Source organism: Hungatella sp. (assembly GCF_046966825.1).
The window spans coordinates 54,930-104,209 of sequence record NZ_JBKVCZ010000004.1 but is presented as its reverse complement, the minus strand read 5'-3'; the positions used below and the strand labels follow the sequence as shown (position 1 = coordinate 104,209).

Genomic DNA, 49,280 nt, shown 5'->3' with positions numbered 1-49,280 from the left:
GCATACTCCGGGTCCTCCAGGTCTCCGGTCAGCCGGTCCAGCTCATTCTCCTCGCCACCCGACACCTCCGAAAGATGCAGGGCGCCATGAAGCTCTGAAAACAGACGCCTGGCATCCTCCAGACGATCCGCCTTCCGTATCATCGTTCCCAGTTCCTTATGCATTTCCCCCAGTCCTGCTCCAAAATATTTCATAGCTTCTCCCCATGTTCTTTGCATTTATGTTCTAGCTGCCGGAACTCCTGCATTGCCAGAAGGATATTGCGTACAAAAGGCGGAACTATCTCCCGCACCGTATCATAGTCATGATTCAGGCACCATTTTAAGGACGACATGGTCAGGGCCGCGTAGGTTCCGGACAAATAATCCATCTGGCTGGCGTTGCCGATAAAGCCTGAACTGTAGGCAGCAATAAACCGGTGCTTTAAATAATCCGCCATCTCGTTCTCCAGCTGAACCTCATCCGTATGTATTTTCCACAGATTCAGAAATGCCTCCCGTTTATCATACAGCACCTCGTAAATCACATCGATAGTCTCATATACTTCCCTGTTCTGCGATGCCAGAAAACGATTTTCCAGCATATCCTGAAACTCCTGAAACATCCGGTCCGACAGCAGTCTGGCCAGATCGTATTTGTCCGAATAGTGTTTGTAAAAGGTGGACCGGTTGATCAGCGCCTCATCCAGTATATTCTGCACCGTGATCTCGGAAAAGGACTTCTTTTCCAGCAGCCGCAGAAATGACTCTTCTATATTCTTCTTCGTTTTAATCACACGCAAATCCTGCTGATTCATGCCATTTCCTCCTCGCTATGAGCACTTAGCGGGCGTCTTTTGACCGCTTACGTGCAAGAATAGCAGCCTGATACGAGCAGAATAGCACATTCTATATGGATAAGCAACTAATTGTCGCATTTTATTGCTTATCCAATCAGTTCCGTTCCATCTGGTGATTGAAACTTTTTTCCGGACTCCTTACAATCGGAGGGAAAGGAGATGATGATTTATGAAAGCAATTGTATGGCTGCTGCCGCTCCTGTTTATCCTCCACGATATGGAAGAGATCATTCTCGCCATCCCATGGAAAAACAGTGAGGCTCCCAAAAAACGATTTATTCGGGTACGCTTCGTCCCATTCGGCACATTTTTCAATACGGAAAGCTTCTCGATCGCTGTCTGCGAGGAGCTGCTGCTTCTGACCCTTGTATCGGCGTTCGGTTACTTTACGAGACACTATGAATTGTGGCTTGGCTTCCTGGCCGCCAATATCCTGCACCTCATTCTCATACACCTCATTGGAACGGCTCTTGTATACAGAAGTTACGTTCCGGGTGCCATTACCGCGCTGCTCACAATGATTCCCTGCTGTCTGATCTTTCTGGATGCCCTGCATCTGCTTCAATATCCAGTCTGGAAACTGATTCTGTCCGTGGCCGCCGGAACCGTAGTGGCTGCAGTCAATATGAAACTGCTTCATCGATGCGGGGAGGTGTTTACAGACTATGTTTCTTCATTTTTCCGATGATGAGCAGATGAACTTTCAGATCAACCGCGCGCTGATGTCCGTCCTCTCCGATCCTGCGCCGCCGTCGCAGACAGACGAAGAGGCCCGGATGCTAGCCGATCAAAATGCCCGGACACTGGCAGAGATAACGGCAGCGGCTTCCAAAATCACCGATATGGAAAGCTGGTCGGCCACCTGGTGGGCCGCAGCTGAAAAAGCCCGCACGGAGCAGCGTTTCAAATATGCAGCCGCTTATTACCGCATGGCAGAATTTTACCTCCCTGATACATCAGTCCGAAAAGAAGAGTGTTACAGGCTTTTCCGGGAGTGCTTTGACCTGGCATATAGGGAAGATTCCATGGAGAGGTTCGAAGTTCCCTATCAGAACACATATTTGCCTGCAATCCGCTTAAAAGCCAGACCGGGAAGTGCCCCTCATCTCTGTTCGTCAGACATTGTAAGTCCTCCTAACCTCCATTCGGCAGAAAATGAGCGGGGTGTTATCCTGATTCACGGCGGCTACGATTCCTTTATGGAAGAATTTTATCCGCTCCTAAAAGAATATCCGGATAAGGGCTATACCATCTTATTATTTGAAGGGCCGGGTCAGGGGCAGGCGAGAAAAAATGGCCTCGTCTTTACTTACGAGTGGGAAAAACCAGTAAAGGCCATTCTCGATTACTTTCATCTCAACAGTGTCGCAATTCTGGGAATATCCTGGGGCGGCTATCTGGCGCCGCGGGCGGCGGCATTTGACAAAAGAATTCATCGTGTAATATGCTGTGACATCTTTTACTGGGGGCTCGATCTTATTTTAAGCCGTCTCTCACCTTTAAAAGGAACTGTTCTCCGGCTGCTTTTATTAACCGGGAGGAGAGAACTTATCAATTCCCTGATACGGCGGAAAATGGAGTCTGACCTGGACCTAAACTGGAAAATAACGCATGGAATGTATATTACCGGTACCACAGCGCCTTATGATTTTTTGAAAAACATAGAATGCCACAGGCTTACAGACTGTATCAGTCTGGTTACCCAGGATGTCCTTCTTCTTGCCGGAGCATGCGACCAGTATGTGCCGGTTAAGAGAATGCGACAGATCGAGCGAAAATTGACTCACGCCTCCTCTGTCACCAGCCGGATATTTACGGCTTCGGAAGGCGGAGAACAGCACTGTCAGGTCGGTGGCTTTAATCTGGCACGTACAGAAATAGAAACGTTTCTTTCTTCCACAGTTACTTGAAATGCTGAGTATCCCGGAAATCTCCCACACACAAAAAAACCATAAGACGGGGAAACAGAATTTCCTGCTTCTCCGTCTTACTCTCTCATAAAAATTTCCTGTTATCTTTCGATCATCAGAGCAGTTCCACTTCCCGCCTGATCTTCTTAGCGGCCACCATCAGCCTTTTTCTGTATATCTCCAGATTTTCCGGCGACATCAAATCGATAGGACCGGAGATACCGATTCCGTAGCGGACACTGTTTAAGTAGCCGAATACGGGAACGGCAATACAACGGACACCGATAAACATCTCCTCGTCATCCACTGCATATCCCTGGCTCCGGATCTTCTCAAATTCCTCCAGAAGCTTAGCCTTCTCTGTAATCGTATGGACCGTGTAGCTGGTAAACTCATAATCCTCCAGAATCTCCTCCATCCGCTCCGGTGTGCGGTAGGCGAAAATGCATTTTCCCACAGATGAGGAATGGATCGGCTCGATCAGCCCTACCATGGCCGACATGGAGTAAGGCAGGTCGCTGACCACCTGGTCAATCACATAGACCATCCCCTTATTATAGGCGCATAAATGAACGCTCTGCCCCAGTTCCCGGCTGACTTCCAAAAGGACCGGCCGCGCGATATCGATGATCTGCAGTCTGCTGCGGAACCGTTCAGCCAGATGCAGCACCCGGAATCCAAGCTTGTATTTCCTCGTTTTTTTATCCAGCTGAACCATGTCGTGCTGGCGCAACGTTTCCATGATCCTGGAAGCCGTGCTCTTATCCACCTCCAGCTCCTTAGCCAGTTCCGTAACCGACACCAGATCATGCTTTGCCAGAATATTTAACGCATCCAGCCCGCGGTCCAATGACTGCAATACCATCCCTTCGCCCTCCTTTATCCAGCACTGCATTCATAATGCAAAGCTGTACTCGCGTGTGATTAAAAATTAGTACCAGTATACCACACCACTCCAGCATTTTTCCAGTCTGTAACCGTTTTTCAGCCGTATTCTTAACTTCGTCCGGACCGCTTTCTGTCGATTAATACCGCGACGACGATGATCGATCCTTTCACAACCTGTTTATAGAACGCCTCAACGCCCAGCAAATCCATACCGTTGTTGATCACACCGATAATCAGAGCGCCCAAAACCATATCGAATACCTTGCCGATGCCGCCTGTGAAGCTGACACCGCCGATGATACAGCCTGCGATGGCGTCCAGTTCATAGCCTACCCCCAGGTTGGGGGAAGCCGATTTCAGCCTGGAGGCCATGAGCGTACTGGCCAGTCCCAGCAGCGCGCCCTCTATTAAATACGCCTGGATCTTGATCTTATCCACGTTGATGCCGGCCACTCGGGCGGCGTCCTCATTGCCGCCTACCGCATAAACATAGCGGCCGATGGGGCGTTTCTTCATGACGAAATTCATCACGATGACCACGATAACAAACACGATGACTGACCACGGCAGAACGCCTCCGATGGAGGTAGAACCCAGATAGTTGAAGGAATCCGAAAAACTGCCGATAGGCATTCCATGAGCCAGGATAAGTGCAAGGCCCCTGGCGATGGATTGGGTGCCCATGGTAACGATAAATGCCGGGATTTTGCCCTTTGCCACGATGATTCCGTTAAATGCGCCGAACAGAACGCCGGTGGCGATTCCTACCGCATATCCGACAAAAGCCGGAAGTCCGTATCCCGCCACACTGCTCGATACCATGATTCCCGCCGTCACGCCGGACAGCGCGAACATGGAGCCGATCGACAAGTCGATGCAGTTCATGATGATCAGCACACCTACGCCGATGGTGGCGATGCCGATACAGGAAATCTGCTTCAGTATATTAATCATATTGCTGGCGCTTAAGAAATTCGGAGCAAATATGGATAAATACAAAAATATTATGACAAACCCAATGACGATACCATGATTATTGACAAACTCTTTTACACTCTGTTTTTCAGCTGTTTTCTCTGCCATGTTCTTCTCCCCCAATCTCCTTCTTGACCGCGTACTTCATCACTATACTCGGATCGGCCTCGTCCCTGTTTAAGATTCCGGTCACATGCCCCTCATTCAGCACCAGAATCCGGTCACTGATCCCCAGCACCTCCGGCAGCTCCGAGGAAACCATAATGATGGACTTCCCTTCGCAGGCCAGCGTGGACATCAGCCGGTGAATGTCGGACTTCGTCTTAATGTCGATTCCTCTCGTCGGCTCATCCAGGATAATAATATCCGGATCCGCGTTCAGCACGCGTGCCACGACCACCTTCTGCTGATTTCCCCCGGAAAGATTCGCGCAGAGCTGGTCGTCGCTGCTTCTCTTGATCTCCAGTTTATCCCCGAATTCCTTGCAGTACTTTGTCTCTAAAGACTTGTTAAGCGCCCCGTTTTTCAGACACTTGCGCAGTGCCGACATGAGGAGATTATCTCTGATCCCCAGCTTCAGCACCAGACCGTTTTTCTTTCTATCTTCAGGAACCATGATAATCCCCCGCCGGATGGCGTCCTCCGGGATTCGGTTCACAATTTTTTCTCCGTTTAAATAGATTTCTCCGCTGTCCGGCCTCCGGACACCCATGATCGTCTCTACGACCTCCGTTCTTCCGGCGCCCATGAGCCCTGCCAGTCCCAGGATTTCTCCCTTTCTCAGAGTAAAGCTCACATTTTCAAATTCCTTCGCCCTGGTTAAATTCTTCACTTCCAGAACGACGTCCCCGATCTTCGCCTGCTGCTTCGGATACATTTCGGAAATCTCACGGTCCACCATATATTTGATCATCTCGGCTTCCGTAATATCCTTCACCAGACCGGTATGGATAAAGCGTCCGTCTCTCAGAATCGTCACACGGTTGCAGACCCCGTATACCTCTTCCAGCTTATGGGAGATAAATACGATCGCCTTTCCCTGGTCGCATAACCGTCTCACCGTCTTCAGCAGATATTCAATCTCCGTCTGGCTCAGCGCCGAAGTCGGCTCGTCCATGATGATGACATCCGCATCGTAGGAAATTGCCTTTACAATCTCCACCAGCTGAAACTTTGCCACCGTTAAATCCGCCATCCTCGCTTTCGGGTCTAAGTCTACTCCCAGCCCCTCCAGCAGGCGCTTGGAATCCTCGTACATTTTCTGATAGTCCACACAGCCTGTCCTGGTCATCGGCTCCCGGCCCAGATAGATATTTTCCATTACCATCATGTACTTTACCTGGTTGAATTCCTGAAATATCATACTGATTCCGGCCTTCTTCGTGTCCATGACCGATTTAAAATGCACCTGTTTCCCCTTGTAGTAAATTTCCCCTTTTGTCGGCACATAGAGCCCAACCAGAATCTTCATCAGTGTGGATTTTCCGGCACCGTTTTCCCCCATCAGCGCATGCACCTCACCCCGTCTTAAGGTGATGGACACATCATCAAGTGCGTGCACGCCCTGGAAACGCATGTCTATATTTTTCATTTCCACTATGATTTCATGATTCTTCTCTTCCGTCTGATTAGCCATGCTGCCCCCTCCTTGTTTAAATGGGGAGCCTGCGCGCACCCCCGCGCAGCGCTCCCCGCATATACCTCGCCGTTTCTGCTGATTAGAAATATTTCTTCGCCAGCTCGTCACGTTCAGCCGCTTTCTTCTCGTACTCTTCGATATTATCCTTCGTACAAACCTCGTAAGGAATAATATAATCGGATATTTCCTCGCCCTGGGCCGCTAAAATGGCAAGGCGCAGCGCATTTTCTCCCTGTGCCAGACCATCCTGCCAGATGGAACAGTCCACTTTTCCGTCCTTGATTGCTTTTAAGATCACCGGATCACAGTCCATTCCCGCCAGCTTGATTTCCCCCATCTTGCCCGCGTTTTCAACAGCTGTAATGACACCGGTAAGCTGACAGTCTGCCATACACAGGATGGCGTCTACGTCCTTTCCTGCCTGCAGCCAGTTCTCCACAAGTCTCATGGATTCCTCCGGAGACCAGTTTCCCGTATCGTGTACGACCAGCTCCACACCCGGATTCTTGGCCAGCACCGCCTCATACCCCTGTGCCCTTAACACCTGTGCGGAATGCCCCAGAACCGCATCCACGTAAGCCAGCTTCGCATCGGGACCGCATACGGAGATGATTCTCTCCATCTGGAGTTCACCGGCCTGCTCGTCGTCACAGCCCACATGGGCCGTGTTTCTCGTGCTGTCCGTGACGGTGTTTAACGTGATGATCGGAACGCCTGCATCCGCCGCCAGATCCACGGCTGCCGCACACTGAGTCTTGTCTACCGGCTGAATAATGATGGCGTCTACTTTTTTACTCACAAAGGTTTCCACCTGGCTGAACTGCTTCGCCGGATCGTCATCTGCAAATACCACTTCCATGTCGATATCCTGTGCCTTCGTCGCCTGATACTCATACATGGCCGATGTAAAATACTGAACAAACCCGCTCTGATTTCCCTGCATGGAAATGCCGATCTTTATCTTCTCTCCTGCCTCCTTATTCTCCGCAGCGGCCGGTTCCGCAGCCGCCTCTTTGGCCGCCTCCGTCGTCTTCGGAGCTTCCGCCGTTCCCGCCGGAGCCTGTTTCTGTCTGCATCCCGCCATCGATACCACACATGCTGCTGCCAAGATAACCGTAACCATACGTCCTAACTTCATATCTTCTCCTCCTTGTTATGAGCACTCAGTGTCTGTCTCTCAGACGCTTACATGCGGCTTTTGAATATTTCCACGCTCTGCCTGACCCCTTCAGCCAGAGGCGTCACCGGCACTTCCCCTATCAGCCGGTCCAGTTCATTTCCGCTGACATTCTTTGGAAATGGCAGCGGTTCGTCTTTAAATGTAATAAGCCCCTTCGCCTGAGGACACGCCTCCTCGATGGCCTTCACCACTTCCGTCATATTTACGGAATTTCCGGCGAAATTGAAGCAGTGAGCCCCCTCGTACTCTGCCTCTGCCGCCATGATAAATGCCTTCGCCACATCGTCCACATACTGGAAATCGAAATCCCCTCCGTACGAAATCTCGTATGCTTCTCCCTTGACAGCGGCCTTCATGGCGGTCGTCGGGGTGGACGTCATCCCCTGGTCTCTCAGTGGTCCATAGGCCACGTAAGGTCTTAAACCAATACTGGAAATGCAATCCTTTTCGTAGTATATCCTGGCGCTCCACTCATTGGCCTGCTTGTACACACCGTAGTGGGCGTGAGGATGGAACGGCGAACGGTTGTCGTAGACACCGCCCTCATACTCTTCCGTCAGGCCGTAAACCGCCGTGCTGCTGGCGTACACCAGCTTCTTTAATCCGCAGGCCTTTACCGCCTCGAACATATTGACCGTGCCTTCCACATTTACCCTGGCGCCCAGAACCGGGTCCGCCTGGCAGAACGGCATCTGCATTGCAGCCATGTGAATGACCGTGTCGATCTCATCGTCCTTCAGAGTATGAAGAAGCAGCTGGTAATCGGTAATATCTCCCTTTACCACATGGATCTTCCCGATTTCCTCCTTTTCCATAATCAGCTCCAGCACAGACAGCTTCTCCGGGCTGCGCACCAGCGCATAAACCTCCCGGCCTGATTCAATCAGATTTTTCACCACCCAGCCGCCGATACAGCCGGTGGCGCCTGTAATAAAATAACGTTTTCCCATGTAAGCTCCTCCTATTTTGCCGCCCAGCCGCAGTCTACCAGTAAGTCAGATCCCGTAATGAAGGACGCCCCGTCGCTGGCCAGAAAATAGATGGCTTCGGCGATCTCGGATGGCTCCGCCCAGCGTTTAAAGGCCTGCTCCGCTTCCCTTACCTTCTTTACATCTTCAAACGGAAGTCCGGTGCGGGTCGCCTCCAGCTGTATATCCGAACGCAGCATGGGAGTATCCACAGATCCCGGGCTCACGGAGTTGACTCTGATGTTGTAATCCGCCACCTCCCAGGCAACCGCCCTCGTAAACGCGATGACCGCCCCCTTGGTCGCCCCGTAAATGGCATGTTCCGTCTGACCCACGTGGCCGGATATGGACCCCAGATTGACGATGGATCCCTCCTTCTGCTGTTTCATCATCGGAAGCACCAGCTTCGTCAGGACAAAGGTTCCGCCGATATTGACCTTGGCCACACGCTCGAATTCCTCGAATTTCGTGTCCTCCAAAGGCTTTACGACCACAATTCCCGCATTATTGTTGAGCACGTCGATTCTGCCATAGACTTCGATCACAGTATTGATGAAATTCTCCATGGCCGTCTCATCCTGGACATCGCCCACGCAGGAGAGGAATTCTCCCCCCATTTCAGTCACCATTTCTTCCGTCCTGCTGAGCGCCGGACTGATGTCGATCATAGCAACCGCATACCCTTCCCTGGCAAATTTTAAAGCCGATGCCTGACCGATTCCATTGGCCGCGCCCGTTACAACCGCAACTTTCTTCCCCATAGTCTTATCCTTCCCTTTTCCTTTATAATCCCAGCATCTCCCGGGCCTGGGCCGCCGTTGCCACTTCCCGCCCCAGACTCCTGGAAACGTCTGCAATCTCCTGTACCAGCTCATGGGTCGTGCATACCTTTCCCTGCTGGTTAAACGGATAATCCTCGGTTCCCACGCGCACATGGTCTCCATTTAAGATCGCCGCCGCAAGTATATCCATCTGCTCCTCACACATAATTGTTACGGTGCAGGCGCAGTTTTCAGGCATCAGCCTGCGTCTGTACAAATACTCTTCCACGGTGGCCGGTGACCATGTGCCGCCCGGCCATCCGAAGAACAGTGTCGTAATGTATGGAGCGTCTAAAAGACCTTTCTCTATCAGCTGGTTCAAATTCCAGATGGAGCCTGTATGCCAGATTTCAAATTCGGGTTTTACACCGTACTTCCTGCAGGCCGCCGCGTATTCTTCCAGCTCTGATAACGGGTGAAGCACATCACAGTTCACCTCTTTAAATGCTTCCGCATGATGGTTGGCAATGATTGAAACCATGTCATACTTCAGCTCAAACAGCTCGATTCTCTCCTGAAGCGGAATGCTTGACATGCCGCCCTGGAGGATGATATCAGAGCGTTTCTTTACCTCGTCATAAACTTCCTTCCACTGCCCCTCGGCATGGGTATGCAGTACAGCGGCTCCGGCTTCCCGGCAGAGTGCCGCTTCCTCCCCGATTTCCACAGCGTTTCCCGGATATGCCACCTCCGGATGCAGCCAGCAGATGTTTGGTGTCGCTACGATCACCAATGGTTTTTCCTTTCTCATGTTCGTATCCCCTCTCATTTTTCTATAATTTGTTTTGGAATGGTTGTAACCTTCTTACAGCCATCCCCTGTCACCACATACGTATCTTCCACGCCAATCAGGGCGCCCCCGAATTCCTCCCAGGCCTCGATCTCGAACACCATGTTCTCTTCAAACGGGCCGTCTATATTACCCAGGGTTCCCAGGATATGTACGTCCTCGCACTCCATGCCCATGCTGTGTCCGATGGAAAATGCCAGGCTGTTCGGATACTTGTTCTGATACCATGCTTTGGCTTCCTCTCCCAGCTCCTTCATATTAGTTCCCGGCTTCACCCGCTCCTCAATATAATGCTGGAATTCCAGCAGCGCGTCGATATGGGCCTTTGCCGCTTCCGGTGTCTTTCCGATGATCACATGGCAGTTGATATCCGCCACATACCCTTTGTAGCTGGCGCCGAAGTCGAGACGGATAATCTCTCCCGCCTGAACCTCCCGGCCGGTTCCCGGCGCCTCCGGATCGGAATCCCCGATGGTCATGGTCAGATGATCCCAGTCGGAGGCGCCCGCCTCCAGCATGGCCTTCTTGCCGATTGCAAGGAGCTCGTTGTCCGTCACGCCCACGGCACAGGCGTCGATGCACGCCCTCAGCGCCGTCTCCGTGATCTCGGTAGCCTTCAGGATGTATTCCATCTCCTTCTCTGATTTGACCAGTCTCATGTCGCGGAATGCCTGATCGGCCTCCACCACTTCTATGGCAAGCTTCGGATCGTTCAGCACATCCATCACGTATTTGGGAGCGGTGGATTCCACACCCACCCGTTTCCCTTCCATTCCCCACTGTTTCAGCTTCCATTTGAGGGCCTTCTGTACATCGCGGGGACTCTCGATTCCCACACTGTCCGCGGCCCAGCACATGGTCTCCGCGCTCTTAAAGACGTTCCAGTGAAATACGGTGTTCTCTCCCGCTTTTCGGATCAGCCCCATATAGGGATACTGGTTGGCCAGGGAAGCCAGGATCGGATTCGCCGCACTGTGAAGCACCGGCAGCCCCGTCGTGTAGTATACATGGATAGGTGAGGTGGCCAGCAGCAAATCCAGTCCGTATTTCTTCATCACTCCCGCAGCCTTTTTCTTATCGTAACCAATGGGATCCGCCATCTTAATCTCCTTTAAATTCTTATTGATCGGAATAGAAGGCGCCAGCTTTTCCAGTATTTCATGGGTTCTGCCTTCCTCGCCCATCTTCCGTACCTCCTCACAGCGCACCGGCCGTTTTTCAATATGTGAAAGGTAACCGGTCAGAATCGCCTCAATGGCATGCATGGCCTGGTACGGCGTGAACTCCGGAACCGTATGATCCAGAATGCACCGGGCGAAATGCTCGTCCTCCCTCTTCACCGAGATGGGATAGTACTTCGGAAACGGCGCGTGCTCGCACTCCGGTTCATACCATTTCTGGCGCATCCGTTCGTCCTTTGACGTCATGGAGTAGACTCGTACCGGCTTTTCCCACGCATGGTTCTCAAAGATCGTTCCCTCTGTTCCGTAGACCTCCAGGCTGTTAAATGGTGGTGTCATCTGTGTAAAGCTGACCATAACGTCTGCAATGGCTCCGTTTTCATATCTGGCGATGGCCGCCGCGTTGTCCTCGGCCTTCTCCGGCAGATTAATCATCTGCTTTGCCAGCACCGCGGTCACTTCCTCGCAGCGGCTTCCCATAATATATTCGATAGTGGCAAATTTGTGGGCCGCCATGTCCATGAGGGACCCGCCTCCTGCCTTGATGGGGTCTCCCTTCCAGAAGCCGCTCTGGCTTAAGCCGGGAATTTCATTGACTCCCTCATAAGCCCGGATCATCGTCACCCTGCCGATGGCGCCCTGTTCAATCAAGTCGTGCACACAGTTGTGTGCCGGAAGGAAGCGGTGATTCTCCGCAATCATAAAGAGCACATGGTTCTCCTCGCAGGCGTCTATCATGCGTTTACATCCCTCCAGCGTGGTACCCATGGGCTTTTCACACAGCACGTGTTTTCCTTTTTCAGCACACTGCACGACAATGTTGTCGTGATAAACGTGGGGTACCATGACCAGCACCGCATCAATGTCGCTGTCCAGCATGTCGTCCAGCTTCTCATAGGCTGTCATCGGGTTGTTTTTATATTTCTGAGCCATTCTCTTTGCATTTTCATAGTTGATATCATAGATGGCCGTATATTCCAGAATCTCTGAACCTCGTATGCCGTTTGCATGGAAGTAAAATGCGCCTCCGCCTCCGACTACTCCAAATTTTATCTTTCTCAAGCCCCATACCTCCTTGCTGAATCTGTTATTTCATCCAATACATTTTCCAGAATGCTGATAAACCGGATTGCGCCGTCCTTGTATCCGATGTAGTCCACGTCCCCGTTCATGTGGGCTACCGCCGAATATACCCGGCCGTTTATGATATCCAGTGCAACCGCCTTGTGAATCCGGAATGTCACGTCCGGAAGAGATATGGTGCCCTTCACAGTCCTGCAGCTTCCGTTCTCAAAGACAATCGCGTAGGAATACTCATCAAATACAAACTGGAAGCTCTCACTGTATCCTTTCAGTGTAAAGGTAAGAATGTCATCCGAGTTGCACACCTGTTCAAACAGAACAAATATATTGTCGAAATCCGCTTCGTTCAGTCTGTCCTCCAGAATCTTCGTTCCTGTTTCAAACATCAAATCTTCATCCATCGCATTTCCCTCCTTTTTGTTGTTCGCGTTTTTGCTTTTTATCCCCTTGCAAGTTTACTATAACAATCTTTTTTGCCCATTTCAATTCTCAACCTTGAACTTGTTTCACTATATGCAACAACTGATTACTTTCTCATGAACCGAAAGGGGTTTTGTCTTTCAGCCATCCTCTGCAAAGCGTCTAAATGACGGATCGCAGTCAATAAAATCAGTGGTTTTTTATCTATTTCCGACAATCAATATTTTTTTACTGGTAAAACGCACAATTTTATCTTTGAAATTCCCTGAAGTTTGTGAACACTTTTGTAGGGGTTATGGTGTATATTAATAATTGTAAACCCCCCCAATACATTATATAGTTTTTGCTACACCCCATAAGAAACGAAATACCTTCTCCGAAAAAAGGACCAGCTCCCCCGGCTGATCCTTTTTCATTGTCTTAATATATTATTTTGCCCTGTGAGAAAGGGGCGGCAGACTCGCGTCCGCCGCCCCTTTCCCTATTTCACCAGATAGCCCTTCTCCGCGAGCGCTTCCGCCGCCCGCAGGAAATCTTCTTTCTTCGTCAGAACGTAATCGGTGTTATACGTGGAAACAACGAAAATACCGATCGAATGCTTCGCCAGGACTGCCGATATATCCGCCAGGATTCCAATCAGGGAAAAATCCAGCACTCCCTCGATCCGAAACGCCTTCCAGCCATCCGCTCTGTCCGTCGTCTCCTCCGGAACATGCTCCGTTCTGCACACCAGTGATAATTCCTCATCCGTTTTCCCGATAAAATAAAACGAATCCGTCAGATTGACTCCTGACAGGTCCCGGATTTTACAAACCGAGAAATCGTCGTTTAAAAGCTTTATTTCCATGTAACTTCCTCCTGCCACCTTATTCCATCATATTATCGCGTTTGAGCTGAAAGGCGGCTACTATACCGTCTAATCTTCTCGCTTCGGCGGAGAGTGTCTGGCTGGCCGCCGCTTCCTCCTCGGCGGTTGCCGAATTGGACTGCACGATCTCGGCAATCTGTTCCATGCCGCCGCGTAAGAGCCTGATGTGCTCCGCCTGCTGGGCCGACGCGGCCGATATCTCCCGCACCAGTCCCATCGCCTGATTGGAAGCAGACACGCCCTGCTCCAGAGCTTCGGCTGTTGCAGCGGCGATCTCTCTGCCCTTTCTGACCGCCGTGTTGGCATTCTCAATCAGCTTCGCCGTATCCCTGGAAGCCGCCGAGCTCTTTCCCGCCAGACTCCTCACTTCCTCCGCGACCACGGAAAAGCCTCTGCCCGCCTCCCCGGCCCGCGCGGCTTCGACGGCGGCGTTCAGCGCCAGCAGATTCGTCTGCAGAGCAATATCCTCGATCACCTTTGTAATTCGCTCAATCTCTTCGGAAGCGTGTGTGATATCATTCATGGCGGCCGTCAGCTGTTCCATCTGAGCCTTTCCCGCCTCCAGCACCCGGACCGCGTCCTGGGAGACGAGACTGGCCTCGCCCGCATTGCGCGCCGTACTGTCAACCTCATCCGAGGCGGCTTCCAGCGTCGCCGCCAGTTCCTCCACCGAAGCGGCCTGCTCCTGGGCCCCCTCACTCAGCGTCATGGCGCCGTCTGCCACCATACCGGCACCATCTGCCACCTGGGCGGACGACCGGACGATCTCTTCCAGCGTATGATTTAACCGCAGCGTAATATGAACCAGAGATTCCCGGATGGAGCTGAAATCCCCGACGTAATCCAGTGTGGGACTCACCGTTAAGTCATTGGCCGATATCCGTTCCAGCACGTATGCCAGCTCTCCGATATACTCTCTCAGACGTTTTACGGTAAGTTCAAAGGTTCCTGCCAGCTCTCCGATCTCATCTCCCGACGTAATTCCAGATACCACAGGAGCATTAGAAGCAATTCCAAAATCTCCCTGTTCCACCGTGCGGGCAAACTTCCTGAGGCCGGCGAAGGGAAGCGATATGGCTCTCTTTGTGAAAAACAGAATCAGTCCAACGCCCGCCGCCGCGCAGATCAGCCCCGCAAGCCCCATGGCCCACAGCGCCCGATACATCGTGGACTTCGCCTCATAACTCGAGACTCCCGAAAAAATGAGCCCTTCAATCGTCCCATCCACTCCATGCAGCGGTACATAGGAGCATACATGGGGGACACCCAGGATCGGGGTCTCTCCTACAAATGATTTTCCCTCTGAAAGGACTATCTCTGCAACTTCCGGATCCAGCGTCGTTCCGGTGACGCGCTCTCCATCCTTTATGATCGTGGTGGCTGTCCGCTTATCTCCCTGAAAGATCGTATACTCGTAACCGGTCTGAGCCTTCAGTTCATCGAGAAGCTGCGTCCTGTCCCGATCCCCGTTTTCCGCCTTCGAAAGCTCATAATTCAGCAGATTCGTTCCCTGCACACACTCCGCCTTCAGCATGTCCATGAACTGCCTGTGGAAAATGATTCCACAGAGAGTAATAACAAAAGCTGTGCTCACACACAGCAGGGCACCAGCCAGAATACTGAATCTGGCGCCTAGTTTCAGTGACTTTTTATGGCGCTCCATACGTGGCCCTCCTGGAATTAATTTCCCGGTCCTTTCTGTTAATAAGAAATATTCTGCTTAAACATATCACGAGGGCTTATGTCTGTCAAGAACTTTGAAAGGGCTTTCAATTCCAGGAGGAACGGCCTGTTTTACAGTTTTTTCACCGGAAGCAGTTCTATATATCCTCTGGTACCGACCGGCTCCAGCTGAATCCGGGGATTTTCGCTGTCCCACCGGTATCCCGCGGCCGACGGCTCGTATCTCTTAATCGCTGTCTGAACCGCCTCGATCGCTGCGCAGTAGTCTTCTTCCTCAAAGGGTTCCCCCTGGAACATGAGGTATTTGGCCGCAGGGAGTTCGATCACATCGAAGCCCTCCGGAACCGGACCGTCGTAATCCATGGTGACCTCCACGCCCTGTACATAGACTGAGGTTCCGGGCTTACGCAAGGACTCCGGAAGCCAGAGGCATACCGGTTCCCCGCAGAGGGATTTCATGCTGGTTAAGAGTCCCCAGACATCACAGCCCACCTCTTCACAGTAGGGGAAGTAGTCCTCCGCCTTCACCCCTCTCTTGATAATCACCTTGCGCTCCGGTTTGTCGATTGCCTGAATAAACACGTTTTTCACATTTTCCATTACATTCCATTCCTTTCTGATCTCTCTGTATTTGACGCCATACGGGGTAAACAGATACAAAGGAACCGGATTCCCGGCGTATTCGCGCGGATTGCAGCCAAACTCCCGGAAGAACGCCCTCTGGTATCCATCCACGCTGCCGAACCCATACTCAAACGCCACGTCTGCAATTCTGCACTGCTCGTCTCTCAATTTCAGTGCGGATTCAGAGAGGCGCAGCCGCCTGATATAGTCGGCCGGAGTCTGGTTCGTCCACTGCCGGAACAAACGGTAGGAATGCCACGGCGAAAACAGCGATACCCTGGATAAATCAGCCAGCGTAACCGTCTCCTTTAAATGCTCCTGAATATAGTCCTGCATCCTCTGAACCGCTTCCACCTGTTCCTTCATGACTGTCTCCTCCTGTTCTGTGCACCCAGCGGGCGTCTTGAACCGCTTGCGTGCAATTTTGTCATCTTCACCTAAAAAGTTTCTTCACGAACTTTCTGATGTATCTGACACGCTTATCATACAAAAAATCAGAAAAATACTCTCGACCTTTTTTGCTGAACGGAATTCTGATACAGCCGCCTCCTTACCGGGATTCCTGTTCCTGAACAGGCAGCGGCATTACCCACACCTCCATGTAAAGATCGGATTCGTTGCTCCTGTAGTACTTTTCCGCTGAAAACGGCAGTGTTGTCAGGCCATGCGCCGGCAGCCACGTTCCGAATAAGTATTTTCCCGCCTGATCCAGCGCGATGGTCACCAGTTTTTCAAACGTCTCCGCCTCAATTCTGCATACCAGATACTCTCCCACAGGGAGTTCCCGCTTCACAAGCGTGGAAGTGGAAGCCGCTGCCGCATTCGACTTTGTCTTTGCTTCCATTCCTGCTGCCTCTGCGTCCCCCTCCGCCAGGGCCCCGGCAAAATAGAGAAATGTCCCTGCCTCCGGATCTGCCATATGCGACATCCCCATTTCCGGCCCATCCGATGCCAATCCATCCACAGATGGTTTCATTTCATGGAATGATTTCCACAATTGCCCCGGGACATCGATTCCGGTGCTCTCCCCCGCCGGCACCTGCCTCTTCATCTCCACGGCAGTCTCCATTCCCAGGTAAGCCTCGGGAACCGCAAGCCGCCTCCGCTCGATCTCCAGAACAATCTCACCCGCGATCAGCGGCACGCCCTCATCCACCAGCTGATATCTCATGGACAGCTCCGGCTTGTCACACGTGTTGAGCATGGGCCAGTCCTTCCTGTACTCCTCCGGTGAGATGCCGTAGGCCTCCTTAAACGCCCTTGTAAATGCGGCATGGCTGGAAAATCCATACTCCACAGCGACATCCAGAATCCGCTTTTCCCTGTCGGCAAAACGGAAGCCGCCATAGCCAGACGCCTCATCTTAACGTATTCCAATACCGGCCGCCCTGTCAGCCGCTTAAACAGCCGCTGAAAATAGAACGGGGAAAGGCCGGCCGACTGTGCCAGCGCCTCCGTGCTGATATCCTCCTGTAAGTGTTCCTCAATAAAATCCAGTGCTCCTTCGATTGCTTCCCATGCGTGCATCCTCTTGTCTCCTTTCAATTTCTGTCTTTCTATCCTCGTTTTCTGACCTCATTATTTTATCACGCACACACTTTGCCCGCTATCCGTCCAGTGCCCTTTTTTCCGCTTCCCCAGACTCCCCCTTCCCCAAAGCCTCCGCCCTCTGCACTGAATTCACCGGGCGCATTCCAAAACAGCCCGGTGTGCCATTTCAGCACATCGGGCCGTTTCGTTGAATTCCATGGCGGCGCTCAGCAGTCCCCCACATAATAATTCACAATACTCAGGTAATCCGCTGGTGTGGGAACCTCCAGGCACAGACTCAGAATCTTCCTGTTCCTCTGATATTCCGCCTGAAGCTTCGCCTGGATTCCGTATTCTTTGTTTATATTTTCTTTTCTTCCATCAGAGTCCACGATATAAACGGGCCCCGTACAGCCATTGACAGCTTTCAAAAATTCCTTCATATCTAAAATCCTGAATTTCATCATATCTATCCCTCCTGAACAAAACCGTCCGGCACGCCGGACACTTGCACTGTCTGATCTGTTGTCTTCTTTTACAATATCATTATAGTGCAGTTTATTTCAGGAAAATATCATCTTACTGTCAATCTATATCATAATTCCGCCATTTGCTTCGATACTCCATGGGACTGCATCCGATGCGTTCCCGGAATACCTTTCCGAAATAGCTGCTGCTTCCCAGTCCGCAGGACTGACAGATCCTGGTGACGGAGTCATCCCCTTCCGCCAGCATGTGGCACGCCTTCTGTAAGCGGTAATCTGTCATATATTCCACCGGCGTCATCTTCAGGCAGTCATGAAACGTGCGGAAGCACTCCCTCTCGCTGATATAGGCGGCTGCCGCAAGCTCCGCCACCGAAATCTTATCCGCGCAGTGTTCATGGATATACACCATCATCATCTTAATCTTTTCACTCGGCCTGCTGCCCTGGGCGCCATCACCGCAAAGGGGCTCTGCAATCGCAAGCAGACGGCACCACAGCTCCGAGAGAAGGGCCCGCAGGCGGATCTCGTAACCATACTCATCCTCCGAAAGTTCAAACGATTCCCGGAGAATCTCAAGGAACTCCGCGTGCTCCGGCCGGTCCGGATAAAGCCCGATCATCTCGATACCAGGGGCTGTGACGAGCGGCCGCACGTATTTCTGGTCAATCCGGCTTCCCGTCTGCCCGCTCACCAGCAGCGGATCGAAAATATGAATCATGGAAACCGACGTCTTCTCCCCCTCCTTCACCCGCGACATGTGGAGTACATTGGAGTTGACGAAGCCGGCGGAGCCCTGTGGGAGGATGATCTTCCCCTGGGGTGTATCATACTCCACCGCCCCCTCTTTCATATAAAACAGTTCGACTTCCTTATGCCAATGCCACGGCGACTGCTTCCCCAGATGCTTCTCCAGTTCCACATAGGAAGCGATATAAGGGAAATCCGGCGAAAAATCAGGCAGCTGCTCTTCATAGCTTCCCGGCTTTAATTCCACAGTATGGATAACTTTCATGGCGACCTCCTGTCTCTGGTCTCTATTATACCAGAACGAGAGGCTGCTGTAAAAAGGAACTGCTGACCAGTTCCGTTCTTTTTCCAGAGTACAGCAGCGTCAGTTCATGCATGGCTCTCGTACAGGCAATGTAAAGCAGGCTGCGGTCATACTCTGTCCTGTAGCTTTCATGGTCTGCATCCGCAATGATAACCTCGTCGAACTCCAACCCTTTTGCCATCTGAATGGAGGTGACTGTCACCCCATTCTGAAAGCTTGAACTTTCCGGAGTAATTAAACTTACGTTACAGTCCACAGAAAGAATCTCATACAGCTGAGCAGCCGATCGATTTGTCTTTAAAATAACTCCCAGGGAAACGTTTCCCCCATTTTCAAAAGTACGGATTTTCCGCTTAATCTCACGGATCTTTTCCTGCTCATCAGCACAGGAGATTATGACCGGCGCTCTCCCATGCCGTTCCACCGGCTCTAAGGACACAACATTCTGAACGCTTTTGGCAAATGTCATAATTTCATATGTAGACCGGTAGCTCTTACTCAGCGTGACAAACTCTGCTTCCGGATAAATTGTTCTTAAATCCTCCAGAGAATAACGGTAATGGGGATTGATGGACTGACCAAAATCTCCCAGAATTGTTTTGGGGCACGGAAACATCTGATTCAACACCGCGTACTGAACCGGCGTATAATCCTGCATCTCATCGACCACCAGATGTTTCGTAACTCCGCTTTTCTTTATCCCGTCAAAAGCCGCCCGCAGGTACATAAACGGGTAGACATCCGCCCACTCCAGAGTCTTTTTAGATGGCATGACAAACAATTCCGGCCGCCCAAGCCACTTATAAAACGCCCGATAGAGAGCAAACGAATTCTTAATCGTGAGCATGGAGTTTAAACTCTTCAAAATCGTTCCCCGCCGCGGAAGATCTTCTTCCATAATATTCTCACTCTGGAACCGTTCATAAATATCATCCGCTGTCATGGAAAGCCTCTGCTTTACCGGATAACCGCTGTAGGCGCGGAATCTGGCCCTGATCCACTCCCTGTCCGCCTTAAATCTCCCAAAAATATAATCGGTTGGTACAAACAGGAGGTCCGGCAGCTGCCTGATATATTCATCCATCTCTGAAACGAATTTCATTGAAGACTTGTACCGTACCCTTCGTATCCACGCTTCCTCCCTCGCTTCAAGCGGATCGTGTTCCTTCTCGAAACCGATGATGCCTTCCAGCTGTATATCAGCAAGCTCAGCAAATCCCAGTTCATAGATCGGTTCCTCTCCAAGCTCCGGTATAACATTAGAAATATAATCTCCAAACACTTTATTCGGAGACAGTATTGTCACATTTCTGGCACTCAGCTGCCGTTTATGACGATAGAGCAGAAATGCGATCCGGTGGAGTGCAATCGAGGTCTTCCCCGAGCCCGCTACCCCCTGTATCACCAGGGTTTCCGCCTTTTCGTTTCTAATGATCCGGTTCTGCTCCTTTTGAAGGGTGGAGATGATAGATTTCATCTTCTCATCGGAGGTATGGCTCAGCTCTCTCTGTAGAATCTCGTCCTGTACGTTAGCGGAGCTTTCCAAAGCGTATTCCATCACCCCGTCCTTTATTTTAAACTGGCGTTTCCTTGTCAGTCTCCCTTCGATCCTTCCGGATGGCGAGTCATAGAAAGCCGGCCCGGTTTCAAAATCATAAAACAGACCGGAAACCGGGGCACGCCAGTCATAGATCAAGAGGTCATTTTCATATTTAAAGGTAAATTTGCCAATATAAAAGGCTTCCGCTTCTGTTTCGTCTTCCCCACAAAAATCAACTCTGGCAAAGTACGGGGATTCCTTCAGTTTCATGAGCCGGTTACGCACCTCCACGGAAAATGCCCCCGTCCGATCCGTCTGTTTTAAAAGAAGCTCATTCTGAAACATTTCATGGGGATCGATTTCACCCCTGTTCTCCGCCATATACCGCTTGGAAGCCTTATACTCCCGGTCCAGCTTCTCTACATCTTTTTCCGCCCTCTCAAGAGCATACTCCAGCTTCTTATTCATATCCTCCAGATGAGCCGCCTCATCCGGAAACGGAATACTGCTATTGTCCATTATTATTTTCCTCCTGCGGCAGAATAAAACGCTGTGTCGGATATCCATACTCCACCAGAAGTTCTGCCTCCGCAAATCCAAGTCCCTGAATCTGCTTTCGCTGCCCGGTATCTGCCCGATCTCCTTCTCTGTATGTGGTAATACTTATTTCCTTCCCTTTCATCAGTTCTCCCATCACCTTATGCAAAAATGCTCTGGGGATCCCCTTTTTACGATACAGCGGATGACTTCCCATGAAATCAATACTCCCAGTCTCACTGGAGAATAACAGAATTCCTACTGCAGTATTCCCATCCTTCAATATCAGGGCTTCTTTTGCCTCTATTTTCTGCTTAAGCACACCAATATACTCGTTCTCACACAAATATGGAAATCCGTCCACCACCAGTCTTACCAATTCCATCCAGCATGAGATATCCCCTTCATCTGCAAATGTGATATTCCAGGGGATGTCTTTCCTTTCACTCAACATGGCATAACTCCCTTCAAACCTAAATCTCATCAGCAGCGGATAGAACCTCTCATTTTCCCGATACTTATTCGGCGGCATCTTATACATATCCGTAAAAATAGTGGTAAAGGCCTGTTGGCTCTTATAGCCGGCCATCAGCGCGATCTCGATAATAGGCCTGTCTGAAAAAACCAGAAGTTTTGCTGCTTCTGTCAACTGTCTCCGTTTGATATATTCATGGATCGTAAGGCCAACTGTATCCGAAAATACACGGTGCAAATGGTATTTGGAATAATGAACCTCTTCTGCAATCTCGTCCAGTTCCAGCTTTTCAGTCAGATTATCCTCGATAAACCCAATTACCTCCATTACTTTATCGATGCGTTTCATGGGCTGCCTCCTTTCTGCCAGGTACCCATTATAAACGATAAATAGCTTACTGTTTTTATCAATCTTGCTCATTTTATAACATTAACAGTATCCTGTATGCCTGCTCCCCCTACTCCTTCGCTTCTCTCTCCCGGTTCTTCAGCGCATCGATATGCTCCCGCGCCTTCTGCATATTTCCGTACGGATCTCCTTTTACAGGGTCAAAATCCATATTATAACGGCCCCGGTGTACACCAGGCTTCTTATCTGCATCCTTTAACACGGCACTCACTCCTCTTCCTTTCTGTCATAGGCCTTGATATAAACGAAGTTTTCATTATCCCGCTCCATCCGGTAGGCCGGATTCAGCAGAGCCTCGACAAACTCCTTACCGCCTGAATCCACCGCCACCAGCTTCATACCAAGTTCCCGCTCCACGTCCGCTGTCGTAAGGTCGTCCAGGAACACCGCTTCGCCCATGCGCAGCATATTGGAGGGGATCTGAAGCACAGCCCCAAGGTCCTCCCCCTGGCACTGACGCTCCTTGAGCTGGCGGATCAGATCCTGTCCCGTAATCAGCCCGGATACCGTAATGGTCTCTCCAAAGAAATCATTGCGTATCCAGTATACATGAATGGTCAGGCCGGGAAACGCCTCCATCATCCGGGATGCAAAATCGCAGATGGTTGGATACGTCAGTTTCCCCGTCGCAATGGTCAGCGTGCGTCTGACGCTTTCTCTCAGGCTGCGGTAATCGTCGCTGTGCACGGCCTCCTTAAGGGCCTCGCCGAACTCATCGATGAACATTCGCATCATGCCCACGCCGTTTTCCAGCTGGATATACCCGTCATACCGTTCCTCTGTCGGAAAATCCCGGCCAGCCGTGATATACCATTCATCGCTGGCATGAATAAAATGGAGGCCGTATCTGTCGTAATACTCCTGCTGATGGCTTTCGATCAGGTCAATGATTTCACCGGCCTCCTCCTTCGTATACAGCTCGATCGGGAACAGTCCCTCTCTGTACTTGGTGATTCCGGCCGGAACGACGCTGACACTCCTTAAAAACGGCAGATACTGCGACAAATCCCGGATAGAGCGTTCCAGCTCCGGTCCGTCATTGACGTTCTTACAGCACACGATCTGGCCGTTCATCTCCACCCTTCCGTCATACAGCTTCTTCAGATATTTGAGCTTCTCTCCGGCAAATCTGTTGTGAAGCATCTTGCAGCGCAGCTCCGGATTCGTGGTCTGCACCGATATATTAATGGGGGCCAGCTGCATACGGATAATTCTGTCGATGTCCTGGTCCTTCATATTCGTCATGGTAATATAATTTCCCTGCAGAAATGACAGACGCGAGTCGTCGTCTTTAAAATACAGCGTCTCCCGCATTCCCGGCGGCATCTGGTCGATAAAGCAGAAAATACACTGATTGCTGCAGGAACGATAATCACTCATCAGGCCATTATCAAACTCCAGGCCCAGATCATCGTCGTATTCTTTTTCAATTTCCAGTTCCCATTCCTCGCCATTGGCTTTTCTGATGAGTACTTCGATATATTCATCCTTGATTAAGTATCTGTAATCAAAGATATCTCCTATTTTTTCGTGATTAATGGAAAGCAGGATATCTCCCGGTTCTATCTCCAGTTCTTCCGCGATGGAACCGGGGTATACCTCCTTTATCACATGTTTGTTCTCATTTCTGTTCATGAAAGCTGTTCCTTCGGTTTCCAGTAAACCAGCGCACCTCGGAAAGAATACTCATATTCCAGTTTTCCTTCCTCATTGTATCGAAAATAGTTCTGCAGAATCTGACTGATCTGCTCTTTGTGATCCTTCACCCAGTCCGCGCCGGCATCCACCCTGCTGGTCTCGCCCGACACCATCTGTTCTAAATCGTCGTATAGAAACTTCTTCTTCAGAGGAATGACCGTCATACCGGCATCGATTCCCATGGCGTAAAGCACATTGATAAAATAGATCATGTCCTTTTTCCCATAGGTCAGCCTGCATCCCAGTTTCCTCTTCATTTCCATATAGTATGGCGGCATAAACCCCATGTTCATACCTGCAATGCACATCTTTTCTGCTGTTTCGTTCATTTTTCGGAAGCATTCCTCCAAACTGCGCATCCGATAAAAGCAGTTATATCCAAAAACCACATCGTAATGCTCCGCGGAAGAAAATGTCTCCCACTTGCTGCACACCCCGGTCACGTGACGGATCTCCTGCTCCCGCGCTGTCTGATCGATATAGGAGAGTACCTCCGGAGAGATGTCCACACAGGTCATGCGGCCGCAGAGCTTCGCCAGCTCCATCGTGTAATTTCCCCATCCCGGACCAATCTCCAGGATGGAGGCGGTCCGGCAGTCTGCCAGCAGCTTCCTGACCGCCTCCATCACCGTCTCAGCCGTATCATCACGCTGGTAACTCCTTTTTCTTCCCAAAAAGCCCTTCCAGAACTCCCGCTCCGCCTCGTCGTCGGTCTGGCGTCTCGAATAGGAACCGTCCGGCAGCGTGATAGCTTCCTCCCAAAGCCGGTTAAAATCAGCGATTTTCACCCGCTCCTCCAGATATGTCATAAAGTCTGCCTCCTTTCAATTCCCTCTTTTCATCTGTGAACCAGGAAACCACCTCTCTGTCATGGGATATGAAGAGATATGCGATTCCTTCCCGCTCCTGAATTTCCTTTAAAATATTTAAAATCTGAGCCTGCACCGACACATCCAGCATGGATGTCGCCTCATCCAGAATCAGCACCTCCGGTTCAGGCAAAAGCGCACGGCACAACGCGGCCCGCTGTATTTCCCCTCCGCTCACCTGATGCGGATAGCGGTCCAGCACCGCGCGGCCCAGTTTTACCTGGGCGAGCAGCTTTTTAAGCTTCTGATCCGCCTCCCGGCAGCCATAGACTTTCGCCGCCTCCATCACGCTCCTTCCGATCTTCCAGTTGGGATCCAGAAACGATTCCGGATGCTGGGAAATATACTGCACGCGCCGCCTGAACTGCTTCATGAGCCGCCTGTCTTTTCCATTCACGGTCTGACCGTGGAAACAGATCTCCCCGCTGTCCGCGGGCTCCATCATGAGCAGAATTCTGGCCAGCGTGCTCTTCCCGCTTCCACTGGCTCCCATCAGTCCCAGCGTCTTTCCCTTTTCCAGCTGGAGACTGACGCCGTCCAGCACCTCCACCGTCTGCCTTCTCTGGTAGGCTTTCGTGATCTCCCGCATCTCAAGCATACTGAAAACACCTCACAATCCGGCCCTCTGTCTCATAGCCCTCCGGCCTTTCACAGAAACACCGTTTCTCCGCGTCAGGGCATCTTGACGCAAACTTACATCCGCCGATCTGTTCGCCGGGCGCGGGAGCGCAGCCCTTCATGGGATGCATACCGTTTACCGGCAGCGACTGTAAAAGTCCCCGGGTATAGGGATGCTTCGGATCGGCCAGAACATTTTTTCCAAATTCGATCATCTCGCCGCTGTACATCACTGCCAGACTGTCACAGAGACCCGTGGCAAGCTGAAGATCATGGGTTATGATAAGCATGCCCTTGATCCCCCTTTTTTTCACCGTATAGAGGGTCTCATAGAGCTGATGCCGCAGCGCCTCATCAAGCCCCTTGGAAGGCTCGTCCGCAATCATCCATTCCGGGCAGGAGGCCGTTCCCATGGCAGCCGCCGCCCTCTGGTTCATGCCGCCGCTCAGCTCAAAGGGATAGGACGACAGCACCCGTCCGGCCTGCTGGGGCTCAAATCCAAATTCCACCAGGAGTCTGGCTGCCATTTCGTTTTTCTGGCCCTTCTGGTTTCCCACGGCCAGCGCCTCCCTGATCTGCCCGCCGATTTTCCGCACCGGATTAAAGGAGTCTGCCGGATTCTGAGGAATCAGCCCCAGTTTTCGCCCCCGCAGCTTCCTCATCTGTCTGGAGTCCAGCGATAAGAGATTCTGTCCATTCAGCCAGATCGCGCCTTCCGTCCTGGCGTAGGCGGGAAGCAGGCCCAGAATCGCCATGCCCAGCACAGATTTCCCGCATCCGCTCTCTCCGATCAGACCGGTGATCTCTCCCGCCGCAAACCTGGCATTTACGTGGTCAACCGCCTTTACGAGTCCGTCCTTCACTTGAAAATGCACCACCGCATCCTGGACGGTCAGATTATCATCCATCAATAGCCTCCTGCCTCCCCTCTCTTGTGATCCATCAGATCCCGCAGCATGTCGCCCACCAGATTGATCCCGAGAAGCAGGAGCACCAGACACACGCCCGGCGCAATAATCAGATGGGGATAGGAACGGAAATTCATTCTGGCATCGTTTAACATAACACTCCAGTCCGGGTTAGGCGGCTGTATGCCAAGCCCCAGAAAGCTGAGTCCCGAAATGGACAGAATACAGCGGCCAATCCTGGTGGCAAACAGCACAACCGTATTGCCCTTCATATTGGGCACGATGTGTTTCCAGATAATCGCCTGATCGGAGACGCCCAGAATCTTAAGCCCCTTCACGAAATTCTCCTCCTTCAGCCGCAGCACCTCCGTGCGGATAATCCTGGCAAATCCGGTCCAGCTGGTCAGCACAAGCGCGATCATCAAACTCTGAAAGCTCGGTCCCATGATCCCGGCGATGGCGATCATTAAGCTGGTTCCCGGCAGTCCCTGAAAGATATTCATGCAGACAAGGATCACATCATCACAGATGCCTCCGTAATAGCCTGCCAGCGTTCCCACCGCCATGCCCGCCAGCATGGACAGCACAGTCGCTGTCAGGGAAAGAAGAATCGAGCTCCTTCCGCCGTACAGGATTCTGCTGAAAATATCTCTCCCCAGCAGATCTGTGCCGAATAAATGGGCCGCGGACGGCGTCCTAAGTGTCTGGGACATATCGACGGCATTGACTTCATAAGGAGCCAGCACAGGCGCCAGAACACTGCCTGCCAGAATCACGGTCAGTATTACAATTCCGATGATTCCCGGAATCATCTGTCTCTTACTCATTTCTGCCTCCCTCCCCGCGCTTTCCGCCGTCTCCCAGCCGTATCTTCGGATTGAGCCATGCGCATAGTAAATCTGCTGCGAGAGAAACGGTGACATAGATCACGCCGGTAAACAGCACATATCCCTGAATCACCGGATAATCCCTTGAGTGAATGGCCTCCAGCACGTAGGAGCCGATTCCCGGAAGGGAAAACATATTCTCAATAATCACGGAACCTCCCAGCATTCCCCCCAGGTAATTACCGAACAGCGTAATCACCGGAAGCACCGCGTTGGGAAACGCGTGACAGAGCATCAGCCTGCTCTTTTTAATCCCCTTTGCGTCAGCCGCCAGCATATACTGCCTGCCGAACTCCGTCAGCATGGAAGACCGCATCAGCCGCTGGGTCATGGCGATATTGGCGCAGGCCAGCGTGACCGACGGCAGAATCATATGACGGATGCCTCCCACGCCATTGGTGGGGAGCAGCTTCCATTTTTCACCAAACAGGATAATCATGACGATTGCCAGCCAGAATGACGGTACTGCCATCATAAGATTTGTAAGAAATTTCATTCCCTGATCGGGCGCGCGGTTCACAAACGCCGCAGAGAATATTCCGAAGGATATCCCGAAGACGCACACCAGTGCCATCCCGGAACATGCCAGTTTAAGCGTCATGGGCAGGCGGCGGAGAAGTTCTCCGCTCACCTGCGATTGATCGCTGTATGATCTGCCTAAATCTCCCTGCAGTACCTTTCCCGCCCAGCGCAGATACTGGACCGCACCGGGATCATTTAATCCCAGCTCTTCCCTCTTGGCCTCTAAAAGCTCCGGCGTCACCTGAGAGACGCCATCCCTTCCAAGGGCCATGGCCGCAGGGTCTCCCGGTGTCAATAAGCCCAGCATGAAGGCCATGACGGAAATTCCGATTAACACAGGAATCACGGACAGAATCCGCCGAACTATATATCGAAGCATCTCATACTCTCCCTGTTTACTGTGCCCAGCCTACCTTTGTCAGATCCAGTCCGTAGATCTGCGCCTCATATCCGGCCAGTTTCTTATTGTAGACCATCAGAGTCTTTTCGTTGTAGAGAGGAAGCACAGGCTGCGTCTCAACGGAGATTTCCTGCAGCTTATCGTAAGCTTCCTGACGCTTTACCAGATCGATCTCCGCATCCGCCTGATCGATCAGGCCATCAATTTCCGCGCTCTTTACTCCAAGGCTGTAGTTCACGTTCTGATCGCCTGTGGAATACATGAAACGCTTAAAGATGGTGATGGCTTCCATATTGGAAAGCCCCTGCTGGCCGCGTGCAATATCGTAATCCCCGCTCTTCATCATATCCTTCATGGCCGCCCAGTCATAGGATTCGATGGTCACGTCCACTCCGATCTCCGGAAGAATCGCCGCGATCAGCTCCGCCTCCGCCTTCTGCTCCGTGTTGTCCTGCTGAACCAGATACTTTACGCTGACTCTCTGATCTCCCAGAACCTCTTTTGCAAGCGCTTTTGCCTGCTCTGGGTCGTATTCCACCGGGAAGTCCTTATAGAACGGCGTGCTGTAGTTTAAGATATTGGAAGTAGGGGATGCGTATCCAAGATAGATATGATCCGCAATGGCGTTTCTGTCTACCAGAAGGCTGAACGCCTTTCTCATTCTGACATCATCAAACGGCGCCTTTGTTCCATTGAGGCACAGGAAATCGATCATGGTAGAATTGGTCGTCGTGATCGCAAACTGGTCATCCTTTACAAGCTCCACAGCGAGAGCCGGCGTGATCGCCTTTAAATCAATAACGCCCATGATTTCTCCGGACTTCATAGCGGAGAATCTGGTATTGACATCCGGGATCGTCATCACGCGGATTGTCTTCGCCGCAGCCTTCTCTCCCCAGTAATCCTCGTTGCGCTCCAGGAGTACGTACTGATCCTTAACATTCTCAGTAATCTTAAATGGTCCCGTCCCCTGTGCAATGCCGGTGTAATTATAATTTTCATCAAAGCATTTGGGGCTGTACATGGCGCTTCCGAAATTTGTCATGGTAAAAAGAAGGGTCGGTGAGGCCTCTGTAAAGGTCAGCTGCACCGTATAATCATCCACCTTCGTTACCTGGTCAAGATTCGGATAAAAGCTGTCGATGTTCAGGCTGTAGAAGCCGGAAGGCTTCACCTCTGATCTCATCCGGTCAAAGTTATAAAGCACTGCGTCCGCATTGAACGCTTCGCCGTCATGGAATTTGACGCCTTCCTGTAAATGGAAGGTCCAGGTCTTCGCATCGTCAGACATCTCCCAGCTCTTCGCCAGCTTTCCTACCGGCTGTCCGGCTGCATCCATCGTGATCAGCGGTTCCCATACATAGAGAATTACGCTGCAGTAGTAGGCGTCATCCACGCCAGGCGCCACATTCCGGTAGCCCGCCAGGACAATCTCATCGTCCGGATTCACGGCCGCTTCTGTGGTCTTTTCCTCTGAACCTGTTTCTGTGCCCGCCCCGGTCTTTGCCTCAGCACTTGTCTGAGCGGTCTCTGTGCTCTGTGTGCCGGCCTTCTGACCGGAACAGCCGCTAAGCATCAGGGTCAGAATCACCGCCAGGAGCGCGAACATGGAATACGCACTTCGTCTCTTTTGTCTCTCTTTCATAGTTCCTCCATTCATCTGCTTTTCGCAGGTATCATCCTTGTATAACTGCATATCATACCGTAATTCATAAGCGCAGGCCAAATCAGAAGCCGCCAGAAACAAAAAAAGAAACGCGTTTTTATTCCGCGTTCCCGTCATCAGGCATAAACTATTAAGCCCCTTCTGCGCCTTACGGCAAAAAAAGAGCTTCTTTATCCCAGATGCATTGCCTTACACGGAGGCTTCATCTTTTCCTATTAAGCAGGTTTCCTGACTTACAGATCAATGCTCCATCTTCCCTTCTCACATCTTTGATGCAATGGATTTGAAGATATCGCTCCCTGAATACAGTGACCGGATCGCTCAGGATTCTCACCTGATTCCCTCTTGAACATGCACTTAATATCATATGATTCAATTATACTTCCCTATCATAGCACAAAGTTCGGTTCTGTTCCACCTGTTTAATCATTGCCGCAGACTATTTTTCCATGTCGAGGAGATACACGTCCGCGCCTTTCCACACCGCGGTATGAGGCAGGGAACCGCAGTATAAATGTCGTTCCCTCACCAGCCGCGCTCTTCACCGTGACCTCTCCCCCGTGCTTCTCCACGATGTCCTTTACGAGGGGAAGTCCCAGACCGGCTCCGCCCACGGCGCGGGACCGGGACTGATCCACCCGGTAAAACGGTTCAAAAATATGGGGAAGCGCTTCTTCCGGGATTCCAATTCCCGTGTCTTCGATCTTCACAGTCACACCATTATCATCTCTTCCCGTGACAATCGAGATGGACCCATGCTCCCGGTTGTATTTTGCCGCGTTCTCCAGCAGATTGCTCATAACGCGGTAAAGCATGACGCGGCTGCCGGTCAGGCTGATATCCGGCGTATTCTCGATGGAGACGGTCAAGTCCTTTTTTCGGATCAGCGGTGAAAGCTCATCAAGCGTTATGGCAAACACTTCGCTCAGCTCCACTTCCTCCTCCATCTCGTGGTCCTTATCCGACGTCAGACGCATCAGGTCCTCCACCAGACGGATCATCCGCTCCGTATTCGCTTTTACGATGGTCAGCACCTTTTCCATGCGGTCCGGCGAGGTCTTCCCGTCCAGCTCCAGAACCTCCAGATTCACGAGAATCGTGGCAAGCGGAGTCTTCAGCTCATGGGCGGCACTGGCGGAAAAACGTTTCTGCCGTTCAAATGAAGCGCTGACTTTATCCATCATATGATTAAAAGACCGGGCCAGCCGGCCGATCTCATCCTGTCTGCCCTGTATCTCCACGCGGTTCGACAAATCATTGCCGCTGATCTCCTCAATCGCGGACGACAGCTCCTTCAGCGGCTTCAGCACATGGCCCGCCATCAGCCACGTCGCCCCTGTTCCCAGAATAAGGACCAGAAAAAGGGCCGCCATCCCCCATAGGTTAAACTGCGTACCCGCCTTTTTCAAGGAAACGGTAACCTCCTGCAAGTCCATATTTTCGTTAGAGACTCCCTCTTTCTTAACACTGGTGATGATAATATCCTGGGGCTGAAACGTCATCTTCTGCTCTAAATCTCGTACGAAAATGCGGTCTGCCCCAAATAAGAACATGCTGGTCAGTATGACTGCCACACTGGCCATCACCAGGGCCGAGAGAAGGGTCAGCCGCATACGGAGTGACAATTTCTTCATCATAGAGGTTCCTCCTTATCGATCAGATATCCGGCGCCGCGGATGCTGCGGATGATTTCCTCATCCGTAACCGCCTGCAGCTTGCGCCGTATGACGCTGATATAGACCTTCACCTGATTGGAAAAGGGATCGGCCTCCCTGTCCCACACATGCTCCAGCAGTTCCTCTGCACTGACCAGCCTGCCCATATGAATCATCAGATATTCCAGAATTGCGAATTCACGCATGGAGAATTCCAGCTGCTTTCCATGAAAAGCAGCTGTCTTTAAATTGGAATCCAGACAGAGACCTCCCCTCGTCAGGGCGGCCTCTGTCTGGATAAATGATCTTCTCAGCAGCATACGAATGCGTGCCTCTAATTCCTCAAAATGAAACGGCTTGGTGAGATAGTCGCTGGCTCCGCTGTCCAGCCCGCTGATCTTGTCTGCAAGCTCCGAGCGGGCAGAGAGAATCAGCACCTTCGCCGGGTTCTCCATGGACCGAATGTGCTTCAGCACTTCCATGCCATCCAGACCGGGGAGATTTAAGTCGAGCACCACCAGATCATACTCATTGATCCCGCACTGTTCGACCGCGTCGGCGCCGTCACCTGCGGCGTCCACCGCATACCCGCGTCTGCGCAGGCCGTAGCACAACGCCTCCCGCATATCTTCCTCATCTTCCACAATCAAAAGTCTCATGGTAAATCAAATCCTCTCATCCTTTTTGGTATCCCGTTAAAATCATTCTACTCAGCCGCGACGACGCTGTATACGACACTGCCGTCATTGCTGATTCCTTTTTCCGTCCAGCTGATATAAATCTTCGATCCGTCTTCCGCGATAATATACGTTTCCCCATTTTCATCGGTTCTGATCTCAGACTTATATTGTCTATTCCCGTCCGCATGGTCCATAACGGTGGAAGTGCATACGGCGGATTTGCTGGTATCCGCCTGTACATCCTTTACCGCCGCAGAAGCGGTAAAGGCTAACGTCGTGGCTGCTACGGCTGCTGCTGCCAAAATGGCTGTTGCTCTGTGTTTTAACATCATAAATGCCTCCTGTTATTCGCTCTTTTATTTTCTGTGTTATGTGATCACAGGCTTATTATACAGAAGCCAGGGTTAAAGTACGGTTAGAAATTCACGATTCCTTCCGGAAAAATCCCCCGTCCGGCGCCCGGTTCTGAAAATCCGCAAAGATGTCCATGGCTGTTCGCCAATGATACACAGTAAACCGATTGAGTATCAATTATAACATTACGGCGGTTCATAATGCCACAGAATGTAGAAAACTTAAGTTTAATGTAAAAAACTCTGCCGGATCACCGGGAGACGCTCCCTGTAATAAAAATACCTCACAGCTGCAAAGATACAAGTTCTCTGCGGCTGTGAGGCATTCGTGCTGAATTCACCGGTATTTGTGCAATGCAGTACCTGGGCGTATTTGAAGATTCATTTCTGCCATCGGCACGCCCTGGTCTCACGTGCCAATAATATGTAAAACACCGTCCGCCAGTTTACAGACGGCCTCCGTTTCTTCGTCAATCCGGATCAGGTCCCCACTGCGGTAGACACCTCTGCCGGTGATCTCCTCGATCGCCATGAGATACAGCTGCTGGTACAGCGCCTCCGGCTCCTGATGGGTATTAAAAACACAGACATCCGGATAACCAAAATCTGCAAGGCCATCGGTCCGGGCCATCTTCTTTCCGTCATCGAGATAGAGAAGTACCCGGATCCAGAGCGGCGCCGGAAAATAGTTCCGGTCTTCACCGACGGGAGACTTTATAATTTCCACGTGTCTCAGATAAATTTCCTTTTCCAGAAGCAGCCCTGCCCCTCCCATATACATGGCGACAGCCTGTTCCAGTCTCATGACCGCGCCGCACAGCCGGTTAAACGCCAGACAGGCCTCCCGTTTCTTTTCCAGTTCAAACCCATTGCCTGCAATAATCAGAAATGCCTGATGTCTCCCCATCTCCAGCTCCGCCTCCGGCGACAGCGAATGAAACGGAAACAGTTTCTCCACCTCATGGTCCGGCACAGCAAACGGCATCAGCGTACAGATAAACTGCGCCTCCTCCCTGCTTACAATCACAGAGAACAGATTGTCTCTGGAAACCTCTGTCGCCGTCTCAGGGCCAAATTCCTCTTTTATCGCCCCTGTCAGCTCCTCCTCTGAAAGCTCAGCCGTATGAAGAAGGGCGAATCCCATTATGGTATCCTTATTAGGGCAGAGCGATTCCTGTGCGGGTGTTGCTGTCGATGCTGGTGTCTGTGCCGATACTGGTGCTGGTATCTGTGCCGCTTCATTTTTCTTAAATAGTTTGTTGAATAATCCCATGATTCCTCCTCCGCACTCACTCACCAAACACGGTCTCCGAGTTTCGTTTTGCCTCCAGCAGATACTCGACCTGTTTCTCAGCTTTTTCGATTCCCTCTATAACTTCATTTGATTTCATATTATAACAGCGATTTGATGAAAATGTAGGAATTTTAAATTTCATCCCATCCAGGCAGAATCGGAAGCTCACCAGGCTTGTCCCTCCCGTTATCCCCCTTCCATCGCTGACCTCCGCCGAACGGATTCCCGAAGCCTCCAGGATCTGAACAGAAAATGGATTGAGCCGCATCAGCAGTCCTATTTTCCCTTTGTTCGCGTCAATCGCCACGACGGCATTGTAGCTGTCAAACCGGCTGGTACACCGGAAGCCATCTGCCGCCAGACGGCCTGCCATCTGTTTTTTGCCGACCGCATAAAACAGCGCCCCTAAAATAAGGAGAGACAGCGCCGACAAAATCACCCCAAATACTGCCATTCCAACCATCAGATCTGCCATTTCATAGGGCAGGCTGCTTCCACCCACCAGTACCAGAACCGCAGAAATTCCAAATCCCACCACCAGATGGATTACCATAAGCAGCCAGTTTATCTTTTTCACTTTCATCATTTACTCCTGTTCCAATTATCATCTGTTTTTTCTTATTCCTGTTTTCTCATTTCACCGAATCTGCGCCAAATATCTCAGTAATCTGCGCCTCCGTCATTTTGTCAATCCCGGTCAGCGTCCCATTTTCATACCTTCCCTGTAAAAATATCCCGGAGTCTGTGTCGCGGTTCAAATACCAGTCATGGCGGCTGCCATTTGAAGCAATCCTTCCGACAAAGCCCTGCACAGGATGACCTTCGTAGTAAAGCGCCCGCCGGCTCAAAACATATGTGATTCCATATGGCGCATATTCCCTGTAGGAAACATCGGTGCCTGCATTCTCCGCGCCCATGGCATTTGCACTATGAAATCTGACTTCCACTTCACCGGCACTGGACTGTGCAGTCAGCGCAGACGGACCGCCCTGATGCGTCCGGCTTCCCTCACTCCTGCTGCCGTCTACTATAATCGTTCCCATGTCTACCGACAAATTATATTGATATTTTGCAGCTTCCGCTGTTGTCTCAAAGCAAATATCTCCAAGATCAACAGAGAGATTTACGTTACCCTGAATATTCCCGGAGACCGTAACCTCACCGGCGCTGCATTGCACATCCACCGAATGGGTCACACTGCTGTCCAGCATACCAACATCTCCCAGATCCTGTTCGATTTTTAAATCCTGGACAGAAACCCGGTTCAGCAAGATATCTCCCGCATCGCAATGAGCCTGTAAGGAATTGATCTTCCTGTCCGCAATCTGTATCCCTCCCAGGTCTGTCTTGAGAGAAACCGTATCCAATTCGACCGTCTTCGGCAAATACACGATGAACCGTCCGCTCTCGGCATTGCGAAGCCTGAGAGATCCATGCTCGGGGGTAAAAACGGTAAGCTTTCCATTGCTGACTTTATAATTTGGCTTGATCCGTTCGTCAGCCCACACCATCTCTATGCCGTAATCCTCCGCCGTCAAAAATGATACCTCTGCCAGTTCTACGGATATATCCGCACTGGTAAACGGCGCAATCCCCCATTCGACCTGCCTCTGCATGCTTCCGGCCGCATGATCTTCCGCCGCCTGCACAGGCTGTGCGCTGATAGCCGCCGTAGAAATCAGAATCGCTCCCGACAACAGAATGATACTGGCCGCAGCTGTCATTCCAAACAATTTTCCCTTCATCCTCCGTGTTCCTCCTTATAAAATACTCTATGCTTCCCATTCTGCTTCAAATAAAGTGCATCCGTACAACCAGGACCAGGTAGAATACACTCCCTGCCACAAGTACAAGATAATACAGTTTTACCGCTATTCCGGAATCAGCAGTTACCATCCCGGCTTTGTGCTCCCAGCCCGCCTCTGCCCTGTTTTGCCCTTTTCTTTACCACGGTCAGGTAGTAATCTGGCTCCCCTTCCGTCAGCCTGCGCATGGTCTGCGGATATTCTCTTCAAACCATCAAACAGAGAATCATCACAGGTCAGCAGTTTTCTGACCAGCGCATCCGTATCCTCCGGCAGTTCAAACAGGATAGTAACTTCCTTCGCCCATGTTTTGCTGACCTCGCAGAATGGCTTCGAAGACTCCATCAGGAAACCAGCCTCCAGGAACAAAAGTACTGTCAAAAACTGCAGTGCAGAAAGCCATAATTCATCACGAACACCGTATACCACGAAACCGGACGCACCGGAAAACAATACAAAAAAGGCGCTCAGCAAAAAAGCCGTGAACGCCGCTGTCTTTCGGTTTCGTACCTTACCCTTTTTCACCACAAAATACTGGCAGATGAACTCCATTGCTATAACGGCCATCAGAAAAAAGAATACGGTTCCTTTTGTCGAATAAAAAAAGTGAATAAGAAAAGTATATCCAAACGCCAGCATCGGAACAATCCCTTACGCACACGCCAAACAATCACAGCTTCATTATAACGCTTTGAGTGAAAATATGCCTGTTATTTGATGACATTTTCGTCTATCTTTGATGACATGGGGCCGATTCAAAAGCTCATCTCCTGTACGTGCAGTACATACCCAGTATCGGTTCATCAAGAACTCCTGCATTTCCATCTCATATTGAACGCTCGTTTGGCCTTATCTCCAGGCGGCGCAGAGCATCTTCAAACCGTCTGACGTTCTCCTCCTGCCCCGCATACTGATTCGCTGCCAGCATCTTCAGGCATTGAATCCTTAATCGATCCCCATTCACACACAGGATCTCAAAGATACACCAATCTGAAAAACGAACTTTCTCTTTTACATGCCTGACATCAAGCGAATACCGTTCTGTCCACGCTGTTTCTTCCATTGACGGCCGTTTTAAGACGGCAATAAATAGATCACTTCCGCTAAGCCCCACAAAACAGGGCCTTTTTTTCCACCTTCTGCCCTTTTTCCCACGTCTGTCTGTGATGCCATAAAAACAAAGCTCCAATTTTTCTCCCGGATTCAATAAGCCCGACAAAGCAGCCGTCACCTGTTCTTCGTTTTCTCTTTGGAACTCCTGATAATTTCCATCCTCCAAAACCTCTAAAAATGAAAAATCTTCACTCCCGGTCAGACCTTCGGGCCATCTTTCCTGCAGTTCTTTTCTGCATTCAAGAGCCTTGCTGCGCTGTCCTAAGTTTAAATAGCACAGAAGCATCTGGGCAACTGCCGCCTCCTGTCCCGTATTCTTTTTACGAAAAGGCCAGCACCAGCGCCGGCATACCTCTGTCCAGGCATGACGCCCATAAAATGCATAGCTCTTCCTGAAATACAGGATTGCCTCATCATAGTTCCGTTTTCGGCTCTTTCTCCTGCCTTTTCTTTCATATCTGTTCAGCCACCCCTCGAGCAATACGGGGATGGCAAAAAAAAGCAGGAACGCCGCCAGTAACTCCATCTCAGACAGATAGATTGTACTTATAAAGCAAAAAACAATATAGATAACATTCTTAACAGTGTTAATCAACATAAGAGCCCCCATGCCACACCCACACAGCTTTGCGCTGTCAATGCCTGATCGTCAGACCGTGATGTGCTTCAGGAAATCCATAAATTCCCTGAATGCTTCTGAAAACTCTCACTTGCCCATACCATGCAGTGCAAAGTAGACCGGTGATTTTTCCAGCGTAAGATCAATACAAAAAGGATCGGCTTCCCTGTCCGCAATCACAAGATAGTCTTTATTCCAACTGTCAATACTCTTTTTTCAACCGGATTATAGCTGTAGCCCCTCTGATAATGAATGAGATTTTGTGCTCCATATCCTGTAACAGGCCCATGATATCCTCTCAGCCTGAAATCCGCTCTAAGAGGAGAAGCCTTTGAAAGGAAATCCCTGTAATCTTCTGGCAAATGGTATTTCCGGATAATCTTTAAACACGCTCCCCCCTCTCATTCCGCCAGTACAGCGCCGCCAGCGGTATCAATTCCGGGGCATCGGTTCACCAGCTCTTCCTGAAGCGCCCTGGCTGATTCCTGCGACGTCTCTGCCCATGCGGTTTTATTGTCTCTGCTCATCAAATTGATTGTCAGATAATGGGCCTTTTTCTGCGTCTTTCCAACTTTGACATAATACGTGTTATCCTTTAAGTGAGCCTCTGTAAGCCGGTCAAGTTTCAGCACACGGGGCATATTATTGTTGTAAAGACAGATATAGTCCCTGGTCAGAATTCCATCCTTCTGTCCGGCTGCAAAGGATTTCAGCTTTCCAAGGTGAATTAAAATCAGGCTGTCCGGCTCCATCGCCTGCCTGTCGAATTCCCTTACCTCCTGTTCACTTAAACCACCAGCTTTGGCAACGATGCGGATCCAGTCGTCTGCGCTTTTTCTCATGCCTTTTACAATTACATAGATAAGCGCTCCAAACCCAATGGCCAGCAAAAGGAAAAAGACAGAAATCCCAATACCAACCCCCAGCATATCCTCCTCTGCATCTCTGATGATTTCCTGTATCCTGTTGATGGACCAGACAAAACCGGCCAGACTGCCCGCCAGAAAAAGTCCTATAAAAAACAGGCTCAGGACCGCATTCGCTCCTTTCTGTGTCTTCTTATGGGCCGCAAACACGGAGCGTTCCGGATAATGCTTTTCTCTATATTCTTCATTCATATGTTTTAAATACAGTTCTTTGTTCTGAGCTTCCATTTACCATTTTCTCCTTCTGTTATACCTTTTTTAATAAGTTTGTTTTATCATACCAATGTTGCGAAAACCTAATATGCAAAAAAGCCATATCCCATTTTTACATTGTAAATCCCGAAACAAGACAATGTGTCAGGAAGATTTCCGTCTGCATCCGCAAAATTCCAGCCCGGATACCAGCTGAGGAGGTCCTCCGGAAGCCCCTCCTTCTCCGTCTCCGGCAGATACAAACGATATTCCGTCCCCTCCTCAAGACCATACGGATCGGATGCTATGTGAAGAATGCCCTCTTCAATCCATTCCTCTCCGGATTCTTTTTCTGTTGTGATTTCAGAAAGCGTCATAGAGTATGTATTGCTGTCTATCTGCACGACGGTATCGAATCGTCCACTGAAATTGCATATATATTCCTTTCCATGAGGATACGCATCCCCGCTGTCCCCCATATCAGAATCACAATATTCACCGCTAAACGAGCCATCCTGATTCAGTGTAATGACGGTATACCATGCGCCTGCCCCGCTGCTAAACCTAAAGTCCAAAGGCAATGCGTCCGGAAGCTCCGATTCCTTCTGCGCGGCGCTCTCCGTCCCTGAGCTGCCGGTGCCTGCCGCTTCCTCGGATGAAATGGAGGCCAAAGGCATTTCCTCTTCTGTCACTTTTTCTGTAGAAGCAGTACTTTCTGTGGGAATAATACTTTCCATAGGAGTAATACTTTCTATAGGAGTAATACTTTCTACAGCAGCCTCTGTTGGTATTTCTCTACTCCCGCAACCATTTAAACACATCAGGCTGCCTGCAATGCCAATCAATATTACTATTGTTCTAATTCGCTTCAAATCTATTTCCTTCCTTTGCAAACGATAATTCACATATTCTTTTTTAAGTCAACCCCCAGATTCCCACAGCACCTGCCAGCAGAACAATTCCTATCCCCAGGAAAACAGGGCCTATCAACCGTTCTGCGGCAGGCCTATGGTCCGCAAACCGAAATTCCTCAGGATTCTCAGGATTATAATAAATCGTATACACTTCATCCAGGGGATAGGGACTCGGTTCGCCATCGCCGCAGATCACCTGTTTTCGCTCCCCTCCTGCGCCATACTCCAAAACAGGCTGATAAGCATATATAGGAATGTCACCGGGCCGTTCCAGATGCACGGTACTCTTTATATTGTCAATCACCTTCGCAGTAGTCATTACCGTGCATACTTTCTCTTTTTTACGTGTTTGCCGCATATACCCGATGGCTAAGACAGAAAATATCGTTCCACCAGTAAAAGCAGTAAAACCGCACACTATCCGATCTGAAATCAGAGGAAAAAACGGAAAAACCATGAAAGGAGCTACAAAAAGCACTTCCCAAATGAATATCTTTCCCTCCCGCATTCGTTTGGGAAAACTGATAATCCAGGCGGCTAAAACAAGGAAAAACATGAGGAACCAAAGAAGCGCCGGAATCGCGTCCCTAAGCCATTTGGGGTCTTTTCCATAGGTAAGCCCCAGCCCTGTCATATAGGCGGTTCCCATGACCAAATCCAGGAAAACCGCTTTCCACATCAAATTTTTCCTGTATTCGGCAATTCTCTTATTTTTGATCTGATATTCGTTCCATTCCGTCTCACCCATAGATTCCCGCCGCTGTCGGTCAGACTCTATTTTTCTCTGGTTGCTTCTTATCACTCTTTTATCCTGTCCAAAGCCCAATCCATACTCCATGCCAATAAGAACAATCAGGCTGATCAATATGTTAAGTGAATTGAGAGCCTCCTTCGCTGCCCCAAAGACATAGGCCACCAAGAAAAGCCATACAGTAAAAATTCCAATTGTCCGCCAATATCTTCCAAAATATCTTTTATTCATCTGCAGTTGTCCCCTGATTTTCCTCTCATTTATTGGTACAAAGAAAGTATCTTTTTGACCTTTTCTTTTAGAATCTCCCTTGCCTGAGCAGGTTCTATTATTTCAACATATTCGCCAAAGGAAAGCAGATAAAGGAACGTCCACTCATTGAGCTGGTAGCGGAACGATACTTCCAGGGTGCCATCATCCAGTTTTTTAATGTACTTCTCCTGAAATTCATCGTAGACTTTATACGCAATTTTTTCAGAAAAATGTAATCTAAATATCGGTATATTGTATTCTTCTTTATATTCAGGAGTAATGGAAAAATCCTGCGGCAGTACACGTTCAAACAACTGGTTTGTCACCTGAAGTTCTCTGATACGGGACATTTTATAAGTACGAATATCATTTTTATGAAGAGACCAGGCAACAAGATACCAGGCGTGTGACTTAAAAACCAGTTTCAGCGGCTCAACAGTTTGGGCGGTTACCGTCAACTCTGTATTAAAATAAGTGAATGTAATCACATACTTATTGATGATTGCACGCTCTAATGCTGTAATATTGACCCGTTCCTTTTCAGGGCTGCCCCAATACGAGAAATCAATCTCTAACCATTCCGACTGCATGTTGTGGCTGAACAATCCGGCTACCTTGTTCAGGGTTTTATCAGCATCCGGGTAATTGGATGATTTCAGGATCTGTAACGCCTGTATCATATTACTTTGCTCTGCCTGGGTGAAGTAGGATTTGTCCAATGAAAAACCTTGCAGCAGAGACAGCCCTCCGCCATATCCTTTTTGTGATGTGATTGGAATGCCCGCAACCGAAAGTATATTGATGTCCCTATAGATTGTGCGTGTGGAGACACCAAGTTCCTCTGCCAGCTGTTTCGCGGTCAGGTTGTTACGGCTTAACAGCAAAAATACAATTTGTATCAGTCTGTCTATCTGCATATCATCCCTCTGCCTGTCTATCTGCTGCGGCAAGCTGCTTTAATCTGTTCAGGCCATCAGAACTGTCCCCCAGCTGTTCTTCAAGTAACGAACAGGGAAACTCCGTACACTCCGCACAATTTTTACCAGCCCTTTCTACACCGCATTTTCTTATTTCACAATCCCCGCACATTTTCTTAGATGTAAATTCAGAATGGCAGCCGAAACAAACCATATCCTCTTTTGAGAATTGATAGTCGTCCGTCGAATACTCTTTTGCCAGTCTGCTTTGTTCTGCTGTATTTTTGCTGACAGAGGCAGTATAAACAGGACATTCGTCGCATTTTAAGCCGCAATACGCTAATTCCACGAAAACATCCCCTCTCCTAAATATTTGTCATGGGGCGCCACCAGACATTTTTCTATCGACTTCCAATAGCTGTCGTAGAGATTTTTTTGTGCTGCCCCATAGCTTTCTTTCGTATCAAATTCCCAATAGAGCATATACTTAACGCTTTTTACAATGCGCGTGATCTTAGGCGGCGGCAGACCTTCTTTAATCTGTTCCATGTCGATATGGTACTCTCTCTTTACGAACCGCAGTAAGAGCAGCCCCTTTTGCTTTTCCAGAAACTCTTTCGCTTCCAGCATCAGCGCCTCGAATTCGTCAACCTTTTGTGGTTTGACTTGATAAATACATAGTTCAGTAAACGGCATACCCCATTCCTCCTTTGTCTCAGATGAGTTTATCATGAGAAATGCGACATCAGTCTGTCGCATTTCTCATGAATTTGAGATCATTCTCTGACATACATTGACCTGCTATTATCAATATATCTCAACCACAGCTTCTTTCTTACCTTCCAATGGGTAGAAAAACCACTTGAAATTCTTCGCAGACAACAAGCATATCTTCTGAAAAATTCATATGGATCTCTGCCAGTTCATCCGCGAAAGCCTGCGCATGGACCGTTCTCCAGTATGTTAAGCTCCGATCTCCTTCTCCCTCCTTACAGGCATGTTCCGCACTCACCTGCATAAAAGGTACTACAGAAACGCGGGTCGTCTTTGTGACACACACAGCTTCCCCATTGGTACGCAGTATGACATTGTGCTCTCCCACACGGGTTTTCCTGAATATAGGCTGCCCACATTTCTTTTTCAGTCATTGCATTCCCTCCATAGTAATCAGAATATTTTGTGGCCTCTGAAATCGCAGAGGCGGCGGCAGACCTTCTTTAATTCTTTCTAAATTGGTTTTTTGATGAACTCAAAGCTCCTCCTTTCTTTCAAACAGTTTTGTGAAAAAGTTCAACTGGCCCTGCTTCACACCCAACATTCGTTCCAGATGAAAAGTGAACGCCTCAATACGGGCGGCAGATTCCGGCTCCGTCAGTTCAAAAACACCATCGTCAAGAACCATTTTCAGATAGATGACCGCCAGTTCCATACACACAAGAGGGTAGGGCGTTTCAAACAGCCCCTCCCGAATGCCGTCCTCCAGGATGCCTGCCAGTATAGGAGGAACCTGCCGCATCGTGATCTGATTGATTTTTTGCTGCATAAGCGCGTTTTGTGGCTTATGGAGATGTTCCGTCATGGGACTGCCTTCCTCACCAATGTGAAGTGCGGTAATTGTACGGATAATCCGTTCCTCTACCGGGACGCTCAGATCCGCCGCTGCTTGTCGGGCTGCTGACAAAATTTTCTCCATCTGCCGATCAATGAGCGCATCCATCACCTCCTCCTTGGACTTAAAATGATGATAAAGGGTGCCTCTTGCAATCCCCACTGCGTCTAAAATATCATTGGTACTGGTATTGTCAAAACCCTTTTTCATAAATAAAACCGCCGCCGCATCCAATATTTCATTTTTCCGTTCAGTTGCTTCCTTGACAATTCTCATGTTTCCGTCTCCCCTCCGCAGACCGACTGTCTGTCTATCACAGAGTAGCATTTTTTCATCTACGTGTCAAGTAGGGAATTTTATTTGCCGAGGGATATCATCACAGGCCGCTTTGCCAACTGCTTTGACGTATCCCCTGATTGCCCAGTACCTCCTGCTGCCGCCCCCAGACAAGATACAAGGCGGAAAGAAATCGCATGATACGCGGCGGCACCGTCTGTTATCTGTTCCAGCACTTCTATCCTCTCAGACTAATACGCATGGTCTGCCAGATACAGTTTCTTATAACCCTTTGCATTCGCCAGCGGATCAATCGGACGGTAAATCCCCGGTTCAATCGGTCCCCCAGTTGTCTTGCCATCCCCATAAGTGTTAATACGTAATACCTCTCATCAAACGTCTTGTCCTTCATGTACGAAATCCCTGTCTTTTGGTAGATTTTCAGCAGTGTGATAATGTCGTGAAATGTCTCGTTATCTTTACCTGTATTTTTCTTCGTGATTATTCCTTATTTTCCCATGATTGCCTCCTAATCAGGTATCTAAGGGGAAAAATTGAAGACAAAAAAAGGACTGGAATCCTATTTGAATATTTCTGTTCAAATACTGTCCAATCCTTTATTTTAAGAGGTTTCTGGTGTAATCTAACTTCAAAATTTTTACGCCAATTACATTTCTTATTTTACGCCAATTTTACGCCAATTGAGCTGAAAATCATAAAAACTTATAAGAAGTTACAAGAAGTAAAAAAATGCCCCAAACCCGCATGAGCACTACATTTCTACGGGTTTTAGGGCATTTATCTTTCACTCCGAACAATTACTTCGCGTAATCTGTCACTCTGGACTCTCTGATCACGTTGACCTTAATCTGTCCCGGATATTCCAGGGCTTCTTCGATCTTCTTGGAAATATCTCGCGCCAATAAGATCATTCCGTCATCGTTAATCTGTTCCGGTACTACCATAATCCGAACTTCGCGTCCCGCCTGAATGGCGAAAGACTTGTCGACTCCCTTGAAGGAGTTTGTAATATCTTCTAACTGTTTCAATCTGTTTGTATATGTTTCCAGTGTCTCTCTTCTTGCACCCGGTCTTGCGGCAGAAATCGTGTCCGCCGCCTGTACGATGCAGGCGATAAGACTCTGTGGTTCAACGTCACCGTGATGGGATTCTACGGTATTCAGCACAACTGCGGGCTCTTTATACTTCTTACAGAGTTCCGCTCCCAGCTGAATGTGAGAACCTTCCATCTCATGGTCAACGGCTTTCCCAATGTCATGTAATAAACCGGCACGTTTAGCCATACGGACATCCAGCCCGATCTCTCCGGCAAGAAGCCCGGATAACTGGGCTACTTCGATGGAATGCTTTAACGCATTCTGTCCGTAGCTTGTCCTGTACTTCAGTTTACCAAGCAGTCTGATGAGTTCCGGATGCAGACCGTGAATACCGACCTCAAGGGCCGCGGCCTCACCTTCCTCACGCATGTTGGTTTCCACTTCTTTCTGTGCTTTTTCTACCATTTCCTCAATTCTGGCCGGATGAATACGTCCGTCCACAATGAGCCGTTCCAATGCGATTCTGGCTACTTCTCTTCGAACCGGATCGAATCCGGATAATACAACCGCCTCAGGGGTATCATCGATAATGAGTTCCACGCCCGTCAGGGTTTCTAACGTACGAATGTTGCGTCCTTCACGTCCGATGATTCGGCCTTTCATCTCATCGTTCGGAAGCTGCACAACGGAAACTGTCGTCTCTGCAACGTGGTCCGCAGCACATCTCTGGATGGCTGTCACCACATATTCCCTCGCCTTTTTATCGGCTTCCTCTTTTGCTTTGTTGTCGAGTTCCTTGATTAATTTCGCAGTGTCATGTTTTACATCATCTTCAACAGATTTTAAAAGATATTCTTTTGCTTGTTCGGAGGTTAATCCGGAAATCTTTTCCAGTTCCTGTATCCCTTTTTCATAGAGAGACTCTACTTCGGCGTTTCTCTTATTCAGGGCTTCCTCTCGAGCAGCAAGACCTGCTTCTCTTTTTTCCATTGCGTCGGACTTCTTGTCCAGGTTTTCTTCCTTGCTTAGTACTCGTCTTTCATAACGTTGAAGCTCAGCTCTTCTTTCTCTGGTCTCTTTTTCCAGTTCATTCTTAGTCTTCAAAGACTCTTCTTTTGCTTCAAGGAGAGCTTCGCGCTTCTTTGTCTCAGCGGTTTTTAATGCTTCATCTATTATTTCCCGGGATTTTTCTTCTGCAGAACCAATCTTGCTCTCATACGATTTCGTACGATACGCGATGGCAGCAGTCCAGGCAATAAAAGCAACTACAACTGATGCGACGATTGCAATCAATGCAGCCGTGAATACTGATACTGACACAGGAGCACCTCCTTATTTAATTTTCATTGTACATCAATACAACACTACAATTTTAAACTGTTTTATACATTATGTCAAGTATTTAACCGCTGTTTCCAGTATACTTATACACATTTTCGTAACGGTTCAGACGGCCATCTTCTTGACCGAAAAAGCCGGTCAAGAAGCATTGGATATTCATCCGATGTGAAAATTGGCACATAAAGCCGCTTACAAGCAAGCTTGACGCTGCTTCCTGCACCAATTTTCCCGCCGTCTGGACTGTTACACATTTTCAGAATGTCCCGTCATCACCGTACTTACTGCCGAAAACCCGGTTGACTGTCTCAAAGGAAAATCCTTTTCTTCCCAGCGCTGCCATAGCTTTTCTCCGCTCTTCCAGTGTCATGGCTTCCGGCTCCAGTCTCTTCCGTCTGATGTAGTCCCTGATCTGCGCCTCCTCGTCCACCGGATGCTCCTCTAAAATGTCGGAAACCGCCTCCTTGGAAAGCCCCTTTCGCTGTAACTCGTACTGAATCTGCCGCTTGCTTTTCTTTGTGGAGTGATACTCCACGTAGCGCCTGCCATACTCTTCATCGTTGATATACCGGTGCTTCTTCAGGAATTCGATGGCATAATCAATGGCTTCCCCGGGATAGTATCCGTCCTTCAGCTTCTTCCGCAGCTCCTGTTCCGTCTTATCGGAAGACTTCAGCAGGTAACAGACCCGCTCCACCGCACGCTTTAAAAGGATCTCTTCCATGATCTCCCGATACGTCTCCTCCGGCAGTTCCTCTCCCGTCTCAATGTGATACCGCTTTATTTCCCCGTTATAAAGCGCAAGAGCAAAGTCTTCATCCAGAATGACTTTACTCCTGCGCTTATCAAGGGGTGTGATCTCCGTAACTGTCATACCTGCCCCTTACTTTTGTTATTTACTTATTTTATGAATCGCTGTCTTTATGGCTCACTTTTTATGATTCCCTGCCATCTTATTAGCCAGACTTATGATTCCTTCGGTTCGGCCTTAATTCTCTTACTCTCTTTTTCCGGAGCAGCTTCTCCCGCGGGAGCGCCGCCTGCCGAAGCACCTGCCGGAGCCGCACCATCTTCACCGAGTCCGTAACGGGCGCGCACCTTATTCTCGATCTCCTCACAGACAGCAGGATTATCCTGGAGATAAATTTTAGAATTCTCACGGCCCTGGCCGATCTTTGCTCCGCCGTAAGCGAACCATGCGCCGCTCTTCTCCACAATATCTTCCTTCACCGCCAGATCGAGCACATCGCCTTCTTTGGAAATACCCTTTCCAAACATGATATCAAACTCCGCTTCTTTGAATGGCGGAGCAATCTTATTCTTAACAACCTTCACACGTACGCGGTTACCAACCACTTCGCCGCCCTGCTTTAAGGATTCAATTCTTCTGATATCCATACGTACAGAGGCGTAGAATTTCAGGGCACGGCCGCCAGTCGTTGTCTCAGGGCTGCCGAACATAACGCCTACCTTCTCACGCAGCTGGTTGATGAAGAGTACCGTACAGTTGGACTTACTGATGACACCGGTCAGCTTTCTTAACGCCTGAGACATCAGACGGGCCTGCAGACCTACATGAGAGTCACCCATGTCGCCTTCGATCTCCGCCTTCGGAACAAGGGCTGCAACCGAGTCCACGATGATAATGTCAACCGCTCCGGAACGCACCATCGTCTCTGTGATCTCCAGCGCCTGCTCTCCGTTATCCGGCTGAGAGATATATAAATTATCGATATCTACGCCGATCTTCTTCGCATACACCGGATCAAGGGCATGCTCGGCGTCAATAAAGCCCGCGATGCCGCCGCGTTTCTGAACTTCTGCAATCATATGTAAAGCCACGGTCGTCTTACCACTGGACTCCGGGCCATAGATCTCCACGACTCTTCCCTTCGGGATTCCACCGAGTCCCAGGGCGATATCAAGGCTTAAGGAACCAGTCGGAATAGTCTCCACGTTCATCTTCACGCCGCCGTCTCCCAGCTTCATCACGGAACCCTTGCCATATGCTTTCTCAATCTGTGTAATGGCGGCATCAAGTGCCTTTAATTTATCATCTTTATTCATGTTATCCTCCAATGCGAACAAATGTTCTTTTCCTGCTTATAATCATAGTATACTTGTCCCTAAATGTCAACTGGAATTTTCCTGAATTCCCGCGTTTTTACACTGCTGAAAGTAAAAAAATTCCTGCCCCTATCCCCTCAAAACGCATCACTCTCCTGTTCTCTATTCTCTTTTGTAGCTTTTCCTGAAACTGCGGCGAACTGCCGGTGAACTGCAGAAATAGAGAACGGAACGTTCTCCGATACTCTTTTACTATATCATAGGGACGGTCTTCATGCAATTGGTATTTTCTGTTTCTGGTAAGTATACCGGTGCTGCTTTTTTAATTTTATGTTTAAATGATTTTTCTGGATTTCTATTGTGTGATTTTTTTGTATATGTATTGTAATTTTTTTCTGGCTTTCTGCCGTAAATATGGTAAAATAAAAGCAGTCTCTGCCGCACAGTCCTGTGCGCAGAGCCGTTCATCAAGTCCGTGGCTGTCATCTGTACAGCATACGGCGTCATACGGGATCAGACGATGCCGTCAGGGCCAGTTCGGCCATAAGTTTCCATCACTTATTTTGGATACACCGCAAACAAAATATCTGACTCAAAGGGGGAATGTCTGTGAATACCTGTTGATACCTGACGCATTTTTGATTATAATAACAGGAGAGGAATCGATGACGAAAAAAGCTTTACAGTGGCATCCGGCTTTCCAGGCGGCCTTACAGATTGAGTTTATGGATGAGCCCTGCCGGCTCGAATTTCTGAAAGAATTCAATCTGACCGAAAAACCGCTTCAGATTGATACCCTTGTGATCAAACCGGAGCCGGATAAAATTCTTTCTAAAAGTATCGGTCATATTTTCCGGAAGTACAATATTATTGAGTATAAGAACCCGGAAGATTATTTCAGCATCAACGATTATTACAGGGTAACAGGGTACGCCTGCATTTACCAGTCCAACACAGAAAAAGAACGGGAAATTCCTCCGGAGGAGCTTACCATCTCACTGGCTGTCAGCCACTATCCCAGGAAGCTGGCTGCATTTTTAATGGATCTCTATCATGCAGACATCTCTCAAAAATATCCGGGGATCTACTATGTGACGGGACTCATGTTCCCGATGCAGATTCTGATTCTCCCCAGGCTTTCCAGCGAAGAGTTCACCTGGCTGAGCCGTCTTCGGACGAACCTGAGCCTTCAGGAGGACATCGAACCGCTTGCCAAAGCTTATGCAGGGAAAGAAAAGAACCCGCTCTACGAGGCGGCCATGGATTTCATTGTACGTGCAAACTGGAAAAAATATAAGGAGGGACGCGACATGTGCAACGCATTGGAAGAATTATTTGCAGATAAGCTGGAGGAACGGGAAAAGCTCGGCATGGAACAGGGGATGGAGCGGGGCATGGAACAGGGCATCCGTGCATTCATCCTGGACCATATTGAAGAAGGCACTCCTAAAAACATAATCCTTCAGAAGCTGGAAAAGCGTTTTTCCCTTTCGCCGGAGCAGGCAGAGGAGTACTTCTGCCGCTTCCGAGAAGGCTGACTTGAAAAAAATGCCGGTACGGTCTGGGACCGTACCGGCATTCTCATTTTATTCCGCTTTCACCTCCGGAATCAAGCTGATTCCAAAGGAAAATTCTTCTTCATCCAACCGATACTTTTCAATCAGTCTCGGTCCGCAGCTGTTGGAACCGATGCCATTCATCCGGTAATCGAGACACAGCACCGTATAAGGCGAACGGACCAGTTCGTAATTATGGTCTTTTTCCGTCAGTTCCTCCTGGGTATACACGGAAGCGTTAAAGGAGAAGGTCTTATCTCCCGCTGCCGTCAAACCGGCTCTCCGGCCAGCCAGCGATACGAAATCGCAGTCATCGTGGCTTCCGTTTTCCTGCGGACGGATATAGTCCTCATGAAGCTCTGTCACATGAGCCGTAAATGTTCCGTGGCTGGACGCCCTTCTCTTGTCACAGTAGCTCTCCACCGGCCCCAGTCCGTAGT

At 49.7% G+C, this 49,280-nt stretch carries 49 protein-coding genes, 2 pseudogenes and 1 riboswitch; of the genes and pseudogenes, 3 read left to right on the top strand and 48 right to left on the bottom strand.

Annotation, left to right across the window (positions count from 1 at the left end; all coding sequences use genetic code 11):
- A pseudogene (locus tag ACLTD4_RS02680) lies at nucleotides 1-194 on the bottom strand (DinB family protein); the annotation flags it as partial.
- Nucleotides 191-796, bottom strand: coding sequence for a TetR/AcrR family transcriptional regulator (locus ACLTD4_RS02675; protein ID WP_117634002.1), 606 nt, complete (start codon nucleotides 794-796; stop codon nucleotides 191-193). The gene ACLTD4_RS02675 and the pseudogene ACLTD4_RS02680, both read right to left, overlap by 4 nt.
- A gap of 211 nt (nucleotides 797-1,007) precedes the next feature.
- Here ACLTD4_RS02675 and ACLTD4_RS02670 point away from each other — a divergent pair, with 211 nt between their 5' ends.
- Both ACLTD4_RS02670 and ACLTD4_RS02665 read left to right on the top strand, forming a co-directional pair.
- Complete coding sequence (locus ACLTD4_RS02670) at nucleotides 1,008-1,526, top strand: HXXEE domain-containing protein (protein WP_055658862.1); 519 nt, start codon at nucleotides 1,008-1,010, stop codon at nucleotides 1,524-1,526.
- Complete coding sequence (locus ACLTD4_RS02665; protein WP_055658860.1) at nucleotides 1,504-2,748, top strand: alpha/beta hydrolase family protein; 1,245 nt, start codon at nucleotides 1,504-1,506, stop codon at nucleotides 2,746-2,748. Before ACLTD4_RS02670 ends, ACLTD4_RS02665 begins: the two co-directional genes overlap by 23 nt.
- A 115-nt stretch (nucleotides 2,749-2,863) precedes the next feature.
- On the opposite strand, the gene ACLTD4_RS02660 is transcribed toward ACLTD4_RS02665, so the two are convergent.
- From ACLTD4_RS02660 to recA, 45 genes and pseudogenes are all read right to left on the bottom strand, one after another.
- Complete coding sequence (locus tag ACLTD4_RS02660; RefSeq protein WP_117634003.1) at nucleotides 2,864-3,613, bottom strand: IclR family transcriptional regulator; 750 nt, start codon at nucleotides 3,611-3,613, stop codon at nucleotides 2,864-2,866.
- Between the two features lie 131 nt (nucleotides 3,614-3,744).
- Nucleotides 3,745-4,719: an ABC transporter permease gene (locus ACLTD4_RS02655; protein WP_002601379.1), complete on the bottom strand. Its 975-nt coding sequence runs from the start codon at nucleotides 4,717-4,719 to the stop codon at nucleotides 3,745-3,747.
- Nucleotides 4,700-6,247 carry a sugar ABC transporter ATP-binding protein gene (locus ACLTD4_RS02650; RefSeq protein WP_002601380.1) on the bottom strand — a complete coding sequence of 516 codons (1,548 nt, stop codon included), beginning with the start codon at nucleotides 6,245-6,247 and terminating at the stop codon, nucleotides 4,700-4,702. Before ACLTD4_RS02650 ends, ACLTD4_RS02655 begins: the two co-directional genes overlap by 20 nt.
- A gap of 82 nt (nucleotides 6,248-6,329) precedes the next feature.
- On the bottom strand, nucleotides 6,330-7,388 hold the full coding sequence (locus ACLTD4_RS02645; RefSeq protein WP_117634004.1) for a sugar ABC transporter substrate-binding protein: 1,059 nt from the start codon (nucleotides 7,386-7,388) through the stop codon (nucleotides 6,330-6,332).
- 47 nt (nucleotides 7,389-7,435) lie between these two features.
- Nucleotides 7,436-8,380 carry an NAD-dependent epimerase/dehydratase family protein gene (locus ACLTD4_RS02640; protein ID WP_117634005.1) on the bottom strand — a complete coding sequence of 315 codons (945 nt, stop codon included), beginning with the start codon at nucleotides 8,378-8,380 and terminating at the stop codon, nucleotides 7,436-7,438.
- A gap of 11 nt (nucleotides 8,381-8,391) precedes the next feature.
- On the bottom strand, nucleotides 8,392-9,159 hold the full coding sequence (locus tag ACLTD4_RS02635) for an SDR family NAD(P)-dependent oxidoreductase (RefSeq protein WP_002601383.1): 768 nt from the start codon (nucleotides 9,157-9,159) through the stop codon (nucleotides 8,392-8,394).
- A 22-nt stretch (nucleotides 9,160-9,181) separates the two neighbouring features.
- Nucleotides 9,182-9,970 (bottom strand): 3-keto-5-aminohexanoate cleavage protein, encoded by a 789-nt coding sequence (locus ACLTD4_RS02630; protein ID WP_055658855.1) that lies wholly within the window; start codon nucleotides 9,968-9,970, stop codon nucleotides 9,182-9,184.
- A 14-nt stretch (nucleotides 9,971-9,984) separates the two neighbouring features.
- Nucleotides 9,985-12,252: a M24 family metallopeptidase gene (locus ACLTD4_RS02625; RefSeq protein WP_055658854.1), complete on the bottom strand. Its 2,268-nt coding sequence runs from the start codon at nucleotides 12,250-12,252 to the stop codon at nucleotides 9,985-9,987.
- Nucleotides 12,249-12,674, bottom strand: coding sequence for a hypothetical protein (locus ACLTD4_RS02620; protein ID WP_002601386.1), 426 nt, complete (start codon nucleotides 12,672-12,674; stop codon nucleotides 12,249-12,251). The genes ACLTD4_RS02625 and ACLTD4_RS02620 overlap by 4 nt, the downstream gene beginning before the upstream one ends.
- A gap of 500 nt (nucleotides 12,675-13,174) precedes the next feature.
- On the bottom strand, nucleotides 13,175-13,540 hold the full coding sequence (locus tag ACLTD4_RS02615) for an ACT domain-containing protein (RefSeq protein ID WP_117634006.1): 366 nt from the start codon (nucleotides 13,538-13,540) through the stop codon (nucleotides 13,175-13,177).
- A 19-nt stretch (nucleotides 13,541-13,559) separates the two neighbouring features.
- The gene (locus ACLTD4_RS02610) at nucleotides 13,560-15,224 is read right to left on the bottom strand and encodes a methyl-accepting chemotaxis protein (RefSeq protein ID WP_117634007.1); all 1,665 of its coding nucleotides are present in this window, start codon (nucleotides 15,222-15,224) and stop codon (nucleotides 13,560-13,562) included.
- Nucleotides 15,225-15,355: 131 nt separating this feature from the next.
- Nucleotides 15,356-16,234, bottom strand: coding sequence for a helix-turn-helix domain-containing protein (locus tag ACLTD4_RS02605; RefSeq protein ID WP_117634008.1), 879 nt, complete (start codon nucleotides 16,232-16,234; stop codon nucleotides 15,356-15,358).
- Nucleotides 16,235-16,418: 184 nt separating this feature from the next.
- Nucleotides 16,419-17,395, bottom strand: a pseudogene (locus ACLTD4_RS02600) (AraC family transcriptional regulator).
- A 230-nt stretch (nucleotides 17,396-17,625) separates the two neighbouring features.
- Nucleotides 17,626-17,865: a ribonuclease HII gene (locus ACLTD4_RS02595; RefSeq protein WP_117634009.1), complete on the bottom strand. Its 240-nt coding sequence runs from the start codon at nucleotides 17,863-17,865 to the stop codon at nucleotides 17,626-17,628.
- Between the two features lie 118 nt (nucleotides 17,866-17,983).
- On the bottom strand, nucleotides 17,984-18,898 hold the full coding sequence (locus ACLTD4_RS02590; RefSeq protein WP_117634010.1) for an AraC family transcriptional regulator: 915 nt from the start codon (nucleotides 18,896-18,898) through the stop codon (nucleotides 17,984-17,986).
- A 25-nt stretch (nucleotides 18,899-18,923) separates the two neighbouring features.
- On the bottom strand, nucleotides 18,924-20,999 hold the full coding sequence (locus ACLTD4_RS02585) for a HelD family protein (RefSeq protein WP_181988601.1): 2,076 nt from the start codon (nucleotides 20,997-20,999) through the stop codon (nucleotides 18,924-18,926).
- Nucleotides 20,986-21,837, bottom strand: coding sequence for a helix-turn-helix domain-containing protein (locus tag ACLTD4_RS02580; protein WP_055658838.1), 852 nt, complete (start codon nucleotides 21,835-21,837; stop codon nucleotides 20,986-20,988). Before ACLTD4_RS02580 ends, ACLTD4_RS02585 begins: the two co-directional genes overlap by 14 nt.
- Nucleotides 21,838-21,946: 109 nt before the next feature.
- Entirely contained in the window at nucleotides 21,947-22,099 is a 153-nt protein-coding gene (locus tag ACLTD4_RS02575) for a hypothetical protein (RefSeq protein ID WP_181988598.1), read from the bottom strand.
- A 5-nt stretch (nucleotides 22,100-22,104) separates the two neighbouring features.
- A complete protein-coding gene (locus ACLTD4_RS02570) occupies nucleotides 22,105-23,532 on the bottom strand; it encodes a DUF512 domain-containing protein (RefSeq protein ID WP_117634012.1) in 1,428 nt (475 codons plus the stop codon).
- Entirely contained in the window at nucleotides 23,529-24,404 is an 876-nt protein-coding gene (locus ACLTD4_RS02565; RefSeq protein WP_412331099.1) for a class I SAM-dependent methyltransferase, read from the bottom strand. The genes ACLTD4_RS02570 and ACLTD4_RS02565 overlap by 4 nt, the downstream gene beginning before the upstream one ends.
- Nucleotides 24,370-25,062, bottom strand: a complete 693-nt coding sequence (locus ACLTD4_RS02560) for an ABC transporter ATP-binding protein (RefSeq protein ID WP_117634014.1) — start codon at nucleotides 25,060-25,062, stop codon at nucleotides 24,370-24,372. The genes ACLTD4_RS02565 and ACLTD4_RS02560 overlap by 35 nt, the downstream gene beginning before the upstream one ends.
- Nucleotides 25,055-25,990 (bottom strand): ABC transporter ATP-binding protein, encoded by a 936-nt coding sequence (locus ACLTD4_RS02555; protein ID WP_117622091.1) that lies wholly within the window; start codon nucleotides 25,988-25,990, stop codon nucleotides 25,055-25,057. The genes ACLTD4_RS02560 and ACLTD4_RS02555 overlap by 8 nt, the downstream gene beginning before the upstream one ends.
- Complete coding sequence (locus ACLTD4_RS02550; RefSeq protein WP_025529197.1) at nucleotides 25,990-26,817, bottom strand: ABC transporter permease; 828 nt, start codon at nucleotides 26,815-26,817, stop codon at nucleotides 25,990-25,992. Before ACLTD4_RS02550 ends, ACLTD4_RS02555 begins: the two co-directional genes overlap by 1 nt.
- A complete protein-coding gene (locus ACLTD4_RS02545; protein WP_117634015.1) occupies nucleotides 26,810-27,778 on the bottom strand; it encodes an ABC transporter permease in 969 nt (322 codons plus the stop codon). The genes ACLTD4_RS02550 and ACLTD4_RS02545 overlap by 8 nt, the downstream gene beginning before the upstream one ends.
- A 16-nt stretch (nucleotides 27,779-27,794) precedes the next feature.
- Nucleotides 27,795-29,444: an ABC transporter substrate-binding protein gene (locus tag ACLTD4_RS02540; RefSeq protein ID WP_181988599.1), complete on the bottom strand. Its 1,650-nt coding sequence runs from the start codon at nucleotides 29,442-29,444 to the stop codon at nucleotides 27,795-27,797.
- Nucleotides 29,445-29,665: 221 nt separating this feature from the next.
- A riboswitch (cobalamin riboswitch) is annotated at nucleotides 29,666-29,841 on the bottom strand.
- Nucleotides 29,842-29,887: 46 nt separating this feature from the next.
- On the bottom strand, nucleotides 29,888-31,102 hold the full coding sequence (locus ACLTD4_RS02535) for a sensor histidine kinase (RefSeq protein WP_117634017.1): 1,215 nt from the start codon (nucleotides 31,100-31,102) through the stop codon (nucleotides 29,888-29,890).
- Nucleotides 31,099-31,779 carry a response regulator transcription factor gene (locus ACLTD4_RS02530; RefSeq protein ID WP_117634018.1) on the bottom strand — a complete coding sequence of 227 codons (681 nt, stop codon included), beginning with the start codon at nucleotides 31,777-31,779 and terminating at the stop codon, nucleotides 31,099-31,101. Before ACLTD4_RS02530 ends, ACLTD4_RS02535 begins: the two co-directional genes overlap by 4 nt.
- Nucleotides 31,780-31,826: 47 nt before the next feature.
- Nucleotides 31,827-32,132, bottom strand: coding sequence for a choline transporter (locus tag ACLTD4_RS02525; RefSeq protein ID WP_117634019.1), 306 nt, complete (start codon nucleotides 32,130-32,132; stop codon nucleotides 31,827-31,829).
- Between the two features lie 430 nt (nucleotides 32,133-32,562).
- On the bottom strand, nucleotides 32,563-33,426 hold the full coding sequence (locus ACLTD4_RS02520) for a hypothetical protein (protein ID WP_117634020.1): 864 nt from the start codon (nucleotides 33,424-33,426) through the stop codon (nucleotides 32,563-32,565).
- Between the two features lie 16 nt (nucleotides 33,427-33,442).
- On the bottom strand, nucleotides 33,443-34,033 hold the full coding sequence (locus tag ACLTD4_RS02515) for a hypothetical protein (protein ID WP_147335881.1): 591 nt from the start codon (nucleotides 34,031-34,033) through the stop codon (nucleotides 33,443-33,445).
- A gap of 46 nt (nucleotides 34,034-34,079) precedes the next feature.
- Nucleotides 34,080-35,192, bottom strand: a complete 1,113-nt coding sequence (locus ACLTD4_RS02510; protein WP_117634022.1) for a DUF4097 family beta strand repeat-containing protein — start codon at nucleotides 35,190-35,192, stop codon at nucleotides 34,080-34,082.
- Between the two features lie 144 nt (nucleotides 35,193-35,336).
- Nucleotides 35,337-35,891, bottom strand: a complete 555-nt coding sequence (locus ACLTD4_RS02505; RefSeq protein ID WP_117634023.1) for a hypothetical protein — start codon at nucleotides 35,889-35,891, stop codon at nucleotides 35,337-35,339.
- A 187-nt stretch (nucleotides 35,892-36,078) separates the two neighbouring features.
- On the bottom strand, nucleotides 36,079-36,963 hold the full coding sequence (locus ACLTD4_RS02500; protein WP_117634024.1) for a hypothetical protein: 885 nt from the start codon (nucleotides 36,961-36,963) through the stop codon (nucleotides 36,079-36,081).
- A 197-nt stretch (nucleotides 36,964-37,160) separates the two neighbouring features.
- Entirely contained in the window at nucleotides 37,161-37,346 is a 186-nt protein-coding gene (locus tag ACLTD4_RS02495; RefSeq protein WP_147335882.1) for a hypothetical protein, read from the bottom strand.
- A 39-nt stretch (nucleotides 37,347-37,385) separates the two neighbouring features.
- The gene (locus ACLTD4_RS02490; protein WP_055658807.1) at nucleotides 37,386-38,138 is read right to left on the bottom strand and encodes a YIP1 family protein; all 753 of its coding nucleotides are present in this window, start codon (nucleotides 38,136-38,138) and stop codon (nucleotides 37,386-37,388) included.
- Between the two features lie 68 nt (nucleotides 38,139-38,206).
- Nucleotides 38,207-38,839: a hypothetical protein gene (locus ACLTD4_RS02485; RefSeq protein ID WP_117634025.1), complete on the bottom strand. Its 633-nt coding sequence runs from the start codon at nucleotides 38,837-38,839 to the stop codon at nucleotides 38,207-38,209.
- Nucleotides 38,840-39,017: 178 nt separating this feature from the next.
- Nucleotides 39,018-39,998: a DUF3592 domain-containing protein gene (locus tag ACLTD4_RS02480; protein WP_117634026.1), complete on the bottom strand. Its 981-nt coding sequence runs from the start codon at nucleotides 39,996-39,998 to the stop codon at nucleotides 39,018-39,020.
- A gap of 29 nt (nucleotides 39,999-40,027) precedes the next feature.
- The gene (locus ACLTD4_RS02475; RefSeq protein WP_117634027.1) at nucleotides 40,028-40,936 is read right to left on the bottom strand and encodes a helix-turn-helix transcriptional regulator; all 909 of its coding nucleotides are present in this window, start codon (nucleotides 40,934-40,936) and stop codon (nucleotides 40,028-40,030) included.
- 1 nt (nucleotide 40,937) lies between these two features.
- The gene (locus ACLTD4_RS02470) at nucleotides 40,938-41,285 is read right to left on the bottom strand and encodes a DUF3795 domain-containing protein (RefSeq protein ID WP_181988600.1); all 348 of its coding nucleotides are present in this window, start codon (nucleotides 41,283-41,285) and stop codon (nucleotides 40,938-40,940) included.
- On the bottom strand, nucleotides 41,276-41,632 hold the full coding sequence (locus ACLTD4_RS02465; RefSeq protein WP_055658798.1) for a hypothetical protein: 357 nt from the start codon (nucleotides 41,630-41,632) through the stop codon (nucleotides 41,276-41,278). The genes ACLTD4_RS02470 and ACLTD4_RS02465 overlap by 10 nt, the downstream gene beginning before the upstream one ends.
- A 139-nt stretch (nucleotides 41,633-41,771) precedes the next feature.
- The gene (locus tag ACLTD4_RS02460; protein ID WP_243008252.1) at nucleotides 41,772-42,038 is read right to left on the bottom strand and encodes an ASCH domain-containing protein; all 267 of its coding nucleotides are present in this window, start codon (nucleotides 42,036-42,038) and stop codon (nucleotides 41,772-41,774) included.
- A 147-nt stretch (nucleotides 42,039-42,185) separates the two neighbouring features.
- Entirely contained in the window at nucleotides 42,186-42,821 is a 636-nt protein-coding gene (locus ACLTD4_RS02455) for a TetR/AcrR family transcriptional regulator (RefSeq protein ID WP_055658795.1), read from the bottom strand.
- Nucleotides 42,822-43,639: 818 nt separating this feature from the next.
- Nucleotides 43,640-45,199: a ribonuclease Y gene (rny, locus tag ACLTD4_RS02450; RefSeq protein WP_055658793.1), complete on the bottom strand. Its 1,560-nt coding sequence runs from the start codon at nucleotides 45,197-45,199 to the stop codon at nucleotides 43,640-43,642.
- 274 nt (nucleotides 45,200-45,473) lie between these two features.
- On the bottom strand, nucleotides 45,474-46,091 hold the full coding sequence (locus ACLTD4_RS02445) for a regulatory protein RecX (protein ID WP_117634030.1): 618 nt from the start codon (nucleotides 46,089-46,091) through the stop codon (nucleotides 45,474-45,476).
- 92 nt (nucleotides 46,092-46,183) lie between these two features.
- A complete protein-coding gene (gene recA / locus ACLTD4_RS02440) occupies nucleotides 46,184-47,284 on the bottom strand; it encodes a recombinase RecA (protein ID WP_055658790.1) in 1,101 nt (366 codons plus the stop codon).
- A 665-nt stretch (nucleotides 47,285-47,949) separates the two neighbouring features.
- Here recA and ACLTD4_RS02435 point away from each other — a divergent pair.
- Nucleotides 47,950-48,822: a 3-isopropylmalate dehydrogenase gene (locus ACLTD4_RS02435; RefSeq protein WP_117634032.1), complete on the top strand. Its 873-nt coding sequence runs from the start codon at nucleotides 47,950-47,952 to the stop codon at nucleotides 48,820-48,822.
- A gap of 48 nt (nucleotides 48,823-48,870) precedes the next feature.
- Here ACLTD4_RS02435 and ACLTD4_RS02430 read toward each other — a convergent pair.
- A partial coding sequence (locus ACLTD4_RS02430) for a beta-galactosidase small subunit (protein ID WP_412331098.1) occupies nucleotides 48,871-49,280 on the bottom strand: 410 nt, incomplete at its 5' end.

Coding starts and splice junctions, on each gene's coding strand:
- ACLTD4_RS02630 (WP_055658855.1), bottom strand. CDS start 9,970: ATGAGAAAGGAAAAACCATTGGTGATCGTAGCGACACCAAACATCTGC.
- ACLTD4_RS02500 (WP_117634024.1), bottom strand. CDS start 36,963: ATGTTGATTAACACTGTTAAGAATGTTATCTATATTGTTTTTTGCTTT.
- ACLTD4_RS02465 (WP_055658798.1), bottom strand. CDS start 41,632: ATGCCGTTTACTGAACTATGTATTTATCAAGTCAAACCACAAAAGGTT.
- ACLTD4_RS02605 (WP_117634008.1), bottom strand. CDS start 16,234: ATGAAGGAACAGGTGGAAGCGGTTCAGAGGATGCAGGACTATATTCAG.
- ACLTD4_RS02445 (WP_117634030.1), bottom strand. CDS start 46,091: ATGACAGTTACGGAGATCACACCCCTTGATAAGCGCAGGAGTAAAGTC.
- ACLTD4_RS02580 (WP_055658838.1), bottom strand. CDS start 21,837: ATGAAACGCATCGATAAAGTAATGGAGGTAATTGGGTTTATCGAGGAT.
- ACLTD4_RS02675 (WP_117634002.1), bottom strand. CDS start 796: ATGAATCAGCAGGATTTGCGTGTGATTAAAACGAAGAAGAATATAGAA.
- ACLTD4_RS02535 (WP_117634017.1), bottom strand. CDS start 31,102: ATGATGAAGAAATTGTCACTCCGTATGCGGCTGACCCTTCTCTCGGCC.
- ACLTD4_RS02455 (WP_055658795.1), bottom strand. CDS start 42,821: ATGAGAATTGTCAAGGAAGCAACTGAACGGAAAAATGAAATATTGGAT.
- ACLTD4_RS02540 (WP_181988599.1), bottom strand. CDS start 29,444: ATGAAAGAGAGACAAAAGAGACGAAGTGCGTATTCCATGTTCGCGCTC.
- ACLTD4_RS02530 (WP_117634018.1), bottom strand. CDS start 31,779: ATGAGACTTTTGATTGTGGAAGATGAGGAAGATATGCGGGAGGCGTTG.
- ACLTD4_RS02490 (WP_055658807.1), bottom strand. CDS start 38,138: ATGGAAGCTCAGAACAAAGAACTGTATTTAAAACATATGAATGAAGAA.
- ACLTD4_RS02515 (WP_147335881.1), bottom strand. CDS start 34,033: ATGATGAAAGTGAAAAAGATAAACTGGCTGCTTATGGTAATCCATCTG.
- ACLTD4_RS02660 (WP_117634003.1), bottom strand. CDS start 3,613: ATGGTATTGCAGTCATTGGACCGCGGGCTGGATGCGTTAAATATTCTG.
- ACLTD4_RS02480 (WP_117634026.1), bottom strand. CDS start 39,998: ATGAATAAAAGATATTTTGGAAGATATTGGCGGACAATTGGAATTTTT.
- ACLTD4_RS02525 (WP_117634019.1), bottom strand. CDS start 32,132: ATGATGTTAAAACACAGAGCAACAGCCATTTTGGCAGCAGCAGCCGTA.
- ACLTD4_RS02435 (WP_117634032.1), top strand. CDS start 47,950: ATGACGAAAAAAGCTTTACAGTGGCATCCGGCTTTCCAGGCGGCCTTA.
- ACLTD4_RS02670 (WP_055658862.1), top strand. CDS start 1,008: ATGAAAGCAATTGTATGGCTGCTGCCGCTCCTGTTTATCCTCCACGAT.
- ACLTD4_RS02505 (WP_117634023.1), bottom strand. CDS start 35,891: ATGCTGGCGTTTGGATATACTTTTCTTATTCACTTTTTTTATTCGACA.
- ACLTD4_RS02555 (WP_117622091.1), bottom strand. CDS start 25,990: ATGGATGATAATCTGACCGTCCAGGATGCGGTGGTGCATTTTCAAGTG.
- ACLTD4_RS02545 (WP_117634015.1), bottom strand. CDS start 27,778: ATGCTTCGATATATAGTTCGGCGGATTCTGTCCGTGATTCCTGTGTTA.
- ACLTD4_RS02620 (WP_002601386.1), bottom strand. CDS start 12,674: ATGGATGAAGATTTGATGTTTGAAACAGGAACGAAGATTCTGGAGGAC.
- ACLTD4_RS02645 (WP_117634004.1), bottom strand. CDS start 7,388: ATGAAGTTAGGACGTATGGTTACGGTTATCTTGGCAGCAGCATGTGTG.
- ACLTD4_RS02550 (WP_025529197.1), bottom strand. CDS start 26,817: ATGAGTAAGAGACAGATGATTCCGGGAATCATCGGAATTGTAATACTG.
- ACLTD4_RS02615 (WP_117634006.1), bottom strand. CDS start 13,540: ATGGAAATAAAGCTTTTAAACGACGATTTCTCGGTTTGTAAAATCCGG.
- ACLTD4_RS02650 (WP_002601380.1), bottom strand. CDS start 6,247: ATGGCTAATCAGACGGAAGAGAAGAATCATGAAATCATAGTGGAAATG.
- ACLTD4_RS02560 (WP_117634014.1), bottom strand. CDS start 25,062: ATGCTTGAGATGCGGGAGATCACGAAAGCCTACCAGAGAAGGCAGACG.
- ACLTD4_RS02475 (WP_117634027.1), bottom strand. CDS start 40,936: ATGCAGATAGACAGACTGATACAAATTGTATTTTTGCTGTTAAGCCGT.
- ACLTD4_RS02655 (WP_002601379.1), bottom strand. CDS start 4,719: ATGGCAGAGAAAACAGCTGAAAAACAGAGTGTAAAAGAGTTTGTCAAT.
- ACLTD4_RS02595 (WP_117634009.1), bottom strand. CDS start 17,865: ATGATGAAATTCAGGATTTTAGATATGAAGGAATTTTTGAAAGCTGTC.
- ACLTD4_RS02485 (WP_117634025.1), bottom strand. CDS start 38,839: ATGGAAAGTATTATTCCCACAGAAAGTACTGCTTCTACAGAAAAAGTG.
- ACLTD4_RS02520 (WP_117634020.1), bottom strand. CDS start 33,426: ATGGGATTATTCAACAAACTATTTAAGAAAAATGAAGCGGCACAGATA.
- ACLTD4_RS02510 (WP_117634022.1), bottom strand. CDS start 35,192: ATGAAGGGAAAATTGTTTGGAATGACAGCTGCGGCCAGTATCATTCTG.
- ACLTD4_RS02565 (WP_412331099.1), bottom strand. CDS start 24,404: ATGACATATCTGGAGGAGCGGGTGAAAATCGCTGATTTTAACCGGCTT.
- ACLTD4_RS02635 (WP_002601383.1), bottom strand. CDS start 9,159: ATGGGGAAGAAAGTTGCGGTTGTAACGGGCGCGGCCAATGGAATCGGT.
- ACLTD4_RS02665 (WP_055658860.1), top strand. CDS start 1,504: ATGTTTCTTCATTTTTCCGATGATGAGCAGATGAACTTTCAGATCAAC.
- recA (WP_055658790.1), bottom strand. CDS start 47,284: ATGAATAAAGATGATAAATTAAAGGCACTTGATGCCGCCATTACACAG.
- ACLTD4_RS02610 (WP_117634007.1), bottom strand. CDS start 15,224: ATGGAGCGCCATAAAAAGTCACTGAAACTAGGCGCCAGATTCAGTATT.
- ACLTD4_RS02640 (WP_117634005.1), bottom strand. CDS start 8,380: ATGGGAAAACGTTATTTTATTACAGGCGCCACCGGCTGTATCGGCGGC.
- ACLTD4_RS02570 (WP_117634012.1), bottom strand. CDS start 23,532: ATGAACAGAAATGAGAACAAACATGTGATAAAGGAGGTATACCCCGGT.
- ACLTD4_RS02590 (WP_117634010.1), bottom strand. CDS start 18,898: ATGAAAGTTATCCATACTGTGGAATTAAAGCCGGGAAGCTATGAAGAG.